Source organism: Aurantimonas sp. 22II-16-19i (assembly GCF_002088275.1).
Lineage (GTDB): Bacteria > Pseudomonadota > Alphaproteobacteria > Rhizobiales > Rhizobiaceae > Jiella.
Window position 1 is genome coordinate 504,444 of sequence record NZ_AQQS01000001.1, and the last position, 48,568, is coordinate 553,011.

46 protein-coding genes and 1 tRNA gene (1 of these 47 running past the window's edge) are annotated in these 48,568 nt (G+C 67.1%); 8 read left to right on the top strand and 39 right to left on the bottom strand.

What is annotated here, in order from left to right; all coding sequences use genetic code 11:
• Both ATO4_RS02345 and ATO4_RS02350 read left to right on the top strand, forming a co-directional pair.
• On the top strand, window positions 1-431 hold the 3' portion of the coding sequence (locus ATO4_RS02345) for a hypothetical protein (RefSeq protein ID WP_083589751.1). 226 nt of this gene lie to the left of the window's left edge; 431 of the gene's 657 nt are visible here — the last part of the coding sequence; its start codon lies beyond the left edge, outside the window; the stop codon is at window positions 429-431.
• Between the two features lie 102 nt (window positions 432-533).
• Window positions 534-1,868 (top strand): DNA polymerase IV, encoded by a 1,335-nt coding sequence (locus ATO4_RS02350; protein ID WP_083589752.1) that lies wholly within the window; start codon window positions 534-536, stop codon window positions 1,866-1,868.
• Between the two features lie 160 nt (window positions 1,869-2,028).
• Here ATO4_RS02350 and dnaE read toward each other — a convergent pair whose 3' ends face one another.
• From dnaE to ATO4_RS02480, 26 genes are all read right to left on the bottom strand, one after another.
• A complete protein-coding gene (dnaE, locus tag ATO4_RS02355; protein WP_083589753.1) occupies window positions 2,029-5,532 on the bottom strand; it encodes a DNA polymerase III subunit alpha in 3,504 nt (1,167 codons plus the stop codon).
• 574 nt (window positions 5,533-6,106) lie between these two features.
• Entirely contained in the window at window positions 6,107-6,799 is a 693-nt protein-coding gene (locus ATO4_RS02360; protein WP_083589754.1) for an ABC transporter ATP-binding protein, read from the bottom strand.
• Window positions 6,799-8,097 (bottom strand): lipoprotein-releasing ABC transporter permease subunit, encoded by a 1,299-nt coding sequence (locus tag ATO4_RS02365; protein WP_083589755.1) that lies wholly within the window; start codon window positions 8,095-8,097, stop codon window positions 6,799-6,801. Before ATO4_RS02365 ends, ATO4_RS02360 begins: the two co-directional genes overlap by 1 nt.
• On the bottom strand, window positions 8,094-9,416 hold the full coding sequence (gene proS, locus ATO4_RS02370; RefSeq protein ID WP_083589756.1) for a proline--tRNA ligase: 1,323 nt from the start codon (window positions 9,414-9,416) through the stop codon (window positions 8,094-8,096). Before proS ends, ATO4_RS02365 begins: the two co-directional genes overlap by 4 nt.
• Window positions 9,417-10,268: 852 nt before the next feature.
• Window positions 10,269-10,535 (bottom strand): DUF1467 family protein, encoded by a 267-nt coding sequence (locus ATO4_RS02375; RefSeq protein ID WP_083589855.1) that lies wholly within the window; start codon window positions 10,533-10,535, stop codon window positions 10,269-10,271.
• 286 nt (window positions 10,536-10,821) lie between these two features.
• Window positions 10,822-11,226: a methylmalonyl-CoA epimerase gene (gene mce / locus ATO4_RS02380; protein ID WP_083589757.1), complete on the bottom strand. Its 405-nt coding sequence runs from the start codon at window positions 11,224-11,226 to the stop codon at window positions 10,822-10,824.
• Between the two features lie 49 nt (window positions 11,227-11,275).
• Window positions 11,276-12,952 (bottom strand): ribonuclease J, encoded by a 1,677-nt coding sequence (locus ATO4_RS02385; RefSeq protein WP_083589758.1) that lies wholly within the window; start codon window positions 12,950-12,952, stop codon window positions 11,276-11,278.
• A 128-nt stretch (window positions 12,953-13,080) separates the two neighbouring features.
• The gene (locus ATO4_RS02390) at window positions 13,081-13,911 is read right to left on the bottom strand and encodes a biotin--[acetyl-CoA-carboxylase] ligase (protein ID WP_083589759.1); all 831 of its coding nucleotides are present in this window, start codon (window positions 13,909-13,911) and stop codon (window positions 13,081-13,083) included.
• Window positions 13,912-13,913: 2 nt separating this feature from the next.
• Entirely contained in the window at window positions 13,914-15,356 is a 1,443-nt protein-coding gene (gene nuoN / locus ATO4_RS02395) for an NADH-quinone oxidoreductase subunit NuoN (protein ID WP_083589760.1), read from the bottom strand.
• A 128-nt stretch (window positions 15,357-15,484) separates the two neighbouring features.
• A complete protein-coding gene (locus tag ATO4_RS02400; protein WP_083589761.1) occupies window positions 15,485-16,999 on the bottom strand; it encodes an NADH-quinone oxidoreductase subunit M in 1,515 nt (504 codons plus the stop codon).
• The gene (gene nuoL / locus ATO4_RS02405; protein WP_083589762.1) at window positions 16,999-19,005 is read right to left on the bottom strand and encodes an NADH-quinone oxidoreductase subunit L; all 2,007 of its coding nucleotides are present in this window, start codon (window positions 19,003-19,005) and stop codon (window positions 16,999-17,001) included. The genes ATO4_RS02400 and nuoL overlap by 1 nt, the downstream gene beginning before the upstream one ends.
• 5 nt (window positions 19,006-19,010) lie before the next feature.
• A complete protein-coding gene (gene nuoK / locus ATO4_RS02410; RefSeq protein WP_083589763.1) occupies window positions 19,011-19,319 on the bottom strand; it encodes an NADH-quinone oxidoreductase subunit NuoK in 309 nt (102 codons plus the stop codon).
• Between the two features lie 20 nt (window positions 19,320-19,339).
• The gene (locus tag ATO4_RS02415; RefSeq protein ID WP_083589764.1) at window positions 19,340-19,957 is read right to left on the bottom strand and encodes an NADH-quinone oxidoreductase subunit J; all 618 of its coding nucleotides are present in this window, start codon (window positions 19,955-19,957) and stop codon (window positions 19,340-19,342) included.
• A gap of 104 nt (window positions 19,958-20,061) precedes the next feature.
• A complete protein-coding gene (nuoI, locus tag ATO4_RS02420) occupies window positions 20,062-20,553 on the bottom strand; it encodes an NADH-quinone oxidoreductase subunit NuoI (RefSeq protein WP_083589765.1) in 492 nt (163 codons plus the stop codon).
• A gap of 24 nt (window positions 20,554-20,577) precedes the next feature.
• A complete protein-coding gene (locus tag ATO4_RS02425) occupies window positions 20,578-20,790 on the bottom strand; it encodes a hypothetical protein (RefSeq protein WP_083589766.1) in 213 nt (70 codons plus the stop codon).
• Entirely contained in the window at window positions 20,787-21,839 is a 1,053-nt protein-coding gene (nuoH, locus tag ATO4_RS02430; protein ID WP_083589767.1) for an NADH-quinone oxidoreductase subunit NuoH, read from the bottom strand. Before nuoH ends, ATO4_RS02425 begins: the two co-directional genes overlap by 4 nt.
• Window positions 21,840-21,851: 12 nt before the next feature.
• Window positions 21,852-23,927: an NADH-quinone oxidoreductase subunit NuoG gene (nuoG, locus tag ATO4_RS02435; protein WP_083589768.1), complete on the bottom strand. Its 2,076-nt coding sequence runs from the start codon at window positions 23,925-23,927 to the stop codon at window positions 21,852-21,854.
• Window positions 23,928-23,929: 2 nt separating this feature from the next.
• The gene (locus tag ATO4_RS02440; RefSeq protein ID WP_083589769.1) at window positions 23,930-24,181 is read right to left on the bottom strand and encodes a hypothetical protein; all 252 of its coding nucleotides are present in this window, start codon (window positions 24,179-24,181) and stop codon (window positions 23,930-23,932) included.
• 11 nt (window positions 24,182-24,192) lie between these two features.
• Window positions 24,193-25,497, bottom strand: a complete 1,305-nt coding sequence (gene nuoF / locus ATO4_RS02445; RefSeq protein WP_083589770.1) for an NADH-quinone oxidoreductase subunit NuoF — start codon at window positions 25,495-25,497, stop codon at window positions 24,193-24,195.
• Entirely contained in the window at window positions 25,497-26,993 is a 1,497-nt protein-coding gene (gene nuoE / locus ATO4_RS02450; RefSeq protein WP_083589771.1) for an NADH-quinone oxidoreductase subunit NuoE, read from the bottom strand. The genes nuoF and nuoE overlap by 1 nt, the downstream gene beginning before the upstream one ends.
• A gap of 124 nt (window positions 26,994-27,117) precedes the next feature.
• Window positions 27,118-27,678 carry a Uma2 family endonuclease gene (locus ATO4_RS02455; protein ID WP_245308516.1) on the bottom strand — a complete coding sequence of 187 codons (561 nt, stop codon included), beginning with the start codon at window positions 27,676-27,678 and terminating at the stop codon, window positions 27,118-27,120.
• Between the two features lie 40 nt (window positions 27,679-27,718).
• Complete coding sequence (locus ATO4_RS02460) at window positions 27,719-28,909, bottom strand: NADH-quinone oxidoreductase subunit D (protein WP_083589772.1); 1,191 nt, start codon at window positions 28,907-28,909, stop codon at window positions 27,719-27,721.
• Window positions 28,902-29,339, bottom strand: coding sequence for a GFA family protein (locus ATO4_RS02465; protein ID WP_083589773.1), 438 nt, complete (start codon window positions 29,337-29,339; stop codon window positions 28,902-28,904). The genes ATO4_RS02460 and ATO4_RS02465 overlap by 8 nt, the downstream gene beginning before the upstream one ends.
• 32 nt (window positions 29,340-29,371) lie before the next feature.
• Window positions 29,372-29,980, bottom strand: a complete 609-nt coding sequence (locus tag ATO4_RS02470; protein ID WP_083589774.1) for an NADH-quinone oxidoreductase subunit C — start codon at window positions 29,978-29,980, stop codon at window positions 29,372-29,374.
• A gap of 12 nt (window positions 29,981-29,992) precedes the next feature.
• Window positions 29,993-30,586 (bottom strand): NADH-quinone oxidoreductase subunit B, encoded by a 594-nt coding sequence (locus tag ATO4_RS02475; protein ID WP_139802199.1) that lies wholly within the window; start codon window positions 30,584-30,586, stop codon window positions 29,993-29,995.
• Window positions 30,577-30,942: an NADH-quinone oxidoreductase subunit A gene (locus tag ATO4_RS02480; protein ID WP_083589775.1), complete on the bottom strand. Its 366-nt coding sequence runs from the start codon at window positions 30,940-30,942 to the stop codon at window positions 30,577-30,579. Before ATO4_RS02480 ends, ATO4_RS02475 begins: the two co-directional genes overlap by 10 nt.
• A 216-nt stretch (window positions 30,943-31,158) precedes the next feature.
• Here ATO4_RS02480 and ATO4_RS02485 point away from each other — a divergent pair, with 216 nt between their 5' ends.
• Window positions 31,159-31,566: a hypothetical protein gene (locus ATO4_RS02485; RefSeq protein ID WP_083589776.1), complete on the top strand. Its 408-nt coding sequence runs from the start codon at window positions 31,159-31,161 to the stop codon at window positions 31,564-31,566.
• Between the two features lie 232 nt (window positions 31,567-31,798).
• On the opposite strand, the gene ATO4_RS02490 is transcribed toward ATO4_RS02485, so the two are convergent.
• The 4 genes from ATO4_RS02490 to ATO4_RS02505 form a co-directional block, all read right to left on the bottom strand.
• Window positions 31,799-31,875 (bottom strand) — tRNA-Asp (locus ATO4_RS02490).
• Between the two features lie 623 nt (window positions 31,876-32,498).
• Entirely contained in the window at window positions 32,499-33,101 is a 603-nt protein-coding gene (locus ATO4_RS02495; RefSeq protein WP_083589777.1) for a class I SAM-dependent methyltransferase, read from the bottom strand.
• Window positions 33,088-34,491: an ATP-binding protein gene (locus ATO4_RS02500; RefSeq protein ID WP_083589778.1), complete on the bottom strand. Its 1,404-nt coding sequence runs from the start codon at window positions 34,489-34,491 to the stop codon at window positions 33,088-33,090. The genes ATO4_RS02495 and ATO4_RS02500 overlap by 14 nt, the downstream gene beginning before the upstream one ends.
• A 3-nt stretch (window positions 34,492-34,494) precedes the next feature.
• Window positions 34,495-35,154 carry a response regulator transcription factor gene (locus ATO4_RS02505; RefSeq protein ID WP_083589779.1) on the bottom strand — a complete coding sequence of 220 codons (660 nt, stop codon included), beginning with the start codon at window positions 35,152-35,154 and terminating at the stop codon, window positions 34,495-34,497.
• Between the two features lie 107 nt (window positions 35,155-35,261).
• Between ATO4_RS02505 and dsbD the strand changes: the two genes are divergently transcribed.
• Genes dsbD through ATO4_RS02530 form a run of 5 tightly spaced genes read left to right on the top strand, consistent with a single transcriptional unit; the run spans window position 35,262 to window position 40,102 of the window.
• Window positions 35,262-37,238, top strand: a complete 1,977-nt coding sequence (gene dsbD / locus ATO4_RS02510) for a protein-disulfide reductase DsbD (RefSeq protein WP_083589780.1) — start codon at window positions 35,262-35,264, stop codon at window positions 37,236-37,238.
• On the top strand, window positions 37,235-38,032 hold the full coding sequence (locus ATO4_RS02515) for a TlpA disulfide reductase family protein (protein ID WP_083589781.1): 798 nt from the start codon (window positions 37,235-37,237) through the stop codon (window positions 38,030-38,032). Before dsbD ends, ATO4_RS02515 begins: the two co-directional genes overlap by 4 nt.
• Before the next feature lie 11 nt (window positions 38,033-38,043).
• Window positions 38,044-38,718, top strand: coding sequence for a L,D-transpeptidase (locus tag ATO4_RS02520; RefSeq protein WP_083589858.1), 675 nt, complete (start codon window positions 38,044-38,046; stop codon window positions 38,716-38,718).
• 32 nt (window positions 38,719-38,750) lie between these two features.
• Window positions 38,751-39,467, top strand: a complete 717-nt coding sequence (locus tag ATO4_RS02525; protein WP_083589782.1) for a L,D-transpeptidase — start codon at window positions 38,751-38,753, stop codon at window positions 39,465-39,467.
• The gene (locus tag ATO4_RS02530; RefSeq protein WP_083589783.1) at window positions 39,464-40,102 is read left to right on the top strand and encodes a DsbA family protein; all 639 of its coding nucleotides are present in this window, start codon (window positions 39,464-39,466) and stop codon (window positions 40,100-40,102) included. Before ATO4_RS02525 ends, ATO4_RS02530 begins: the two co-directional genes overlap by 4 nt.
• A gap of 39 nt (window positions 40,103-40,141) precedes the next feature.
• Here the strand turns inward: ATO4_RS02530 and ATO4_RS02535 are convergent, their stop codons facing one another.
• From ATO4_RS02535 to ATO4_RS02575, 9 genes are all read right to left on the bottom strand, one after another.
• Window positions 40,142-40,591, bottom strand: coding sequence for a DsrE family protein (locus tag ATO4_RS02535; RefSeq protein WP_083589859.1), 450 nt, complete (start codon window positions 40,589-40,591; stop codon window positions 40,142-40,144).
• A gap of 223 nt (window positions 40,592-40,814) precedes the next feature.
• Complete coding sequence (locus tag ATO4_RS02540) at window positions 40,815-41,567, bottom strand: cytochrome c (RefSeq protein WP_083589784.1); 753 nt, start codon at window positions 41,565-41,567, stop codon at window positions 40,815-40,817.
• Window positions 41,551-42,837, bottom strand: coding sequence for a sulfite dehydrogenase (gene soxC / locus ATO4_RS02545; protein ID WP_083589785.1), 1,287 nt, complete (start codon window positions 42,835-42,837; stop codon window positions 41,551-41,553). Before soxC ends, ATO4_RS02540 begins: the two co-directional genes overlap by 17 nt.
• A 43-nt stretch (window positions 42,838-42,880) precedes the next feature.
• Window positions 42,881-44,575, bottom strand: coding sequence for a thiosulfohydrolase SoxB (gene soxB, locus ATO4_RS02550; RefSeq protein WP_083589860.1), 1,695 nt, complete (start codon window positions 44,573-44,575; stop codon window positions 42,881-42,883).
• Between the two features lie 134 nt (window positions 44,576-44,709).
• Window positions 44,710-45,570, bottom strand: coding sequence for a sulfur oxidation c-type cytochrome SoxA (gene soxA, locus ATO4_RS02555; RefSeq protein WP_245308517.1), 861 nt, complete (start codon window positions 45,568-45,570; stop codon window positions 44,710-44,712).
• A gap of 109 nt (window positions 45,571-45,679) precedes the next feature.
• Window positions 45,680-46,006 (bottom strand): thiosulfate oxidation carrier complex protein SoxZ, encoded by a 327-nt coding sequence (gene soxZ / locus ATO4_RS02560; protein ID WP_083589787.1) that lies wholly within the window; start codon window positions 46,004-46,006, stop codon window positions 45,680-45,682.
• A gap of 79 nt (window positions 46,007-46,085) precedes the next feature.
• Complete coding sequence (soxY, locus tag ATO4_RS02565; protein WP_083589788.1) at window positions 46,086-46,538, bottom strand: thiosulfate oxidation carrier protein SoxY; 453 nt, start codon at window positions 46,536-46,538, stop codon at window positions 46,086-46,088.
• 13 nt (window positions 46,539-46,551) lie between these two features.
• Entirely contained in the window at window positions 46,552-47,013 is a 462-nt protein-coding gene (gene soxX, locus ATO4_RS02570) for a sulfur oxidation c-type cytochrome SoxX (RefSeq protein ID WP_083589789.1), read from the bottom strand.
• A gap of 223 nt (window positions 47,014-47,236) precedes the next feature.
• On the bottom strand, window positions 47,237-48,568 hold a 1,332-nt coding region (locus ATO4_RS02575), incomplete at its 5' end, for a heavy metal translocating P-type ATPase (RefSeq protein ID WP_083589790.1).

Consider the following 48,568-nt stretch of genomic DNA (forward strand, 5'->3'; position numbering starts at 1 on the left):
CGATCACCCAGCAGCTCTACCACGAGCAGCAGACGCGCCAGCCGCCCGTGCCGGGCGTCGGCGAGGCGCTCGCACGCCTGTCGCTGCGCGCCGACATCCTGTTCCTCACGGCGATGACTCCCAGCCACTACGATCGGCGTCGACGGCTTCTCGACGATGCCGGCCTCGCCTTTCCGATGATCGCGACCGAACGCTCCAAGGGGGCTGTGATGGCCGAGCTCTGCGCCCGCAGGAGCGGGCCGGTGGTCTTCGTCGACGACCTGCCGCCCAATCTCGCCGTCGTGCATCGCAGCGCGCCCCACGTGCGGCTCCTGCATCTGATGGCGAACGAGGTGTTCCGGCCCCATCTGCCGGCGCTGACGGCGGCGGCAGCCAGCGCCCGCGACTGGAGCGAGGCGGAGGTGATCATCCGGACATGGATCGGCGACTGATTTCTCGCCTCCCGTCGAAAATTCCCCCTGCCGGCTTGCCAGCGTCATCTCGCCGTTCCTCCTTCGTTCGGCTATGATCGTCGCTCACCGGGTGCGACCGCCATGCCGATCTCCGACATCTCGACTTTCTGCCGCGACTGCTTCGCCCCGGGAAAGGCCGGTCCGCGCCGTTGCCGCCACTGCGGCAGCCCGCGCCTTCTCGACCATCCGGAGGCCTCGCAGCTCTCCCTCGCCCATATCGACTGCGATGCGTTCTATGCCAGCATCGAGAAGCGCGATCGGCCGGAGCTCGCCGACAAGCCCCTGATCATCGGGGGCGGCCGGCGGGGCGTCGTCTCCACCGCCTGCTACATCGCCCGCATCAGAGGCGTGCGGTCCGCCATGCCAATGTTCAAGGCGCTGAAGCTCTGCCCCGACGCCGTCGTCATCCGGCCGAACATGGAGAAATATGTCGGCGTCGGCCGCACCGTCCGGGCGCTGATGAGCGAGATCACGCCGCTGGTCGAGCCGCTGTCGATCGACGAGGCCTTCCTCGATCTCGCGGGGACGCAGGCCCTCCACGGCGAGCCGAGCAGCGTCACGCTCGCCCGCCTTGCCAGACGCATCGAGACGAGCCTCGGCATCACCGTCTCCATCGGACTGTCCCACAACAAGTTCCTCGCCAAGATCGCCAGTGACCTGGAAAAGCCACGCGGCTTCTCGGTCATCGGGCGGGGCGAGACGCTGAGCTTTCTCGCGGGCAAGCCGATCACCCTGATCTGGGGCGTCGGCCAGGCGATGGAGCAGAAGCTCGCGCGCGACGGCCTCACCCGCATCGGCCAGCTCCAGACGATGGAAGAGACCGACCTGATGAAGCGCTATGGCGAGACGGGCCGGCGGCTCTTTCGGCTGGCGCGCGGCATCGACGAGCGACCGGTCAATCCCCGCGGCGAGGCCAAGAGCATCTCCGCCGAGACGACCTTCGACACCGACATCTCGTCCCTGGACGCATTGACGCCGATCCTGCGCGATCTCAGCGAAACCGTCGCGGCGCGGCTGAAGAAGACCGACCTCGCCGCCTCCACCATCGTCCTGAAGCTCAAGACCGCGGACTTCGCGATCCGGACCCGCAACCGCAGGCTCGGCGATCCGACCCGCCTCGCCGACCGCATCTTCGCCACCGGCCGCGCGCTTCTCGAAAAGGAGGCAGACGGCACCAGGTTTCGCCTGATCGGCATCGGTTGCGCGGATTTTTCCCCGGCACTGCGTGCCGATCCGGTCGATCTCGTCGACCAGGGAGCAGCGAAGCGGGCGCGGGCCGAAGCCGCCCTCGACAATCTGCGCGGCAAGTTCGGCAAGAGCGCGATCGAGACCGGCATCACCTTCGGGCGCCTCGAACGCCGCCGCCCCGACCCGGCGCGGACGGGCGATCCCGCGGCCGACGCGCCCGCCGACTGATGTGGCGGGTGCCTGCGACGGTGGACGTCTGACGCTGAGAGGCCTTGGACGGACGAGTTGCCGATGGCTGGCGACGCCGGGAGCCGGAGCCCGATCGGCCCTGGCCCGGGAGGACCGCAGGCGGCCGTACCGTGTCCGCCGCCCGCCCTAGCCGCCCGCCCTAAAGGAGTTCGACGTCCAGCACGCCCGGCGCCGCCTTGACGGCACTCGCCATCTGCGGCGACACCCGGTAGCGGCCCGGCAGCGTGATCTCGACCTCCCGCTCGCCCTCGTCGCGCACGAGAACCAGCGACACCTCGCTGTCGCCGTCGCTCGACAGCTGGCTGCGGAAGCTCGTCAGCGGCTTGGCGTCCCGCATGAAGACGCGCAGCGCCTTCTGGGTCCGCACCGCCTCGTCCTCCAGCGACTGCACCTGCTGGGCACGCAGCGATATCCCCTCCGGCCGCTCCTCGGCCGAGACCGTGACGATGACGGACGCACCGGGCTCGAGCACGTCGCGGAAGGCGACGAGCGCCTCGGAGAACAAGACGACCTCGTACTGGCCGCTCGGATCGGATAGCTGCACGATGCCGATCTTGCCACCGGTGCGGGTCTTTCGCTCCTGGCGCGAGGTCACGGTGCCGGCGAGCCTGCCGGCGCTGGCGCCGCGCTTCACGGCGGAGACGACTTCCGTATGGGACTGCACGCGCAGCCGCCGCAACACGTCCTTGTACTCGTCGAGGGGATGGGCGGAGAGATAGAAGCCCACCGCCTGGAACTCCTTCATCAGCTTTTCCGAGGCGGTCCACAGCGGCGCAGGGCCGAGCGCCAGAGGTTCCGGCGCCCCGCCCGCCGCCTGGCCGAACATGTCGTGCTGGCCGGTGGCGCGTCCCTCCGAGACCCGCAGCGCGTAGGACGCCATTCGCTCGATATTGGCGTAGAGCAGCGAGCGGTCGTGGCCGAAGCAGTCGAACGCGCCCGCCGCGATGAGGAATTCGAGCGTGCGCTTGTTGACGATCTTCGGATCGATCCGCGCGCAGAAATCCTCCAGCGAGGCGAAGGGCTTGTCCCCCCGCCGCTCGACGATGTGGATGACGGCGTGCTCGCCGACCCCCTTGATGGCCGCAAGGGCGTAGAAGATCTTGTTGTCGCCGACCTCGAAGGCCTTGTGCGAGGTCTGCACCGAGGGCTGCACCACCTCGATGCCCAGCCGCCGCGCATCGGAGCGGAAATCGTTCAGCTTGTCGGTGTTGCCGGTATCGAGCGTCATCGACGCGGCGAGGAACTCGACCGGATGGTTGGCCTTCAGATAGGCAGTCTGATAGGCGACGAGGGCGTAGCAGGCCGCGTGCGACTTGTTGAAGCCGTAGTCGGCAAACTTGGCCAGAAGGTCGAAGATCGTGTTCGCCTGGCCCTTGGCGATGCCGTTCTTCACCGCGCCCTCGACGAAGCGCACCCGCTGCTTGTCCATCTCGGCGCGGATCTTCTTGCCCATGGCGCGGCGCAGGAGATCGGCCTCGCCGAGGGAGTAGCCGGACAGGACCTGGGCGATCTGCATCACCTGCTCCTGATAGATGATGACGCCTTGCGTCTCCTTCAGGATCGGCTCGAGCATCGGATGGAGGAAGTCCGGCTCCTCCTCCTTGTGCTTGCGGGCATTGTAGGTCGGGATGTTCTCCATCGGTCCCGGACGGTAGAGCGCCACCAGGGCGATGATGTCCTCGAGGCAGTCCGGCCGCATGCCGATCAGCGCCTTGCGCATGCCGACCGATTCCACCTGGAAGACGCCCACGGTCTCGCCGCGGGTCAGCATCTCGTAGGTTTTGGCGTCGTCGAGCGGCAGGGCCGACAGGTCGATGTCGATGCCCTTGCGGGCGATGAGATCGACCGCCGTCTTCAGGGTCGTCAGGGTCTTCAGGCCGAGGAAGTCGAACTTCACCAGCCCCGCCGGCTCGACCCACTTCATGTTGAACTGGGTGACCGGCATGTCGGATCGCGGATCGCGATACATCGGCACGAGCTTCGACAGCGGCCGGTCGCCGATGACGATGCCCGCCGCGTGGGTCGAGGCGTGGCGGTAGAGCCCCTCGAGCTTCAGGGCGATCGAGATCAGCCGGTCGACCACATCCTCGGCCTTGCGCGCCTCGGCGAGCCGCGGCTCCTCCTCCAGCGCCTGGGCGAGGGTCACCGGATTGGCGGGGTTCTGCGGCACCAGCTTGCAGAGCTTGTCGACCTGGCCATACGACATTTCCAGCACCCGGCCGACGTCGCGCAGCACGGCCCGGGCCTGCAGCGTTCCGAAGGTGATGATCTGGCCGACCTGCTCGCGCCCGTATTTCTCCTGGACGTAGCGGATGACCTCTTCACGCCGGTCCTGGCAGAAGTCGATGTCGAAATCCGGCATCGAGACGCGCTCGGGGTTGAGGAAGCGCTCGAACAGCAGCGAGAAGCGCAAAGGATCGAGGTCGGTGATCGTCAGGGAATAGGCGACGAGGGAGCCGGCGCCCGATCCGCGCCCGGGCCCGACCGGGATGCCTTGCGCCTTTGCCCATTTGATGAAGTCCGAAACGATCAGGAAGTATCCCGGGAACTTCATCCGCTCGATGATGCCGAGCTCGAAGTCGAGACGATCGCGATAGGCCGCCTCGGAGACTCCCGGCGCGCAGCCGAGCTTCGTCAGCCGCGCTTCCAGCCCCTCGAAGGCCTGACGCCGCAGTTCCGCGACCTCCGCCGCGTCCGCAGCCACCGGCTCGGCATCCGCGCCGGCAAAGCGCGGCAGGATCGGTGCGCGGGTGCGCGGCCGGTAGGAGCAGCGCCGGGCGATCTCGACCGTGCTTTCCAGCGCCTCGGGAAGATCGGCGAAGAGCATCGCCATTTCCGACTTGCTCTTGAGGCAATGGTCGCGGGTCAGCCGGCGCCGGTCCTCGTGGCTGACCAGCCGGTTGCTGGCGACGGCAAGCAGCGCGTCATGGGCCTCGAAATCGTCGGGGCAGGCGAAAAAGGGCTCGTTGGTGGCGACGAGCGGCAGGCCCAGCTCATAGGCCAGTTCCACCGTCTCGGCCTCGATGCGGCGGTTGTAGCCGGATTGCCGCTGCAGTTCGACATAGAGCCGGTCGCCGAAGATCGCGGCGAGGCGCTCGATCCGCTGCCGGGCGATGGCGCTGCGCTCGGCCGCCAGCGCTGTCCCGATCACCCCGAGCGGGCCACCGGACAGAGCGATCACGCCTGCGGCGCGGGACGCGATCCACTCCAGCGTGACATGCGGCCGCTGGTTGTCCGGATGCCCGAGATAGGCCAGCGAGACGATTTCGACGAGATTGTCGTAGCCCTCCTCGGTGGCCGCGATCAACACCAGCTGGCCGATCGGCGCCAGGCCGCGATCGCCTCGCCCCGGCCGGCTGTCAACTTCGGAATCGGCGAAATCGACGTCCAGCTGGCAGCCGACGATCGGCTGGATTCCCGCCTTCGACGCCTTCTCGGAGAATTCCAGCGCGCCGAACAGGTTGTTGCTGTCGGCGATGCCGATCGCGGGGGCCTCGTCGCCGGTGGCGAACTTGATGATCTGGTCGAGCTTCAGCGCCCCTTCGAGCAGCGAAAAGGAGCTGTGGACGCGCAGATGCACGAAGGGCAAGGGGTCTGCGATCCGGGTCGTCGCGCTGTCCGCCATGGAAGTGACCTCATGCATTGCTGTCCGCCGCGGTGACGGCAGGCTCGCCCGTCCGGGCGCGGCTTTCAGGAAACGCTCGCCGGCGACCGACGCATTCCGCCATCAAGAAAGGCGTAGTTCTCATACCCGGCGGATGAAAGGCCGGTGCGCTCCATGTCCCCAGAAAAGCCGCGCCTTCCACCTTCGCTCACAACCAGGCGCCGGCATAGGCATGGCAACGGGATCGGGGCCGGGAGCAAGGGTGCGGCCAGCGTGGCCGCCACGTCGGGATCAGACGGCGTGGATGACGAGGCTGAGGGCGAAGAGGAAGCTGGAAATGGCCGCGAGGGAAAGGACATCCTTGGCGAAATCGAGCATGACGTGACCTCCTGTTTTCTCTTATGTCCCTATTTGTTCTTATTTTGTTCCCGACGTCAAGCGCCGCGTTCTCGCCGAAAGCGAATTCCTGTAGCCAGGACCATATCTCGGCGAGGCAGGCGATCGCAGGCAGGCGTTCCCGCAGGCCGCGGCCTGCGGGAACGCGCCGGCAAATGCCTGCGACAGTTCGATGATTCGGGTTGGTCCAGGCGACGATGCCGCAGGCTTGCGGCGGTCAGCCCATGTCGAGCGGGACGATCCTGCCAGCTTCGAGCGTGATCGCGTGATCCATGCGCCGGGCGAGGTCGTGATTGTGGGTGGCGATCAGCGCCGCCACGCCGGACTGGCGCACCAGCGCCGTCAGTGCGTCGAAGACGTAGCCGGACGTCGTCGGATCGAGATTGCCGGTGGGCTCGTCGGCGAGCAGCACGTGGGGCGAATTGGCGACGGCGCGGGCGATGGCAACGCGCTGCTGCTCGCCGCCAGAAAGCTCGGCCGGCCGATGCTGCGAGCGCGCGCCGATCCGCATGTAGTCGAGAAGCTCCTGCGCCCTCGTGGCGGCGCCCTTCTGCGAGAGGCCGCCGATCATCTGCGGCAGCATGACGTTCTCGAGCGCCGAGAACTCCGGCAGGAGATGATGGAACTGGTAGACGAAGCCGATCGCCTGGCGGCGCATCGCGGTGCGCTTCTCGTCGCCGAGCGTGCCGCAGGCGACGCCGCCGATGTAGACCTCGCCGCTGTCGGGCCGGTCGAGCAGCCCGGCGATGTGGAGCAGCGTCGACTTGCCGGCGCCGGACGGCGCGACCAGCGCCACCATCTCGCCGGGAGCGAGCGTCAGCTCGGCCCTGTCGAGGATGGTCAGGCGGTTCTCGCCCTGCACGTACTCTTTGCCGACGGCATCGAGCCGCAGCGCATGGGGTTCAGCCATCATTCGTACCGCAAAGCCTCGACCGGATCGAGCCGCGAGGCTCGCCAGGAGGGAAGGATGGTCGCCAGGAACGACAGGCCGATCGCCATCGACACGACGAGGACGACCTCGCTCGGATCGACCTCGGCCGGCAGCTGGCTGAGGAAGTAGAATTCCGGATTGAACAGGACGACGCCGGTGATCCAGGAAAAGAACTGCCGGATGCTCTCGATATTGATGCAGAAGAGCAGCCCGAGGACGAAGCCGGCGAGCGTGCCGGAAAAGCCGATCGAGGCACCGGTGATCAGGAAGACGCGCATCACCGAGCCTTTCGTCGCCCCCATCGTCCTCAGGATGGCGATGTCGCGGCCCTTGTCCTTCACCAGCATGAACAGCCCGGAGATGATGTTCAGCGCCGCGACGAGGACGATCAGCGTCAGGATGATGAACATGACGTTGCGCTCGACGTTGAGCGCCGAGAAGAAGCTCTCGTTCTGGGACTGCCAGGTCACGGTGTAGCTGGGACGCCCCGCCGCCGCCTCGATCTGCGGCTGCAGCACCTGCACCTCGTCGGGATGGTCGACGAAGATCTCGATCGACTGGACGCGGTCCTCCTGATTGAAGAAGAGCTGCGCCTCGGCGAGCGGCATGTAGACATAGGCGGAGTCGTATTCCGACATGCCGATCTCGAAGATCGCGCTCACCGGATAGGCCTTGACGCGCGGCGCGGTGCCGAAGGCGGTGACGTCGCCGTCGGGCGAGACGAGGGTGATGTTGTCGCCGAGGCCGATCCCCAGCGACTGGGCGAGACGGCTGCCGACGGCGACCCCCTGCCCCGTGTCGAACCCTTCGAGAGTGCCGAGCTTGACGTTGGCGGAGACCGGCGCGAGCTTCGTCAGGTCGGCGAGCCGGACGCCGCGCACCAGCGCGCCGGTCGAGCCGGTGTTCGGGCCCTGCGCCAGGACCTGGCCCTGCACCATGGGCATGACGAACTGGACGCCGTCGACGCCCTGGATGCGTTGGGCCACCGCGTCGTAGTCGGTCAGCGGCTGGTCGATCGGATACATGATCACATGGCCGTTGACGCCGAGGATGCGCATCAGGAGCTCGCCCCTGAAGCCGTTCATCACCGACATGACGATGATCAGCGCGGCCACGCCGAGCATGATTCCGACGAAGGAGAAGCCGGCAATGACCGAGACGCCGGCATCGCGCCGGCGCGAGCGCAGGTAGCGGCCGGCGATCATCCATTCGAAACGCGAGAACGGCCGGGTGGTGCGGGACGCATCGGCCACGGTCGCGTTTTCCGGGAGGCTCATGCGCCCACCCTGGCGACGACGGAGGCGAGCGGAACGGTCTCGCGCTCGCCGGTGGCGCGGACCTTCACCTCCGCCTCCCCGGCCTTGGCCCCGCGCGGGCCGACGATGACCTGCAGCGGCAGCCCGATCAGGTCCATCGAGGCGAACTTGGCGCCGGCCCGCGAGTCCTGATCGTCGTAGAGGACGTCGTAACCGGCCCGGCCGAGTTCGGCATAGAGGGTCTCGCAGGCGGCATCGCACTCGGCGTCGCCAGGCTTCATGTTGATGAGCCCGACGTCGAAGGGCGCGACGGATTTGGGCCAGACGATGCCGGCCTCGTCGTGGGACGCCTCGATGATCGCGGCGACGAGACGGCTGGGTCCGATGCCATAGGAGCCCATGTGGACTGGCACGTCCTTGCCGTCCGGCCCGGTGACGACGGCATTCATCGCCTCGGAATATTTGGTGCCGAAGTAGAAGATGTGGCCGACCTCGATGCCGCGCGCCGCGACCTTGTCCGCCTCGGGCACCGCATCCCAGAGGGCTGCGTCGTGCATCTCGTCGGTGGCGGCGTAGGGCTTCGTCCAGCTTTCGACGATCGCGGCGAGCGAGGCGGCGTCGGAGAAGTCGATCTCTTCGCCCGGGACCGCGAGACCGAGATAGTCGCGATGGCAGAACACCTCGCTCTCGCCGGTAGAGGCGAGGATGATGAACTCGTGGGACAGATTGCCGCCGATCGGGCCGGTGTCCGCCCGCATCGGGATCGCCTTCATGCCGCACCGCGTGAAGGTGCGCAGATAGGCGACGAACATGCGGTGATAGGCGGTCTGGGCGGCGTCGAAGTCGAGATCGAAGGAATAGGCGTCCTTCATCAGGAACTCGCGGGAGCGCATCACGCCGAAGCGGGGCCGCACCTCGTCGCGGAACTTCCACTGGATATGGTAGAGATTGAGCGGCAGATCCTTGTAGGACCGCACCGACGAGCGGAAGATGTCGGTGACCATCTCCTCGTTGGTGGGGCCGAACAGAAGCTCGCGCTCGTGGCGATCCTCGATCCGCAGCATCTCCTTGCCGTAGGCGTCGTAGCGGCCGCTCTCGCGCCACAGGTCGGCGGACTGGATCGTCGGCATCAGGAGCTCGACCGCGCCGGAGCGGTCCTGCTCCTCACGGACGATGGCGCAGACCTTGTCGAGGACGCGCTTGCCGAGCGGCAGGAACGAATAGATTCCCGCCGCCTGCTGCCGGATCATGCCGGCCCGCAGCATCAGCCGATGAGAGACGATCTCCGCCTCCTTCGGATTCTCCTTCAGGATGGGCAGAAAATACCGCGACAGACGCATCGATGGTCCGATCAACTCGAGAGATTGGCGTGGAGCACGCGCATGTCCGGCTCATAACCGGTCATACCCCCGATGAAAAGACGGGATTTTCGTGCCGCAGATGCGGGCTGCCGGCAGCGGCGCCACACGCTGCGAAGAGGATCGCACCGTCGCCGGAGGCGGTCGCGGGAGCCGCAACCGCCTCCGGCAAGACGTCACGCCTTGCGGCACCGTGCCGCACATGATGCTTGCCAACCGGCTGCGCGACGCAGTGCTTGCTTTGCGGTGCGACGGGTTCCGGGCCTCGCATCTTGCGGATAAGCCCGACTGACGCAGCGCAATCCGCCGGACAACGCCCGCGCAACAGGCGACGCCACCTCACGGGACCACAGCCAAACATCTGTCGGATCACATGGATACGCGGGGGAATGTGACAAACCGCATCACTTTCTGTCGGTCTGCAAAATTTCGCGTGACAAGTTGTCTGGCCAACGGTAACGTCCGGCGCATAAAAAGCGTGCCATTAATGGCGCGAAATCAGGCGGTCTAGTCTTGGGAGGACGTGATTTCCGGCGCGGTGCAAACCGCGGCCCCGGCAGAGTTCCGGTGTGAAATCCAGGCGCGCGAATTGTGATGCAAGGCGAAAGCCTTGCATTTTTTTTGTGCAGTTTCCGGCGGGTGGCGTTTGCGGAGGCCCGAGTACCAGCGCCGACGCCGGACGCTTCTTCACCTGCTCGAAGCGTACCGTCGGCCCCGATCTTCGACCCGCGCCAAGGGGTTACCGCTCAGGCGCCGCGCGGGCTCGATAGCAGCGGTACGGGAGGCAACTCACGGGCCGCTGGTATCACAGTTCCCCGGCGGCACCGGCTCGTCTCACGTTCCCGGAATCATGTGCGGGAAGTCGTCCGGGCCGAGGCCGAAGACCTGGGTCACCACGTAGAAGACGACGAACACCACGGTCGCGAGCGCCGTCGTCAGCATGAACTTGAAGCCCATGCGGGCGTTGATCGGCGCGCTGTCGGCAGTGCCGAGCGCCCGTTCGCCGCTCTCGTGCTGGGACTGGTTGCCGATCGGCAGGATGACGAAGAGCGCCGTCCACCAGATGATGAAATAGATCGCCAAGCCTGAAATGATGCCCATCGAGACCTCCCCTTGATAGCGGCGCAGTCGCTTGTGCGGCCATGCGGCGGCGCCTGTCGCGCCGATCCATATTGCCGCCATGCGCCCATTTGAAGATCGGCGTGGCAGCCGGCGCTTCGGGAGCCACCCGGCCGCCGGCTTGCGCCAATCGCTTCGCCGTGCCGCGCACTTCCTGATCCGGGCCGGCTCTTCGTAACGCGGCCCGAAGAACGGACGCAATCACGTTGCGCGGAGCAACCGCAAACTCTGACCCCGGCGGGAGCACCGTCGCCCCGGCCCAGCCGGTTCACACCTGTTCGAGCTCGGTCAGCGTTCCGTGCACGTCGCCCGGATGGAGAAACAGCACCGGCTTGCCATGGGCGCCGATCCGGGGTTCGCCGTCGCCAAGGACCCGGGCACCGGAGGCGACCAGATGATCGCGGGCGGCGACGATGTCGTCAACCTCGTAGCAGAGGTGGTGCATGCCGCCCTTCGGGTTCTTGGCGAGGAAGGCTGCGATGGGGGAGCCTTCCCCGAGCGGCTCGAGGAGCTCGATCTTGGTGTTGCCGAGCACGACGAACACCACCGTGACGCCGTGCTCGGGAAGTGCCTGCGGCGCCGAGACCTTTGCGCCGAGCAATGTGCGATAGGTCGCCGCCGCGGCTTCGAGATCGGGCACCGCGAGGGCGACGTGGTTGAGACCAAGCAGCATCGAACGATCCTCCCCAGATGACCGGGCGCCTCGCGCGCCCGCGCGACGATCAGGCCTTGGAGACGAAGACCGACACGATCGGCTTCTTTCCCCAGGCGTCAGCGGCGGCGAAACGAACGGCCCGGCGCACCGCCTCGCGCACCGTCTCGATGTCGCCCCGGCGCTTCGGCGGGATGCTCTCGAAGGCGTCGACGGCGGCATCGATGAGGATGTCCTCCATCTCGTCGCCCTCCTCGTCCTCCTGCGGCAGGCCGAGGATGACCATGTCCGGGTCGTCCCGCAGCGCGAGCTTGGCGGTCATCTCCACATGCACGGCGACATGGCCGACGAAGGAGAGGCGCCGCCGCTCGACGATGCCCATCTCATCGGGCGTCCCGATCAGCCGCCCGTCCTTGTAGAGCCGCCCGACCGGAACCTCGTCGATCACCATGGCCGGCCCCGGCGCGAGCTGCACCATGGCGCCGTTGCGGATGCACAGGACCGTCTTGACACCCGCCTCCCGCGCCAGCGCCTCGTGAGCGACGAGATGCGCCGCCTCGCCATGGGCGGGGATCGCGATCTGCGGCCGCACCCAGGCGTACATCTCCTTCATCTCGCGGCGACGCGGATGGCCGGAGACGTGAACCAGCTTCTCGCCGTCCTCCAGCACCTTGATGCCGCGATCGATCAGGGCGTTCTTGATCTCGATGATGCCCTTCTCGTTGCCGGGAATCGAGCGCGAGGAGAAGATCACCATGTCGCCCTTCGACAGGCTGACGGAGGGATGCTCGTCGCGCGACAGGCGGGCGAGCGCGGCGCGCGTCTCGCCCTGGCTGCCGGTCAGGATGATCACCGCCTTCTCGCGGGGGATGTAGCCGAAGTCCTGCTCCGACAGGAACGGCGGCAGGCCCTCGAGATAGCCGAGCTCGTCGGAGACGTCGACGACGCGGCGCATGGAGCGGCCCATCAGCAGCACCTGGCGGCCCGCATCGCGCGCCGCCTCCGCCACGGCCCGGATGCGGCCGACATTGGAGGAGAAGGTGGTGACGGCGACGCGGCCCGGCGCCTCCGCAATGATCTTGGCGAGCGACGCCGACACCTCGCGCTCGGACGGACTGACGCCGTCGCGCATGGCGTTGGTCGAGTCGGCGATCATCGCCAAGACGCCCTCGTCGCCGATCGCCCGCAGCCGCGCCTCGTCGGTCGGGGCACCGAGAACCGGGGTCGCGTCGATCTTCCAGTCACCGGTGTGGAGCACGGTGCCAACCGGCGTGCGGATCGCCAGCGCGACGGGCTCGGGGATCGAATGGGTGACGTTGATCGCCTCGATCTCAAACGGCCCGACGCGGAACCGGTCGCCGGCCTTGAACAGCGTCACCGGGATGTCCGGCGCCCCGGCTTCGCCCTCACGCTTGGCCGCCAGCAGCGACGCGGAGAAGGCGGTGGCGTAGACCGGCGCCTTGAGCCGTGGCCACAGGTCGAGCAGCGCTCCGTAGTGATCCTCGTGGGCATGGGTGATCACGATGCCCTTCAGCTTCAGTCGCCGCTCCTTGATGAAGCGGATGTCGGGGAGGACCAGGTCCACCCCCGGCATGTCGGGACCGGCGAAGGACACGCCGCAGTCGACCACGATCCACTCGCGGCTGTCCGCCGGCCCGAAGCCGTAGAGAGCGAAATTCATGCCGATCTCGCCGACACCGCCGAGTGGACAGAAGACCAACTCGCCGTTCGTGTTGTCGTTGTTCATCTAGCCTCTGCTTTCCGGTTTCATCTCTTGTTCGCCGATGGTCTTTTTCATCATCCGGCCACCATCCTCCGGCTCAAATCTTCAGGGTTCGCCCGCTCGCATCGCAGGCCGGGCACCGCCGGTCCGGTTCATGTCCGGACCGATGCCACCGCACCGAAATGCACGTCGCCCGCCGCAATGCGCGTCGCCGCGCCGTCATCGCCTCGAATGACCAGATGGCAGTCGGCGTCGACGGTTTCAAACACCCCGCGCACGATGGTCCCGCCGGTGTCGACGGCGACCTGCGAGCCGAGACCCGCTGCCCCCTCGAGCCATCTGTCGCGAATGGCAGACAACCCCTGCCCGGCTCGCCAGAGACGCAGGTTGTCGACGAAGGCGTCGCTGAGGGCAAAGAACAGCTCGCCCGCCGAACACCCGCAGCCCATGGCGGAAAGGTCCGTCGCCGGATAGGGCGTGCCCCTTGGATGATCGACGACATTCACGCCGATGCCGATCGCGATGGCCAGATCGTCCTGGCCGGCCTGGGCAGTCTCCAGCAGGATGCCGGAGAGCTTCGCCCCGTCGGCGAGGACGTCGTTCGGCCATTTGAGGGCGAAGCGGCCGCCCCGCACGAGATCCCCCGCGTCGGGCGCGATGGCGAAGGCGCCCTTGGGCACCACCGCGAGGAGCGCGTCCCGCAGGGCCAGCGCCGCCACGAAACCGAGGGAGGCTGCCACCGACAGCCCCACCTGCGGGCGCAGCAGCAGCGTCGAGGCCAGATTGCCGGGCCGCCCCTCCCAGGGCCTGCCGCGCCGTCCCCGCCCACCGGTCTGGTGGCCCGTCACGAGCCACAACTTGCCGGGATCGCCCTGCCTCGCCCGTTCGAGCGCCAACTGGTTGGTCGAGCCGATTTCGGCGAAGGATTCCAGCCGAAAACCGTCCGCTACCGCCGTCGGCGAAAGAGCGAAAGCCGCCGTCACCGTCAGAAGAAGGACTTGGCGGCGGCCTCGGCTGCAGCGAAGACGGGGCCGCCGACGAAGATGTAGATCGGGAAGACGATCAGCCCCGTCACCCACAGGACCGCCCGCAGCTCGATCGCCATCGGCACGAAGGCCTCCGCCGGCTCGTCGAACCACATCGTCTTCACGAGGCGCAGATAGTAGAAGAGGCCGACGACCGAAGCGAGCACGCCGATGATCGCCAGCGGCCACAGGCCGGCGTGGACCGCCGCCATGAAGACGAAGTACTTGGCGATGAAGCCGGCGAGCGGCGGCAGGCCGGCAAGCGACAGCATCATAACGGTCAGGAACAGCGCCATCACCGGGTTCGTCTGCGACAGCCCGGCGAGATCGGCGATCTCCTCCACCATGCCGTCGCGCCGGCGCATGGCGAGGATGACCGCAAAGGTGCCGAGCGTCATCATCAGGTAGACCGTCATGTAGATCAGGACGCCGCGCACGCCCTCGCTGTTGGCGGCGGCGAGACCGACGAGCGCGTAGCCCATGTGCGCGATCGACGAGTAGGCCATCAGCCGCTTGATGTTGCGCTGGCCGATCGCGGCGAAAGCGCCGAACACCATCGAGGCGATGGAGATGAAGACGATGACCTGCTGCCACTGGTCCGACATCGGCTCGAAGCCCTGGACGGTGAAGCGGGTGAGCAGCGCCATCGCCGCGACCTTCGGCGCGCCGGCGAGGAAGGCGGTGATCGGCGTCGGGGCGCCCTCATAGACGTCCGGCGTCCACATGTGGAAGGGCACGGCGGAGATCTTGAAGGCGAGACCTGCGAGGACGAAGACCAGGCCGACGACGAGGCCGAGCGAGCGGCCGCTCTCGCCGGCGACGGCCGCGATCTGGGTGAACTCGATGTGGCCCGTGAAGCCATAGACCATCGAGGCGCCGTAGAGCAGCATGCCCGAGGACAGGGCGCCGAGGACGAAGTATTTCAGACCGGCTTCGGTCGAGCGCACGCTGTCCCGGTTGATCGCCGCGAGCACGTAGATCGCCAGCGACTGCAGTTCGAGGCCGAGGTAAAGCGCGATCATGTCGCCGGCGGAGACCATCATCATCATGCCGGTGGTCGACAGGAGGATGAGAACCGGGAACTCGAAGCGGTTGAACCGCTCGCTCTCGGCAAAGCCCACCGACATCACCATCGCCGCGGCGGAGCCGACGAGGACGAGGATCTTCATGAAGCGGGCGAAGGGATCGAGAACGAAGGAGCCGCCAAAGCCGACGCCGAGCGGCGTGATCAGGATCAGCCACAGGGCGGCGATGATGATCACCGCGACCGACAGACCGGTCACCGTCTGCGAGCTCTTCTCGCCCATGAAGACGCCGATCATCAGAAGGATCATCGCGCCGATCGACAGGATCAGCTCAGGCGCGGCGATCCACAGGCTGCTGGCGAGCATATCGGGCATCATGGGCGGTAGGCCTCGAAACGTAAGTGGGACGCCCTCACCGGCTTGGCTGCCGCAACGAGGACGTTCGAATGGTCGTCATGCCGGCGGGGCGAACGCTGCGTCCCGTCGTCGGATGGTCGGCCCGACGCTCAGTGGAGCACCGCGACCGCACCGTTGCCAGCGGCGTCGATCGCCGCCGTGTAGCTCCTGACGAGCGTCTCGACCGAGGCCGCCGTCACGTCGAAGACGGGCATCGGATAGACGCCGAAGAAGATCACCAGCACGACCAGCGGATAGAGCAACAGCTTTTCCCGGCCGGACAGGTCGAGGATATGGCGCAGGCTCTCCTTCTCCAGCGCCCCGAAGATCACCCGGCGATAGAGCCACAGCGCGTAGCCAGCGGAGAGGACGACGCCGGTCGTGGCGAAGATCGCCACCCAGGTATTGACCTGGAAGACGCCGATCAGCGTCAGGAACTCGCCGACGAAGCCCGAGGTGCCCGGAAGGCCGACATTCGCCATGGTGAAGATCAGCATCACCACCGCATAATGCGGCATCCGGTTGACGAGACCGCCATAGGCCGCGATCTCGCGGGTGTGCATCCTGTCATAGACGACGCCGACGCAGAGGAACAGCGCGCCGGAGACGAGGCCGTGGGAGAGCATCTGGAAGATCGCGCCCTGCACGCCCTGCTGGTTGGCGGCGAAGATGCCCATGGTCACGAAGCCCATATGGGCGATGGAGGAGTAGGCGATCAGCTTCTTGATGTCCTCCTGCATCAGCGCGACCAGCGAGGTGTAGATGATCGCCACCACCGACAGCGTGAAGACGAAGGGCGCGAAATCCGCCGAGGCCAGCGGGAACATCGGCAGGGAGAAGCGCAGGAAGCCGTAGCCGCCGAGCTTCAGGAGGATGCCCGCAAGGATCACCGAACCCGCCGTCGGCGCCTCGACATGGGCGTCGGGCAGCCAGGTGTGGACGGGCCACATCGGCATCTTCACCGCGAAGGAGGCGAAGAAGGCCAGCCACAGCCATGTCTGCATCTCGGCGGGGAACTGGTGCTGCAAGAGTTCCGGGATCGAGGTCGTGCCGGCATTCCAGTACATCGCCATGATGGCGATCAGCATCAGAACCGAGCCGAGGAAGGTGTAGAGGAAGAACTTGTAGCTCGCATAGATGCGCCGCTTGCCGCCCCACACGCCGATGATCAGGAACATCGGGATGAGGCCGCCCTCGAAGAAGATGTAGAAGAGCACGAGATCGAGCGAGCAGAAGACGCCGATGACCAGCGTTTCCAAGACGAGGAAGGCGATCATGTACTCCTTCACCCGCGTCTTCACGGACTCGAAGCTCGCCAGGATGCACAGCGGCATCAGGAAGGTCGTCAGGATGACGAACAGCATCGAGATGCCGTCGACGCCCATGTGATAGGTGATGCCGTCACCGATCCATTCGAGCTGCTCGACCATCTGGAAGCCCGGATCGGACGCGTCGAAGTCGATCCAGATCCACAGCGAGACGATGAAGGTGAAGACCGTCGTCAACAGCGCGACGTTGCGCACGTTGCGCCGCGCGAGCTCGTTGTCGTCCTTGATGAACAGGATGAGGAGCGCGCCGACCAGCGGCAGGAAGGTGACGGTCGAGAGGATCGGCCAGTCGGTCATCAGTTCGCTCCCCCGAGCATCATCCAGGTGACCAGCGCGGCAACGCCGATCAGCATCGCGAATGCGTAGTGATAGAGATATCCGCTCTGGAGCCGCACGACCCGGCCGGTGACATCGATGACGCGGGCCGAGACCCCGTCCGGGCCGAGCCCGTCGATCACCCGCCCGTCACCGGTCTTCCAGAGGAAGCGGCCGAGCCACTGCGCCGGCCGGACGAACAGGAAGTCGTAGAGTTCGTCGAAGTACCACTTGTTCAGGAGGAACTGGTAGAGGCCCCGGTTGCGCTGGGCGGTCTCCTTGGGAAGGTTCGGCCGTGCGATGTAGAACATGTAGGCGGTGACGAAACCGACAGCCATGCAGATCGTCGGCAGGAAGGCGATCCAGAACGAGATCTCGTGCATGTCGTGGAGCACGTGGTTCTCGGCGCCGGTGTAGATCGCGGCATGCCAGAACTCGTCATAGCCCTCCCCGATGAAGGCGCCCTCGAAGACGATCCCCGCGAACAGCGCGCCGGCGGCCAGCACGAAGAGCGGGACCAGCATGACCAGCGGCGACTCGTGGATGTGGTGCATGACGTCGGCGGAGGCCCGCGGCTTGCCGTGGAACGTCATGAAGATCAGCCGCCACGAATAGAAGCTCGTCAGCGCCGCCGCGATCACCGTCATGCCCCAGCCGTAGAGGGCGAAGGAATTGTGGCCGACGAAGGCCGCCTCGATGATCGCGTCCTTCGAGTAGTAGCCGGCGGTGAAGGGAAAGCCGGTCAGAGCGAGCGTGCCGATCACCATCATCCAGTAGGTCTTGGGGATGTGGGTCCTGAGGCCGCCCATGCGGCGCATGTCCTGCTCGTCGGAGACGGCGTGGATCACCGAACCGGCGCCGAGGAACAAGAGCGCCTTGAAGAAGGCGTGGGTGAAGAGGTGGAAGATCGCCGGCCCGTAGGCCCCGACGCCGAGCGCGACGAACATGTAGCCGAGCTGCGAGCAGGTCGAGTAGGCGATGACGCGCTTGATGTCGTTCTGGACGAGACCGACGGTCGCCGCAAAGAAGGCGGTCGTCGCGCCGATGAAGGTGACGAAGGTCAACGCCGAGGAGGATAGCTCGAACAGCGGCGACATGCGGGCCAGCATAAAGACGCCGGCGGTGACCATGGTCGCGGCATGGATGAGCGCCGAGACCGGGGTCGGGCCCTCCATGGCGTCGGGGAGCCAGGTGTGCAGGCCGAGCTGGGCAGACTTGCCCATCGCGCCCATGAAGAGCAGCAGGCAGACCGCGGTCAGTGCGCCGCCCATGGTCAGCGCATAGCCGGCGAAGTTGAGGACGACGTCGCCCGCACCATGGGTCGCGGCCTCGGCGCCGGCTGCGGCGGCATCATGACCGCCGAGGGTCGCGGCGACGTCCGCGGCGCCGGCGAAGATCGTGTCGAAGTTCACCGAGCCGAACAGCGCGAAGACGCCGAAGATGCCGAGGGCGAAGCCGAAGTCGCCGACCCGGTTGACGACGAAGGCCTTCATCGCCGCGGCGTTGGCCGAGGGCTTCTTGTACCAGAAGCCGATCAGGAGATAGGACGCGAGGCCGACGCCTTCCCAGCCGAAGAACATCTGCACAAGGTTGTTCGACGTCACCAGCATCAGCATGGCGAAGGTGAACAGCGAGAGATAGGCGAAGAACCGCGGCCGGTGCGGGTCGTGGTGCATGTAGCCGATCGAATAGACGTGCACCAGGCAGGAGACGGTGTTGACGACGACGAGCATGACCAGGGTCAGGCGGTCGATCCTGAGCGACCAGGACACGTCGAGCCCGCCCGACTGCATCCATTGCAGCAGCGGCACGCGAACCGTCTCGCCCTCGCCGAAGCCGAAGGAGATAAAGGCGATCCAGGACAGGACCGCAGCGGCCACCATGAAACCCGACAGCGTGTATTCGCAGGCCTTCGCCCCGATCGACTTGCCGAACAGCCCGGCAAGGAGGAAGCCCGCGAGCGGCAGGAGGACGATGATCGTGTACACCGCGATCAGCCTTTCATCGTGTTGACGTCGTCGACGGCGATCGAGCCGCGATTGCGGAAGAAGACGACCAGGATGGCGAGGCCGATGGCAGCCTCGGCCGCTGCGACCGTCAGGATGAACAGTGCGAAGACCTGGCCGACGAGGTCGTTGAGGAAGGCCGAGAACGCCACCATGTTGAGGTTCACCGCGAGCAGGATCAGCTCCACCGACATCAGGATGGTGATGATGTTCTTGCGGTTCATGAATATGCCGAAGACCCCCGTGACGAAGAGGATCGCGGCGACTGTCAGGTAATGGCCGAGACCGATTTCCATGGTTTCCGGTTCCTTGTCGCTCAGATGCCCCGGCCGCTCTCGACCTTGCGGATCTCGATGGCTGTGGAGGGATTTCTCGCCACCTGCGCGGCGATGGACTGCCGCTTCAGGCCTTCCTTGTGGCGCAGCGTCAGGACGATCGCCCCGACCATCGCGACGAAGAGGATCAGCCCGGCCAGCTGAAAGAAGAGAATGTAGCGGGTGTAGAGGACGCCGCCGAGCGCCCGGATGTTGGACATCTCGTAGAGCGGCTGCATCGGCAGCGACGTCGACTGGGCGAGGTCGGGCTGATAGGCGCCGCCGGTGACGGCGATGACCAGCTCGGCGAGGAGCACGAGGCCGATGATCAGGCCGAAGGGCGCATATTTCAGCGCTCCCTTCTTCATCTGGCCGATGTCGAGATCGAGCATCATGACGACGAACAGGAACAGGATCGCCACGGCGCCGACATAGACGACGATGAGGATGAGCGCCAGGAACTCCGCCCCCGCCAAAAGGAACAGACCCGCCGCGGCGACGAAGGTGAGGATCAGGAACAGCACCGAGTGGACCGGATTGCGCGCGAACACCACCATCAGCGCCGCACCGACCGCGATGAAGGCGAAGATATAGAAAAAGAATGCCTGAAGGCCGAGCATTCTCGGGCTCCCCTCATGTTCCGGTCCGCGGCGACGGCGCCGCTTCGCTTCTGCGTTTGCGGGCGACTCGCGGCCCGGTCTTCACTCGATGCGACGCCGCTCGATTAGCGGTAGGGCGCGTCGAGCGCAATGTTGCGGGCCAGCTCGCGCTCCCAGCGATCGCCGTTGGCGAGCAGCTTGGCCTTGTCGTAGTAGAGTTCCTCGCGGGTCTCGGTCGCGAATTCGAAGTTCGGCCCCTCGACGATGGCGTCGACCGGGCAGGCCTCCTGGCAGAAGCCGCAATAGATGCACTTCACCATGTCGATGTCGTAACGGATCGTGCGGCGCGTGCCGTCGTTGCGGCGCGGGCCGGCCTCGATGGTAATCGCCTGGGCCGGGCAAATCGCCTCGCAGAGCTTGCAGGCGATGCAGCGCTCCTGACCGTTGGGGTAGCGACGCAACGCGTGCTCGCCCCGGAAGCGCGGCGACGCCGGCCCCTTCTCGAAGGGATAGTTCACCGTCGCCTTCGGCTTGAAGAAGTAGCGCATGGACAGAACGAAGGCCTTCGCGAACTCCACCAGGAAGAGCGAACGCACGGTCTGGGCAATCTGGGACATGGGCTCTGCCCTCCCCTTGTCGTCTCAGGGGGCGATGGTCTGGCCGACGAACCAGCCCATCACCGGAAAAAGAATGAGTTGCGAAACCCGGGCGACGTTCAGCGCCGTCTTCGCGCCGAGCCGTTCCGTCGGCCGCTCCCTCGCCATCCGCTCCATCACATAGCCGATGACGAAGAAGTCGAGGACGCCGACGGCAAGGCCGACGAGAGCACCGAGGAGACCCGGATCGAGGATCATGCCGGGCCGGCCCAGCCGGTCAGCTGCAGCACGAAGGCGACGATCACCACCATGCCCAGCGACAGCGGCAGGAAGACCTTCCAGCCGAGGCGCATCAGCTGGTCGTAGCGGTAGCGCGGCACGAAGGCCTTGACCATCGCGAACATGAAGAAGACCAGCGCGACCTTCGCCAGGAACCAGATGGCGCCCGGCACCCAGGTGAAGGGTGCGAAGTCGAAGGGCGGCAGCCAGCCCCCGAGGAACAGGATCGTCGTCAGGCAGCACATCAGGGTGATGGCCGCGTATTCGCCGAGCATGAACATCATGTACGGCGTCGAGCCGTACTCGACCATGAAGCCCGCGACCAGCTCGGATTCGGCCTCAGGCAGGTCGAAGGGCGGCCGGTTCGTCTCGGCGAGCGCCGAGATGAAGAAGATGATGAACATCGGGAACAGGCTGAGCCAGTGCCAGTCGAGGAACGAGTTCGGCAGGCCGACCATGGTGCCGAGACCGGCCGACTGGGCGATCACGATGTCGGTGAGGTTGAGCGACCCGACGCAGAGCAGGACGGTCACGATGACGAAGCCGATGGAGACCTCGTAGGAGACCATCTGCGCGGCAGACCGCAACGCGCCGAGGAAGGCGTATTTCGAATTCGACGCCCAGCCGCCCATGATGACGCCATAGACCTCCAGCGACGAGATCGCGAAGACGTAGAGGATGCCGATGTTGATGTCGGCGATCACCCAGCCATTGGCCACCGGCACCACGGCGAAGGTCGCCAGCGCCAGCGTCACCGCCACCAGCGGCGCGAGGAGGAAGACGAACTTGTCCGAGCTCGCCGGGATGACCGGTTCCTTCAGGACGAACTTCAACAGGTCGGCGAAGGACTGGAACAATCCCCACGGCCCGACGACGTTGGGGCCACGCCGCAGCTGCACGGCCGCCCAGATCTTGCGGTCGGCGAGCAGGATGTAGGCTATCAGCACGAGCAGGACGACCAGGAACAGGACGCTCTGGCCGAGGATGATCAGGCCCGGCCAGACATAGAGGGAGAAGAAGTCCGTCACGGTTGCCGGTCCTTATTCCGCTGCTTGGAGTTTTTCGCCGCTGGCGAGGCGCGAACATTCGGCCATCACCTTGGACGCCCGGGCGATCGGATTGGTGAGGTAGAAGTCGCCGAGCTTCGAGCCGAGCCGGGCGTCGCCGAGAGCAGCGGCCCGATCGGCCAGGGCCGAGATCGCATCGTGAGACGCCGGCACGATCCGGTCACTGCGCATTTCAGGATGCGACTGATACAGCGCCCGCTGCAGTGCGGCAAGCGAGTCGAAGGGCAGCGTACGACCGAGAACCGCCGAGAGCGCCCGAATGATCGCCCAGTCCTCGCGCGCGTCGCCCGGAGGGAACGCTGCCCGAGAGGTCATCTGCGCCCTGCCCTCCAGATTGACGAAGGTGCCATCCTTCTCGGTGTAGGCCGCGCCAGGCAGGATCACGTCGGCGCGGTGGGCGCCGCGATCGCCGTGGGTGCCGACATAGACGACGAAGGGCCCGGGGACGATTTCGGCCTCGTCGGCCCCGAGGTTGAACAGGAGGTCGACACCACCGGAGGCCATTTCGGCGAAGGTCCTGCCGCCCTCGCCCGGCGTGAAGCCGATGTCGAGGCCGCCGACCCGCGAGGCGGCGGTGTGGAGGACGTTGAAGCCGTTCCATCCGTCGGCGATGGCACCGATCTCGCGGGCGAGAGCCGCGGCAGCCGCGAGCACAGCCGAACCGTTCTCGCCGGAAATCGCGCCGGAGCCGACGATGATCATCGGCCGGGCGGCGTTCTTCAGCGCGTCGAAGAAGCCCTGGCTCGCCCGGGCGACATCCGAGAGCGTGTCGGTGCCGGCGCCGAGATAGGTGGTGTCGTAGCGCAGGTCGACATTGTCGCCGATGACGCCGATCGGGAAGCCGCCGAGCCGCCAGCGCTTGCGGATGCGGGCGTTGAGGACGGCCGCCTCGAAGCGCGGATTGGCGCCGATGATCAGGAGCGCGTCGGCATCCTCGATGCCGGCGATGGTGGTGTTGAAGAGATAGCTGCCGCGCCCGTTCGCAGGATCGAGCATGGCGCCGTCCTGGCGGCAGTCGATCGAGGTCGAGCCGAGGCCAGCCAACAGCTGCTTCAGCGCATACATCTCCTCGACGGCGGCGAGATCGCCGGCAACCGCGCCGATCTTCTCGGGCGCAGTCTGGTCGACCTTCGCCTTGATCGCGGCGAAGGCCTCCTGCCACGTCGCCGGCTGCAGCTTGCCGTTGCGGCGCACATAGGGGCGATCGAGGCGCTGGGTGCGCAGCCCGTCCCAGACGAAGCGGGTCTTGTCGGAGATCCACTCCTCGTTCACCGCCTCGTTGACCCGCGGCAGGATGCGCAGCACCTCGCGGCCGCGCGTGTCGACGCGGATCGCCGAACCGACCGCGTCCATGACGTCGATCGTCTGGGTCTTGGTCAGCTCCCACGGACGGGCCTGGAAGGCATAGGGGCGCGAGGTCAGGGCGCCGACCGGGCAGAGGTCGATGACGTTGCCCTGCAGCTCCGAGGTCATCGCCTGCTCGAGGAAGGTGGTGATCTCGGCATCTTCGCCGCGGCCGACCAGGCCGAGCTCGGAAATGCCGGCGACCTCGGTGGTGAAGCGGACGCAGCGCGTGCAGTGGATGCAGCGCGTCATGATCGTCTTGACCAGCGGGCCGATATACTTGTCCTCGACGGCGCGCTTGCTCTCCCGGTAGCGAGACGAGTCGACGCCATAGGCCATCGCCTGGTCCTGCAGGTCGCACTCGCCGCCCTGGTCGCAGATCGGGCAGTCGAGCGGATGGTTGATCAGCAGGAATTCCATCACGCCCTCGCGGGCCTTCTTGACCATCGGCGTGTTGGTGAAGACTTCCGGCAGCTGGCCCTCCGGCCCGGGCCGCAGATCGCGCACGCCCATGGCGCAGGAGGCGGCGGGCTTGGGCGGTCCGCCCTTCACCTCGATCAGGCACATCCGGCAGTTGCCGGCGATCGACAGCCGCTCGTGGAAACAGAACCGCGGAATCTCGGCGCCGGCCTCCTCGCACGCCTGCAAGAGCGTGTAGTGATCCGGAACCTCGATCTCGTTTCCGTCGACTTTCAGCTTCGTCATCGTCAGACTTTCTCTTCCAGACGGGAGACGCGCTCTTCCAGCGTCTTCAACCGCTCCGCCACCGTGTCGTGGCGGACGTTTGCATGCACGGCAGCGCCGGCGACCGTGTAGAGCGTCTCATGGACTTCTTCGAGCCGCTGGTCGACGCGGTCGAACCGCTCGCTGTGCTTGGAAAGCGTCGATTTGACCTCGCCAATATCAGCTCGGATCTCCCGCAGGAGCTGAAGCACCAGATTGTCCGGCTCGTCCGCCATTGCTCCCGCCCCTACTCCGCCGCCTCGAGCACCGGCCTGACCTGATGCGCGTTGTGCGAGTATTCGTCGATGCGGCGCTCGATCTCCGCGCGGAAATGCCGCACCAGCCCCTGGATCGGCCAAGCCGCCGCGTCGCCGAGGGCGCAGATCGTGTGGCCCTCGACCTGCTTGGTCACGTCGAGCAGCATGTCGATCTCGCGCTTCTGGGCGTGGCCGGTGGCCATGCGCTCCATGACACGCCACATCCACCCCGTTCCCTCGCGGCAGGGAGTGCACTGGCCGCAGCTCTCGTGCTTGTAGAAATAGGAGATGCGAGCGATCGCCTTCACGATGTCGGTGGACTTGTCCATGACGATGACGGCAGCCGTGCCGAGCGAGGTCTTGATCTCGCGCAGGCCGTCGAAGTCCATCGGCGCGTCGATGATGTCGGCGCCGGGCACCAGCGGCACCGAGGAGCCGCCGGGAATGACCGCAAGGAGATTGTCCCAGCCGCCGCGCACGCCGCCGCAGTGCTTCTCGATCAGTTCGCGGAACGGAATGCCCATCGCCTCTTCGACGGTGCAGGGCCGCTCGACATGGCCGGAGATGCAGAACAACTTGGTGCCGGTGTTGTTCTGGCGGCCGATGCCGGCGAACCAGGAGCCGCCGCGCCGAAGGATCGTCGGGGCGACGGCGATCGACTCGACGTTGTTGACCGTCGTCGGGCAGCCGTAGAGGCCGACATTCGCCGGGAACGGCGGCTTCAGCCGCGGCTGGCCCTTCTTGCCCTCGAGGCTTTCGAGCAGCGCGGTTTCCTCGCCGCAGATGTAGGCGCCGGCGCCGTGGTGGACGATGATGTCATAGTCCCAGCCGCACTTGTTGTCCTTGCCGAGATAGCCCTCTTCGTAGCACTCGTCGATCGCCCGCTGCAGCGCCTGGCGCTCGCGGACATATTCACCGCGCACATAGATGTAGCAGGTGTGCGCCAGCATCGAGAAACCGGCGATGATGCAGCCCTCGATCAGCGTGAACGGGTCGTTGCGCATGATCTCCCGGTCCTTGCAGGTCCCGGGTTCGGATTCGTCGGCATTGATGACGAGATAATGCGGCCTCTCGCCGACTTCCTTCGGCATGAACGACCATTTCAGGCCCGTCGGGAAGCCCGCGCCACCGCGCCCGCGCAGGCCCGAGGACTTCATCTCGTTGATGATCCAGTCGCGGCCCTTGCCGATGATGTCGGCGGTGCCGTCGAAATGGCCGCGCTTCAGCGCCGCATCGAGGCTCTTGTCGCGCAGGCCGTAGATGTTGGTGAAGATCCGGTCCTTGTCCTGGAGCATCACGCCTCTCCCTCACCCTTGCCCGAGCTTGCGCCCGACCCGGCCTGCAGATCCTTCGCCTGCTGGATCCACTCTTCGCGGACGGCCCGGCCCCGGAAGTTCAGATAGTCGTCGATCCAGATCAGCTCGGTCTCGCGCCACTCTGCGATCTGCCAGAAATGATAGATGCCGAGTTCGTTCAGCCTCGCCTCGATCACCGGCCCGATGCCGCGGATCTTCTGCAGCTCGTCCTTCTCGCCCCGGGGCGCCGAAAGGAGGTCGGCCGGCTTGTCGCCTGGCCGGCTATCGGGCTTGCCCGGCTCCGCGGCACTCTCGAAGTGATCGGCATGCGCCGGGCCGGGCGTGACGTCGGACGTCTCCGTCCGTCTGCCCTCGATCTCGGTAACACCAACCTGGTCGGTGTTGGCGCGGTCGTAATCCTTGCCTTCGGACAGATCCAGCGCCGCACCGGCGGTTCGATCGTCGGGCACGAGCCGCACGTCCGGCACGACCGCTTCGGTCGCCGCCGCTTCCTTGTGCCGCATCGTCCCGTCCGTGTTCGCCTCGGCGCCAGACGAGGCGTCGGCCGCTTGGCCCACCTCGGCGGCATCGCGCTCGGCCTCGCCGGTCCCGCCCTGACGGGTACCGCCGGTCTGCCCGGCCGCGGGAACGTGCGCTTCGGTCGTCAGCTCGTCGCCCTCGTCGCGCTCGCCGGCCGCGACGGTCTCGTTGCCCTGGGCCTTTCCGGGCGCAGCGATCGTCGGATCCGTCTCGGCGGCAGCCGTGTCGGGGCGGCCTGCGTCGGACGGCGGGGTCGAAGCCGCACCGGCACCCGCGCCCTGGGGCGCGGCACCATTGGCGGGGCCGTGGCCGGACTCCCGCCGCTGCGTCTCGATGATGTCGTCGTAGTCGCCGGTCAGCGTCGTCAGACCGCCGAGCGGCGCCGACAGATGCCGGCCGTTCTGCGGGCCGGGCCGAAGCTCGTCGCCGCGCCCTGCCTCGAACAGATCGATGATCGCCTCGAGCCGCTCCGGCGTCAGATCCTCATAGGTGTCCTGGAACACCATCACCATCGGCGCGTTGACGCAGGCACCGAGGCACTCGACCTCTTCCCAGGACAGCGTCCCCGCCTCGTTGCGATGGAACGGCTGGGCATGGATCTTCTTGCGGCAGACCGCCTTCAGATCCTCCGCGCCGCGCAGCATGCAGGGCGTGGTGCCGCAGACCTGCACATGCGCCCGGGTGCCGACCGGGTTCAGCTGGAACTGCGTATAGAAGGTCGCGACCTCCAGCACGCGGATCAGCGGCATCTCGAGCATGTCAGCGACGTGCTCGATGGCGGCCTTGGTCACCCAGCCGTCCTGATCCTGCGCCCGCATGAGCAGCGGGATGACCGCCGACTGCTGGCGGCCTTCGGGATATTTCCGGATCGTCGCTTCAGCCCAAGCGGCGTTCTCTTCGGTAAACGCGAAACCGGCGGGTTGGACGGTTTCTTCCGCGAGACGTCTGACAGACATCGGACCTCGATCTTAGAGCGATTCAACACGCGATGTTGCGGCGCGTTCTATCACAAGACGGACAAAAGGCCAGTGGCCGATGGCCGCGGTTCGGGATTGGCGCCCATGCCGCAAAAGCAGGGGTTCAGCCGGTGAAAAAAGCCTCGACGGACACCGAAATGCCGGGAGGCGAGAGGTCGATCGTCGCATCCCTCCCGATGATCCGGGTGGTGATCTCGTTCGGAACCGCAGAGCGATGCTGGTGGAGCACCCTCCCCTCGCCGGGGAACAGGATCAGGTAGTGCTGGACCGATTCCAGCGAGAAGTAGTCGAGCGTCTTCTTCAGATCCGGGCTCTGCCCGGAAGCGACCTCGACGATCACCACGGGGTTTTCCGCCACGATGCCGTTGGGGTCGTACGGGCCGCAATGGATCAGCGCATCCGGCTCGCGAAGTGTGGTCTCGTCGATCCGCACGCTGACGCCGTCGACGAAGGCTTGGCAATCGCTCTTCCCAGCCCTTTTCAAAGCGGCCTTGAGAGCGACGACCACGGCAAACTTCGTCTCTGCGTGGATGATCCTCTCGGACTGCATCCGCGCGAGCCTGCCGTCGACCAGTTCGTAGCGTTCCCCCTCCGGCAGGTTTTGCGACCAGACCAGAAAATCGTCCACGCTCATCGGGGCCGTCGGCAGGGCGTCGTTCTTCATGACCCTAGTCTAGCATTCCTGGGGGCCAAGGCCCACAAATTCAGCGATCGACCTCGCCGAAGACGATGTCGAGGGTGCCGAGGATCGCCGAGACGTCCGCCAGCATGTGCCCCTTGCACATCACGTCCATCGCCTGGAGATGGGCAAAGCCCGGCGCCTTGATCTTGCAGCGGTGCGGCTTGTTGGTGCCGTCGGAGACCAGGTAGACGCCGAACTCGCCCTTCGGCGCCTCGACCGCGGCATAGACTTCGCCTTCCGGCAGATGGAAGCCTTCGGTATAGAGCTTGAAGTGGTGGATGAGCGCTTCCATCGAGCGCTTCATCTGGCTGCGCTTCGGCGGCACGACCTTGCCCTCAAGCGAGGAGACCGGGCCGGTCCTCTCGCTGCCCGACAGCCGCTCGACGCACTGCTTCATGATCCGGACCGACTCGCGCATCTCGACCATGCGGATGAGATAGCGATCGTAGCAGTCGCCGTTCTTGCCGACCGGGATGTCGAATTCCATCTCGTCGTAGCACTCGTAGGGCTGCGACTTGCGCAGATCCCAGGCGGCGCCCGAACCGCGCACCATCACGCCGGAAAAGCCCATCGCCCAGGCGTCCTCCAGCGTCACGACGCCGATGTCGACGTTGCGCTGCTTGAAGATGCGGTTGCCGGTCAGAAGCTCCTCGAGATCGTCGCAGACCTTCAGGAACGGGTCGCACCAGTCGCCGATGTCGTCGACGAGCTGCGGCGGCAGGTCGACGTGGACACCACCCGGCCGGAAATAGGCCGCATGGAGCCGCGAGCCCGACGCGCGCTCATAGAACACCATCAGTTTCTCGCGCTCCTCGAAGCCCCAGAGCGGCGGCGTCAGCGCACCGACGTCCATGGCCTGCGTGGTGACGTTGAGGATGTGCGAGAGGAGGCGGCCGATCTCGCTGTAGAGAACGCGGATCAGCTGGCCGCGCTTGGGAACCTCCACTCCCGCCAGTCGCTCGATCGCGAGGCAGAAGGCATGTTCCTGGTTCATCGGCGCGACGTAGTCGAGACGATCGAAATAGGGGATCGCCTGGAGGTAGGTCTTGTGCTCGATCAGCTTCTCGGTGCCGCGATGCAGGAGGCCGATGTGGGGATCGACGCGCTCGACGATCTCGCCGTCGAGTTCGAGCACGAGCCGCAGGACACCGTGCGCCGCCGGATGCTGGGGGCCGAAATTGATGTTGAAGTTGCGGACGTCGATCTCAGCCATTCGGCTTGTCCTCTTCGGAAGCGAACTGGGCGAGGAACTCGGCCCCTGTCATCGTCTGCGTCTCGTTGGCGAGAGCGTACCAGCCGGGCTTGGAATCGACGAAGATCTGCTTGGTCAGCACCGCCTCGGTCAGGTCATCGAAGGCCATGGCGGAGATGGCGTAATGCGCCGCGTCCTTGGAGCGCCAGAACAGCGCCGACCCGCACCGGGTGCAGAAGCCGCGCTCGCCCCAGCCGGAGGATTCGTAGATGCCGAGCAGATCGGTTCCGGCGACGACGACCTCCGATCCCGCCTCGACTGCCATGAACGGACCGCCAGCCCAGCGCCGGCATGTGTCGCAATGGCAGACGCCCACCTCCTGGGATTCCAGATCCGCATCGATGCGAATACCGCCGCAAAGGCATTTGGCCTGAAGTCGTTTCGTCGCCATGAGGCGCTCCTCCGGTTACTGGCGCTTGCCGATCACTGGCGCTTGGCCTTCTCGTCGCCGGGAAGCACGTAATCCGTTCCCTCCCACGGCGAGAGGAAGTCGAAGTTGCGGAATTCCTGGCGCAGCTCGACGGGCTCGTAGACCACCTGCTTCTTCACCTCGTCGTAATGCACCTCGACGAAGCCGGTCAGCGGGAAGTCCTTGCGCATCGGATGCCCCTCGAAGCCGTAGTCCGTGAGGATGCGGCGAAGGTCGGGGTGGCCGGTGAAGAGGATGCCGTAGAAATCGTAGGCTTCGCGCTCGTACCAGTCGGCGGCGGGAAAAACGTCGGTGACCGAGGGGACGGGATCGTCCTCGGCGGTGCGGACCTTGACCCGGACGCGCTGGTTCTGGCGCGGCGACAGAAGGTGATAGACCACCTCGAAGCGCTTCTCGCGGGCCGGATAGTCGACCCCGCACAGGTCGGTCAGGTTGATGAACTGCGTCTGCGGATCGTCGCGCAGGACGGTGAGGACCTTGACGATGTCCTCCGGCGCGACGACGAGCGTCAGTTCGCCGAAGCGGACCTCGCTCGTATCGATGCGCTCGCCCAGCGTCTCGACCAGATAGTCGGCCATGTCCTTGGTGGCGAATTCACGCATGACGCGGAGCCCTCAGCGTTCGATGGTGCCGGTGCGGCGGATTTTCTTCTGCAGCAGCAGAACGCCGTAGAGCAAGGCTTCGGCGCTCGGCGGGCAGCCGGGCACGTAGATGTCCACCGGCACGACGCGGTCGCAGCCGCGCACCACCGAGTAGGAGTAATGGTAGTAGCCGCCGCCATTGGCGCAGGAGCCCATGGAGATGACGTAGCGCGGCTCCGGCATCTGGTCGTAGACCTTGCGCAGCGCCGGCGCCATCTTGTTGGTCAGCGTGCCGGCGACGATCATCACGTCGGACTGGCGCGGCGAGGCGCGCGGCGCGAAGCCGAACCGCTCGGCGTCGTAGCGCGGCATCGACATCTGCATCATCTCGACGGCGCAGCAGGCGAGCCCGAAGGTCATCCACATGAGCGAGCCCGTGCGCGCCCACTGGATCAGCTCGTCCGTGGAGGTGACGAGGAAGCCCTTGTCGGCAAGCTCGTCGTTGATCTCGGTGACGAAGGGGTCGCGGGCCGGCGCGGAAGGGCGCGCGGCCGGATCGATGAGGGAACCCGTTCCCGTCTCAGGGGAGCGGGGAGCAAAAGGCTTCTCGCCGATGATCAATCCCATTCCAGTGCGCCTTTCTTCCATTCGTAGATGAAGCCGACCGTCAGGACGCCCAGAAACACCATCATCGACCAGAAGCCGAACCAGCCGAGGGTGCCGAAGCTCGCCGCCCAGGGAAACAGGAACGCGACCTCCAGATCGAAGATGATGAAGAGGATGGAGACCAGATAGAAGCGGACGTCGAACTTCATGCGGGAGTCGTCGAACGCGTCGAAGCCGCATTCGTAGGCCGACAGCTTCTCGTCGTCCGGCGCCTTGAAGGCGACGAGGAACGGCGAAACGAGGAGCGCGAGGCCGATGATCAGCGCGACACCCACGAAGATCACGATCGGCAGATAGGATGCGAGGAGTTCGCTCATCGGACCATTTCATCCAGCGTGACGGTCAGGCAGCGGATCGTCTCCGCGCCGCACGGCTCGGCGGCAATCGGGCGAGCCGTATGCCGCATCGCGGCGAGGGTTATCCGCTTCTTGGAATCTGTGCAAGGCGTTCTCCGGCACAAGGGCCTGAGGCAAGCGAATTTGCCTAGCCGGATGCGATAAAATAGCGTTGATTCAGGGACTTGAGACATAGTGATGCGGCATGCCTTGCCGGCAGCGGCGCATCGCCGCAAGGTGGACGCGATCACGGTGAGAAGTCCCGGCGGGACGATCGAGGGAGAAGGCTTCATGACGGATTCGGCGAAGACGGGCTGGCTGCCGATGGCGAGTGCCAGGCGAGACGGCGAGCGCATCCTGGTGACGGTGCGCGGCGGCGAACAGGGGCCGGCCGAGGTCGACACGGTACGCTTCCAGGCGATCCGGGGATCGCGCGAGCGTTGCTGGGTGGCGACGGACATGGGGCCGGACGGGCTCGTGGCCTATGAAGAGGACGAACTGGTGGCCTGGATGCCATGGCCGCAGCCGACCGGACAGACCGGAAGCGCCGACTTCCCCGCCCCTGCGGACGAGGCCGACTTCGAGGACGCTGGGTCCGGCATCTGAGGGACCTGAGACCCACGACGCGGCGTCGCCCGATTCCGGAGACGCCGCCGGAGCGCAGCAAAGGTCCTGATCAGGATTGCGGCGTGTGGGCGATCCGGCAGACCGGCGCATCCCCGTCGCGCCATTGCACTGCATCCGACGAGGTACCGCCAGGAACCGGCGCCCTCACCGGGCCCGTGCGACCCGAAGGATCCAGGACCGCAGTCCGGCATCCGGCATAGAGAAGAGAAAATGGCGCGAGTGACGGGGCTCGAACCCGCGACCTCCGGCGTGACAGGCCGGCACTCTAACCGACTGAGCTACACCCGCGCTTCGCCGCTTGCGGCGGCTTGTGAGGCGGTCGTTTACGGAGAAGCTGGGGGTCTGTCAAGCGCCAGTGTCGATGCGAAGCGAAGGGAATGTCGCAGCTGACACGAAACCATCATCAAGCCGCCCGGAATGCCTGAAAAGACGCGCTTCCAGCGGATCTGGACGGAAGCGGCGGTCGGCCTGACGAGGCGGGCAGTCGGACGAATCGCCGAATCGCGCGCGCCTCCAGCCGCGATAGGCCGGCCTTGCGAAGGACGGCGGTGGAATCGGCGAGGATCTCTCGACCGAATTCTCCGGCGCGCATTTCAAATCGCGTTCCCGACCATGCGCGATCCACGCCGCGGCTGTGCACGTGGCCGTCTTTTCCCGTCTGCTCCCTTCAGAGACGCAGAGCCGGATTCGGCTGTCGGGCAGTTCCGCCCTCGCCGCGGCATGGCGAAGACATCCTTCGCCCGTCACCTCGTCCTTCCGCGGTAGCGGGCTGATGCCCCGGGCCAGCTGGACCGCCCTGCCGCTCGCCGCCCCCGGCACGCTGGTCTTCCTGCCGGCCATGCCGGTCGGCATGACGGTCGTCACCATCCTGAAGCAGCGCCGGACCGCCCTCGCCCGAGCGGCCCGAAGCCTCATTCGCCGGGGCGGCGTGCCACGAGATCGATCAGCGCCGAGCGGCCGCCATGGCCACTGCCCTCGTGGATCTCCGAATCATGCTCTTCGAGATGCAGAATCTCGAAGCCGGCGAAGGCCTTCTCCAGCATCGGGCGCGTGTACATGTTCTCGCGCTGCGGCGGCCCGCCGGTGCCGTAGTCGACCTGCTCCGGCCGGTAGCCCTCAAGGATCAGAAGTCCGCCGGGCTGCAGCGCCGCCTTCATCCGATCGAACAGGAGATCGCGCAGGGCCGGATCGGCGAACTGGATGAAGATCGCGACGACGACGTCGAATTCGGCCTCTGGCCACGCCCAGCCGGCGACGTCCGCCAGCTTCGCATCCAGCGTCACCCCGCGCTCGGCCGCAAGCTTCCGAGCCTTGGCGATGCCGCGCTTTGAAGCGTCGATCGACGTCACGGCGAGCCCGCGTTCGGCGAGGAAGACGCCGTTGCGCCCCTCGCCATCCGCCACCGCCAGCGCCCTTTCCCCCCTTTTCAGCCGATGCGCCTGGCTTTTCAGGAAGGCGTTCGGCTCGGTTCCGAACAGATAGTCCTCTCCGGCGTAGCGCTCATCCCACCGCATCGTCACGTTCCTTCCCGGTTGAACCCTCGTCGGGCCGTAAAGAGGCACGTCCTCCCGAAAGCCCGACCAGCTGCAATTCCGCCCGCAAGCCCGCCGGCTTGCTGCATGCGAGGATCAGCCGTCCGCCGAGCTTTTCGGCGCAGATCTCGACGATGGCAAGGCCGAGGCCGCTGCCGATCGGCGTCCGGTTGCTGCCGCGGAAGAAGCGATTCGTCGCGCGCTCGATCTCCTCGTCCGGCATGCCGGGGCCTTCGTCCTCGACGGCAATGGCTCTCCCCGTCCACGACAGGCGCACCGTTCCGTCCGACGGCGAATGATTGACCGCGTTCTCGACGAGATTGCGCAAAGCCAGCGCAAGCAGCGTTCCGTTGGCCTCGATCGCGATTCCGTCGAGCGACGGATCGAGGCGAAGCGTGCCGCCCTTGGCCGCCAGCCGTGCCTCCTGGCCGGCAACCGCCTCCCGCGCCACCTCGGACAGGCGCAGCGGCTCGACGTGTGCAGCCGGCACCGCCTCGGCTTCCGCCATGGCGAGGAGTTGGCGCACCAGCCGCGCCGTCCGCTCCACCGCCGTGACGATCTGGTTCAGGGCGAGGGTCCGCGTCTCGGGACGATCGGCCTTCAGCGCGATCTCGGCCTGGGTCTTCAGGCCGCTCAAGGGCGTGCGCAGTTCGTGGGCGGCATAGGAGAGAAACTGGCGCTCGCGCTCGCGGGCCTCGGCCACCCGTCCGAAGAGGCCGTTCAGCGCCGTGACGACGGGGCGGATCTCCGACGCCGTCTCGGTCTGCGGCAAGGCGTGGAGGTCTTCGGCGGCCCGATGCTCGAGGCCGGTCGCCAGCTGCGACAGCGGCCTCAGGCCACGCCCGACGCCGAACCACAGGATCACCGCCAGCGCCGGCATGACCAGCGCCATCGGCAAGGCGAGGCCCTTCACCATGTCGCGCACCAGTCGCGCCCGGATGTCGAGATTGTCGCCGACGAGCACCTGGACGCCGCGTGCCTCGTCACGGATGGCGTAGACCCGCCACATCTCGCCGTCGATGCTGCGTTCGGCAAAGCCGTCCGGCTGGTCGGAGAGGCGCTCGGCGGGGGCACCGTCGGACTTGCCGATCAACGTGCCGGTCAGCGACCAGATCTGGCAGGACAGCTGGCGTTCATAGGGGCTGTGCCGGCGGTCCGGCATGACCTCCGGATCGAGCGAGGCGACGGTGGTGTCGATTTCCTGGCTCTCGATCAGCGAGGCGACCATCCGCGCCGCCTCCATCAGCCGGGCGTCGAGCACGTGCTCCACCTCGGCACGGGTGCTCAGATAGACCCAGGCGGTCGCCGACAGCCAGACGAGGCCGGTGGCGGCGATCAGGATGAGGAACAGCCGGGCGCGCATCGATCGCATGGCTCAGCCCTCCCGCAGCCGGTAGCCGACGCCGCGCACCGTCTCGATGAAGCGGCTCCCGAACTTCGCCCGCAGATGATGGACATGCACCTCCACCGCGTTGCTCTCGACGCCCTCCTGGAACCCATAGAGCCGCTCTTCGAGCTGGGCCCGCGACAGGATCGCGCCCGGATGCTCCATCAGGGCGTGGAGGATGGTGAACTCCCGGCGCGACAGGCCCACCGCCCGATCGGCCACCACCGCCTCCATGCGGGCGGGATCGAGGGTCACCCCGGCGAACTCCAGATGCGCCGTCAGCCGCCCGGCGCCGCGCCGCACCAGCGCCCTGAGCCGCGCCGCCAGTTCGTCGAGGTCGAAGGGCTTGCCGAGATGATCGTCGGCGCCGCCGTCGAGGCCCTGGATCCGGTCGGCGACGCTGTCGAGCGCCGTCAGCATCAGGACGGGCGTCGCGTCGCCGCGCCGGCGCATGATGCGCAGGAGATCATGGCCGCTGCCGTCGGGCAGCATGACATCCAGGGCCAGGGCCGAGAAGCCGCCGGCGAGCAGCGCCGCGTCGGCTTCGGCGACCGAAACGGCAAGGTCCGGCGTGAAGCCGTTCATCGCCAGCCCCACCTTCAGCCCGTCGCCCAGGATCTCGTCGTCTTCGACGATCAGGATGCGCATTCGTCCGCCTCACATCTTCGTTCCCGCTTCGCCTCGCCCGCCCGGCTTAAGCCTGCCTTAAGCTCATAAGGCGATCCGGCGGCTCGACGACACGTCAGGGGGCCGAAATGTCGCTTTTCAGGCGAACTCTCATCGCAATGGTGCTGATGGCGCTGCCGCAGGCGGCGATGGCCGAGCCCGGCCAGCCGCTGGACGTCGACGACGCTTTCGCGTTGTCCGCCCATGCGACGTCCTCCGGCGATCTCACGCTGAACTGGCGGATCGCCGACGGCTATTATCTCTACCGCGACCGGATCACGCTCGAAGCCGCCGATGGCCGGTCCGTTCCGATCGGGACGCCGGAGGGAGAGGCGAAGGACGATCCGTATTTCGGCCGTCTCGAAGTCTATCATCAGGCGGCGACGGCGACCGTCTCCGCAGAGACGCTCCGGGCCCTGCCGAAGGGCGAGACGCTGTCGCTCACCTATCAGGGCTGCCAGGACGGCGGCATCTGCTACCGGCCGAGCATCCGCGACGTCGATCCGGCGGACCTTGCCGCGTTCGGCGCGCCTCCGGCAGAGGGCGGAGCGGCGGCGGCCCTCGGCCGTCTGGCAGAGGCGTCCCGCCCATCCGATCGGTCCAGCCCATGGGCGCAGGCCCCGTCGGCGAACGCGAGCGGCGGATCCGCAGCATCGTCGCCGATCCCCGGCGCCGCCTCCGATCCTGCCGCCACCGGCGATCTGCGCACCGTCAGCAATCTGCCGGCCCCATCCCAGCCGGAACCTTCGGATTCGGCCGGCGTCACCCTCGCATCCTCCACCAACCTCGTCGACGGGCTGCTCGGCGAGGGTGGCAGTCTCTGGGCGGTCGGGGTCTTCTTCGCGCTCGGGCTCGGCCTCGCCTTCACGCCATGCGTGCTGCCGATGTATCCGATCCTCGCGGGCCAGCTCACCCGCAGCGGCGAGCGGCCCTCCATGGCCCGCGGCTTCGTCCTGTCGGCGACCTATGTTCTCGCCATGGCCGCCGCCTTCGCCATCGTCGGCGTCGCCGCCGCCTGGTCGGGGCAGAACCTGCAGATGGCGCTGCAGTCGGAGGCGGCGATCCTCCTCGTCTCCGCGCTGTTCGTCGGTCTGGCCCTGTCGATGTTCGGCCTGTTCGAACTGCGCCTGCCCGCCGCCTGGACGAACGCGGTGGCCGGCCTGCCGGCGCCCCGCCGCGGCAGCCTTGCCGCCAGCGCCGGGCTCGGCTTCACCTCGGCGCTGATCGTCGGCCCCTGCATGACCGCGCCGCTCGCCGGCGGCCTCCTCTACATCGCCCGGACCGGCGACCTCGGCCTCGGCGCCGGGGCGCTGTTCGCCCTCGGTCTCGGCCAGGGCGTGCCGCTGATCGTCTTCGGCACGCTCGGGGCGCGAGCCCTGCCCAAGCCGGGCGCCTGGATGACCCGAGTCACGCAGGGCTTCGGCTTCGTCTTTCTGGCGCTCGCCCTGTGGATGGCCTCCCGCATCCTGCCCGATGCCGCGACGCTGTTCCTCTGGTCGGCGCTGCTGATCGGGGTCGGCGTCTTCATCGGCGCGCTCGACTCGCTGTCGCCCGACAGCGGCCCGCGTCGCCGGCTGGCAAAGGCCACCGGCCTCCTCGCCATCCTCTACGGCGCGATCCTGGCGGTGGGAGCGGCCGCGGGCGGCAGCGACCCGCTGCGCCCGCTGGCGCAGATCGCCTCGGCCAAGGTCGCTCTCGAGGCTTCGCCGCAGTTTCGCCCGGTGGCGAGCGCCGCCGAGGTCGCGAACCGCCTGAAGGACACCGATCGCCCGTCGCTGATCTACGTCACCGCCGACTGGTGCGTTTCCTGCGACGTCATCAAGCGCGACGTCTTTCCCGATCCCGATGTCCGGGCGCGCATGGCCGGAATGCAGCTTCTGGAAGTCGACGTCACCGATGCCGACCAGGGCCGCGATGGCCTGATGCGCGAGCTCGGCGTCGCTGGTCCGCCGACCATGCTGTTCGTCGACCGGAACGGCCGGGAAGCGCCCGGCTCACGGCTGATCGGCGATGTGTCACCGCGGCAGTTCACCCAATCCGCCGATCGCGCCGGAGGCTCATCATGACCGCCCTCACCCTCGGCCCGCTGGTCTTTGCCGGCGAGCGCCTCGCCGCGGTGATCGCCATCGTCGTCTTCCTGGCAATCTCGGCGATCCTCTCGGCCCGGCTCGACGCGCGGATCGGCGGCTGGTCGATGGCGGCGCTCGTCGTCGGCGTCGTCGCGGCGCGGATCGGCCATGTCCTTCTGCATCTGCCGGGCTTTGCCGCCGATCCCTGGCGCATTCCGATGATCTGGCAGGGCGGCTTCTCGCTCCCCGCAGGTCTCCTCGCGGTGGTGGTCTACAGCTTCTTCCGGCTACGCGAGACGCACACCCGCATCGGCTCCCTCGCCGCACTCGCCGCGGCACTGATCGTCTGGAACGTCACCTTCCAGCTGGTCGCGACGACGACGGCCATCGCCGCCCCGCCCGCGACGATGACGACGCTCCAAGGGTCCGAGGTTCAGCTCGCCGACTTCGAGGGACGCCCGGTCGTCGTCAATCTCTGGGCGACCTGGTGCCCGCCCTGCCGGCGCGAGATGCCGACGCTGATGCAGACGGCGAAGGAGCGCACCGACATCGCCTTCGTCCTCGCCAATCAAGGCGAAGGTGCCGGCGCCATCACCCGTTTCCTCGGCACCGCCGGCCTTGCGGCCGACCACGTGGCGCTCGACCAGGAGATGGCGCTGGCCCGCCACTACGGCGTCCAGGGCTTCCCGGTCACCCTGTTCCTCGATCGACGGGGCATTCTCCAGAACATGCATTTCGGCGAGATCTCCCCCGAGGCGCTGAATGCCGCGATCGATGCCCTTCAAGAATGAAAGCCAATGAGATGTCCCACACCCGCGTCCCGACGGTCGCTGCCCTTTCCGTCATGGCCCTCGCGCTCGCCGGCTGCTCGACGGTCGCAGGCCATGGCCGCACCGCGCTCGGCTACGTGACGCCCGGCCCGCTCGATGCGCGCTACGCCGGCTTCGAGGAGGACGGGCACAGGGTGCCGGCGATCCCGGACCGATATCTCGGCAAGGACATGACCCGCCGGGAAGTCGCCTATTTCGGCCCCGAGGCGCCGGGCACCATCATCGTCGAGCCTTTGTCGCATGCGCTCTATCTCGTCCTTGAGGGCGGCAAGGCGATGCGCTACCGCGTCGGCGTCGGCAAGGCGGGCTTCGCCTTCACCGGCCGGGCGACGGTGGCCCGCAAGGCCGACTGGCCCGGCTGGACGCCGACCGCCAACATGCTGCGACGCGAGCCGGAGCGGTTCGGCCCCTATGCCGGCGGCCTTGCGGGCGGCGTCGGCAACCCGCTCGGCGCCCGCGCCCTCTACCTCTACCGGGGCGGCCGCGACACCTATTACCGCATCCACGGCACCAACGACCCGTCCTCCATCGGCAACTCCGTCTCGTCGGGCTGCATCCGCATGTTCAACCAGGACGTCGTCGACCTCGAGCGCCGGGTCGCGCCGGGGGCGCAGGTCGTCGTCAGGGCTGCGGGCGCATCGGCCTGACCGCCATTTCTTCAATCAGCAGAGAACAACTCATGACATCGAAGACCTTGCGGGCCGCCGGCCTGATCGCGCTGGGGCTCGCCGCCGCCGGCTGCTCGACGACGCAGCCGCCGAGCCGGACGCTTGCCTATCAGCAACCGCAGCCGCAGCCGGATCCGCGCATCGCCCGGATGTACGGCGCCGAGGAGGATCAGGGCTGGCGGATTCCCGCCGTCGACCCGCAGAAGATCGAGCCGCGCAACATCCGCCAGATCGTCGACTACCGGACCGACGAGACCCCCGGCACCCTCGTCGTCGACCCGCATGCCCGCTTTCTCTACCTCGTGATGGAGAACGGCAAGGCGATGCGATACGGCGTCGGCGTCGGCAAGGCGGGGCTGGAATTCACCGGCACCGGCACGATCGCCCGCAAGGCGGCCTGGCCGCGCTGGACCCCAACGCCCGGCATGATCGAGCGCGAGCCGGACAAATACGGCGGCGAGCTGCGCCACGGCATGGAGGGCGGCATCGACAACCCGCTCGGCGCGCGCGCCCTCTATCTCTTCAAGGACGGCCGCGACACGCTGTTCCGCATCCACGGCACCAACCAGGAATGGTCGATCGGCCAGGCGGTCTCGTCCGGCTGCATCCGCATGCTGAACCAGGACGTCATCGACCTCAACCGCCGCGTCCCCGACGGCAGCAAGATCGTCGTCGTCGACATGGACCGATCCACCGCAGGAACCCCCAACGGAGAACCGACGTCATGACGTTGAAGCTCGATCGCAGGACCTTTCTGACCGCGTCGCTTGCAAGCGGCGCAGCGCTCGCCGGCGGCGCGGCGCTCGTCGCGGGGCCCGCCCTCGCCGCGCCCGATCCGATGTCGAAGGAGGCCGTGCTCTACGATCCCGAGGCGCCGCTTCTCGGCAATCCCGAGGGCGACCTCACCATCGTCGAATGGTTCGACTACCAGTGCCCCTACTGCAAGAAGGCCTATCCGGATATCCAGAAGATCGTCGCGGAGGACGGCCGGATCCGCATGGTGATGAAGGACTGGCCGATCTTCGGGCCGGCCTCGGAATATGCCACGGACCTCACCCTGGCGGCCGGCGAGCATCGCCCGCAGGCGCTCGACGCCTTGATGCGCACCGAGGGGCGGCTGAGCGATCAGATGATCGACGCCCGCCTGAAGGCGGCCGGTTTCGACGTCGCCGCGCTGAAGCGGGCTCACCAGCGCGAGAAGCGCCGGATCGACGCGCTGATTGCGCGCAATTCGGCCCAGGCCGAGGCTTTCGGATTCCTCGGCACACCGGCCTATATCGTCGGCACCGTCGTGTTCCCCGGCGTGCCGTCGATGCAGGACTTCAGGCAGGCGATCAAGGACACGCGGGCAAAGAACGGCTGACGGCGGACGCCGGTTTTGACGGCCGCAACACGCGCCGCCTCAGGGCTTGACGATGGCATAGCCGTCTTCGTGCAGCCGGATGAGTTCGGCGACGCCGGCCTGCACGACACGGGCATAGGGAACGATGGCCGGGCGCCGACCCTCCTTCGTTTCCAGCGTGTCGAGGGTGTTGCCGCAGGCGGCGAAACGGACGTTGGGCATGCTCTGGCTGAAGGCCTCGAGACGCTCCAGCACCGGCGAGCGGTCGGGCCGCAACATGTCGAGGCCCGGCCCGTAGACGACGATCTCGATGGCGACGCCTTCGGCTTTTTCCGAATAGTCGCGGGAGACGTTGGCGGCGATGTCGAGCGCTGCGCGCATCGCCGCCTCGTCGCGATCGGAGACCTGCAGGGCGAGCTTGTGATCGACGAAGCCGAGGTCCTCCTCGCCGCTCGCCTCGCCGGACGCCTGCGCATGCGCCGGGCCGGCGAGCCCGACGAGGACGGCCATCGCCGCGCCGACCAGACGGACGCGGAAAGCCCGCCATCGCGAAGCACGGGTGGTCTTCGCCTGATGATTCCCTGCCTGGTTCGGAACAAGTCTCGGCGGCGGCGGCGCGCTTCGGCAGGCCAAGCCTGCAGCCGCGCCAATGTTCATGCCCATCTCATCCTCCCGAGTCTCGGGCAGCCCGAACCTGCGCCCGGCAAGCCTGCCGCCTCCGCCGGCCACCGGCTCAGTCGACGCTGCCGCCAGCGGGGCCGCTCTCGTCGCCGCCGCCCTCCGGCGTCACGTCCAGCACCTGCGCGTGCATGGTGATCGTCACCGGTCCCGGCTTGCAATCCGCCATGCAGGGATCCGCGTCGTCCTTGTAGTGCTGTTCCTCCGCCCGGTCGTCGGGGACGAACGCGCCGGCATTCGGCATGGTCACCGAAGTGAAATTCGCGTCGGAAAGCTCGAAGTCCTCGTCGGTCTCGATGTCGTTGAGATAGAGCACGTAAGCCGTCAGCGCGTAGACGTCGTCGTTCGACAGCGAACGGGCATTGCCGAAGGGCATCGCCCGGTGGACGTAGTCGTAAACGGTCGAGAGATACGGCCAATAGGAGCCGACGGTCTTCACCGGCCGGTCGCGGGTCAGGGTGTCGAAGCCGCCGGCGAGCTGCGGCCAGCGGTCCCGCCCCTCGCCGAAGTCGCCGTGGCAGGAGGCGCACTGTTCGGCGAAGATGGTCTCGCCGTCCGACACGGTCCCCTTGCCGACGGGCAGGCCCTGGCCGTCGGGCCGAACGTCGATGTCCCAGGCGGCGACTTCCTCCGGCGTCGCCGCGCGGCCGAGGCCGAGACGGCCGCCGGCGCCCGCATCGGTGGACAGGGCCGCGTTGGTCACACGGCCTTCGGCTGCCTCGGCCTTCTTCGCCGTATCTTGCGCATGAGCCGCCAGCGTCGCCCCGAAGAGGCCGGCCAGGAAGGCGAGCTTACGAAACTTCGACATTTTCGAGCGCTCCGTCCGTCTTCAGATACCAGGTCTGGATGGCGTTGTTGTGGTAGATCGAATTGGCGCCGCGCGCCTTTCGCAGCGCATCCTTCGTCGGCTGGACGAAGCCCTTCTCGTCCATCGCCCGCGACTGCAGCAGAAGCTCCGAGCCGTCCCAGTCGAAATCGTAGTAGAAGCGGTGCACCGCCTTCGGGAAGGACTGCGGGTCGATCCGCGCGGCGTGCCAGTTGCGGCCGCCGTCGAGCGAGACGTCGACACGGCGGATCCTGCCGTTGCCGGACCAGGCGAGGCCGGTGACCACCGTCCGGCCCTTGCCGTGGGCGACAGGCGCCTGGGGGCTCGGTGCGGTGATGACGGACTTCACCTCCATTTCGAAGGTAAACTTGCGCGCCTTGCCGTCGGCGAGGAGGTCGGTGTATTTCGACGTCTCCTCGCGCTGTTCCCAGGGCGCGTCGCCGACTTCCAGCCGGCGCAGCCATTTCACCCACATGTTGCCCTCCCAGCCGGGAACGACGAGGCGAACCGGATAGCCCTGTTCGGGGCGCAGCGCCTCGCCGTTCATCTTCCAGGCGACGAGGCAGTCGTCGAGGGCCTTCTCGATCGGGATCGAGCGGGTCATGGCCGAAGCGTCGGCCCCCTCCGCCAGAAGCCACTTGCCCGAGGATTTCAGCCCGGCCTCGTTCAGGAGGTTCCTCAGCGGCGTGCCGGTATACATCACGCAATGGATCATGCCGTGGGTATACTGGCAGCCATTGAGCTGCGCCCCGCGCCACTCCATGCCGCTGTTTGCCGCGCATTCGAGAAAGTAGACTCGGTTTTCCCGCGGAAAGCGATAAAGGTCCTCCATGGTGAAGACCATCGGCTCGTCGACGAGGCCGTTGATCATCAGCCGATGATCCTGCGGCGGGATCTCGGCGACGCCGCCGTGATGGCGCTCAAAACACAGGCCGCTCGGGGTGATGATACCGTCGAGGGCGTGCAGCGGCGTGAAATTGACCGAACTCGTCGCATCCGCCGTCAGCCAGGGCACGGCGCGGCGCACGACGTCCTTTTCGAACGCCGAGGGCACACCATAGGGCGCCGCATCGACGCCCGGTCCGAGATAGCGGTTCCAGTCCTGGATCTCGGTGATCCTGGGGTCGCCCTCGGCAGCCGCCGGCCTCGCTCCGGCGGCTGCCGCAAGGCCCGCCCCGCCGAGCGCCAGCGTCGATTTCAGGAAGGCCCGGCGCGAGGCGCCGCCTTGGCCCGGCGTCGATCTACTGCCCATGGATCATCACCCTCTTCGATACGATGCTACGCTCCTGCCGCCTTCACGACTTCAGCTTCACGCTGCGGTTCTCGCTCGGCGTGTAGACCGGGTTCGCCTTCAGATGGTCGCTCACCACGTCCCAGATCGGCGGGCCCTCGGTGCCCTCGTTCACCGAGGCCCAGCCGGCGACGACATAGTCCCGCGCCGCCTCGACGGGCGTCTCGGTCTTCAGGACGACCATGTCGGAGATGCGCGAGCCCATCGTCTGGGCCGGGTCGATGGCAAAGCCCATGCCGCCGACGCGCACCATGTCGCCGCCCTGCTGATAATAGGGATCGGCATTGAAGAGATTGTCGGCGACGTCTTCGAGCACGGTCTTCAGCATCGCGCCGGACATCGTCGTGCGGTAGGCCGCCGGATAGGACATGGCGCAGGCATTGTGGAGATCCTCCACCGTGATGTCGCGTCCGGCCGGCAGCGAGGTGCCCCAGCGGAAGCCCGGCGACAGGGCGATCTCGGCGTCGCGCTCCGACAGAAGCGCATCGCAGATCAGGTCGTCCCAGGTGCCGTTGAAATTGCCGCGCCGGTAGAGCAGCCCCTCGGTCCTGCCGAGCACCGCCCCGAGCTGGTCGGCGTATGGCGCACGGACCTCGTCGATCTTGGCGGCCATTTCGCCGTCCGGCGGGATCACGTCCGAAAACACCGGGATCAGCCGGTAGCGCAGGTCCTTCAATTCGCCCTTGCCGATGTCGAGATCGAGCCGGCTGACGAACTTGCCGTTCGAACCGGATGCGATCAGCACCGTCTTGCCGACCTTGACCGGCTCGGGCAGCGCGTCGTGGGTGTGGCCCGTCAGGATCACGTCGATGCCGGGCACCCGCGAGGCCATCGCGCGGTCGACGTCGAAGCCGTTGTGGGAGAGGAGGATGACGACGTCCGCGCCCGCCGCCTTCGCCGCCTCGACATGCTTGGCCACCTCCTCCTCGCGGATGCCGAAGGACCAGCCGGGGATCAGCCAGCGGGGGTTGGCGATCGGCGTATAGGGGAAGGCCTGGCCGATCACCGCGACCTTGGCGCCGCCCCGCTCGAACATCTTCCAGGCCTCGAAGGCCGGCTCGTTCCATTCGGTGTCGAAGATGTTGGAGCCGAGGAAGGGAAACGCCAATGCGTCCTTGGCTTCGCTCACCCGGTCGGCGCCGTAGGTGAATTCCCAGTGGCCGGTCATGGCGTCCGGCTTCAACAGGTTCATGCAGGCGATCATGTCGGCGCCATTCGTCGCGTTCGCCGTGAAGCTGCCCTGCCAGGTGTCGCCGCCATCGAGGAGGATGACGTTCTCCTCGCCGCGCTCGGCCCGCGCCCGTTTCACGATCGTCGCGATGCGGTCGAGCCCGCCCATCTTGCCGTAGCGCTCGGCGAGGGCGGCATAATCCTCGCAGGTCAGCGCGTAGGCTTCCGGCGAGCCGGGTTCGAGCCGATAGAGCTTCAGGAAGTCGGCGCCGCTGAGATGCGGCGGCAGTCCCGCCACCGCGCCGATGCCGATATTGACCGCCGGCTCGCGGAAATAGACCGGCTTCAGCTGGGCGTGGATGTCGGTGACGTGGAGCAGCGTCAGATTGCCGAAGCTCGGCGCGCCGAGGAGGTCGTCCTCGCTCATCCTCTGTTGGGCCGCCGCCCGCGACCACCGCCCGACGAGGCCGGAGCCGGTGATCGATGCGAGGGCGGCGGTCGCCGCCAGGAATTCCCGTCTCGAAACCATGTTCAACGTCCGTCTCTGGCCATCCTCCGGCGAAGCGGCGTCGAGCTTCACGCCCGGTGGTCGATGGCCGGTTGCAGGCATTTCGTGATGTTCGCCCCGCTGCGCCGAAACCCGCGGAGCCTCGTCGATGCGCCCTACTGGCGCACAGCCGGCGTCTCGACGGACAGACCCTCGCCGCGCCAGGCGACATAGACCTCGAGCGCCATCAGCTCGTCCGAGAAGGCCTTGGGCGGTTCGGCCCGCGTATCGCGCACGCAGCCGCGAAAACGGTTGTGCAGCGAGACCAGATTGCCCTGCTTCAGCCGGTAGGTCGGAAATCCGTTCGAGTTGCCCTGGCTGAGATGATCGGCCCGCAGATACCGGCCGCTATTGGCTTCGTGGCAGGAGGCGCAGGCGAAGTTCAGCTGGCCGGTGCGCAGATAGTAGCGATCCTTGCCCTTCTGCCACCAACTCATCATGTCGCCGGCCGAAAGGTCGATCTTCACCGGAATCCCCAGCGACTGGTGCTTGATGTAGGCTGTCAGGTCTACCTGGTCCTGCGCGTCGAACTTGTAGGGCTCGGCCTTCATCTGCGCGGTGCGGCAGGCATTGATCTGGAGTTCGATGTCGAAGGGCTTGCCGGCCTTGGCGTTCCATTTCGGATAGCTGGCGCCGACGCCCTGCATCGATTCCGCCGCATCGCCGTGGCAGGAGGCGCAGGACTTGCCGGCCTCGCCCGCGACGGTGTTCCAGACCACCTCGCCGTGCTCGACATTGAGCATGCCGGGGTTCTCGAAGCTGTCGGCTTCCATCGCCCTCGTATCCGGTTCGCGGTAGAGCCAGCCGGACTTCACGACGTCGAACGGGTGGCCCGGCGGCTCCTTCGGCGCCGGCGCCTCGGTGACGATCGCCTCGCCGTCGATCTCCAGCGCCTCGCTCACCGGATCGGCAAGCGCCGTCGTCGGACCGGCGAGGAGCAAGACCACAGCCAGCGCTGCAAGTGTTCTGTTCTTCACGCCTTTCCCTCCCAAGAATGACGGAGCCGTCGTCATGTCGCGACCGCCGAAGCGTCGAGACGCACGACAGGTCCGCGGGCGCAGTGCCAGCCGCCTCCGCGGCCGGCCATCAGTTCACGGTGATCGTCTGCTCGTCGGTGTAGGTCGAGCCGTCGTCGTCCACCCAGGTGAATTTGAAGGTTCCGCTTTCCGGCACCTTGGCGTTGAACTCGAAATAGGGATTGGCCGCCACCGCCGGATCGAGGTCGCACTCGAAGACCTTCGTACCGTTGAACTCGCAGGTGAATTTGTTGATGATCTGCCGCGGGACGAGGTTGCCGTCCTTGTCCTTGCGCTGGCCGGATTCCATGTCGTGACTGATCAGCGTCTTGATCGTGATGATCTCGCCGGCCGAAGCTTTTTTCGGCACTTTCACGCGAGGCTTGGGCGTTGCCATTTTCGAGGTTTCCTCCCGTTTCGCGGCCCGCTCCGCATTGGGCGGGCCGCTGGATCGTCAAGCGTTTCGAGGCCAAGTCTCAGCCGCCGCAGCCGCCGATCGTCACCTTGACTTCCTTGCGGTCCGAAAAGGTCGAGCCGTCGCTCATCCTGGCGACCGCGATGACGTTCTGGGTCTTGGCGAGGCGGATGCGCGTCGTCGCCGCGGCGGTTCCGCTCAGCGGCGTGAAATGGAAGGTTGCGACCTCCGGATTGGGGTTGCCCTCGGCCAGGATCGTCACGGAGGCGACATAGTCCCCCTCGGTCATCGGGCTGTCGACCTCGACCGTCACCGGAACCGAATTGCCGTTCTCCGCGATCTCCGGCGCGGTCAGGGTGATCCTGCCCGGCTCCGGCGTCTTGCCGCCGGTGAAGGCGCCGATTGCCGCATCGGCCGCCTCCACCGTCGCCCAGGCCGGCCGCGCCAGCATCGCCACGCCGGCCATCGCCGTCAGGGAGGCCGTTCCCGCCAGAAGTCTACGCCGCGTCATCATCTGGGTTTTCTCCTCATTCGCCCTTCAGCGTGGTCAGATAAGCGACGACGTCCTCGACGTCCTTGGCGCTCAGGATCGTCTTGTCCTTGAACTCCTCGGCGACGTCGACGCCGACATCGAGCGAGTAAAAGCCCGGCATCATCGTTTCCGGCCCGAACACCGTCTTGGCATTCACGACGATGGCGCGAAGCTGTGCCGCCTCCCAGCGGTCGCCGACACCATCGAGGGCCGGCCCGACCGTGCCCTGGAAGAGCTCGCTCTTCAGGTCGGCATTGACGTGGCAGGCGAGGCAGTTGCCGAGGCCGCGATCGGCGAAGACCTTGCGACCGGCGACAGGGTCTCCGCCCGCCTCGGAGATCGGTTGCGCCACCGCCATGTCGTCGACGGCCACCGCGCCCGGCGCGGTTTCGGCCGCGGCCGGCGCCGCCGCGAACAGAGCGACCAGGACGACGCTTCGCTTGCAAATGCGGTTCATAGCCAGGTTTTCCTCCCGTGCCGTCGCCGGCGCATCGGACGTTGCCGATGACGATCAGCCTAGCCGAGATCGAAATAAATGCAAGGATATAATTTTTTGAATGTATTGCAGTGCAGCAGCGCGTCCCCGGCCGGTGCTCGAAGGAGCCGGCCGGCGTATGAACCCCGCGCCGCGATTGAGCGTCGACGCCTTGGCGCCGGTCCGATCCCGGTGCCGGGCGGCTTCAGGGCGCCACCTTGCCGGTGCCGTGTGGCTCCGCCCTCAGGGCGCGCAGCGCGTTGAGGATGACCGCGACGTCGATCACCTCCTGCACCAGCGCCCCCTGGACCGGCGGCAGCAGCCCCGCGGCGGCAAGCAGCATCCCGGCGCCGGACAGGCCGATGCCCGCCGCGACGCTCTGGAGCGCGATCCTGCGCGAACGCCGGGCGATCGTCATGGCGTCCGCAAGCCCGTCCAGCCGGTCGCGGAGCAGGATGCCGTCGGCGGCTTCGGCGGCCGCGGCCGTTCCCCTCGCCCCCATGGCGATGCCGAGATCCGCCTCGACGAGGGCCGGCGCGTCGTTGACCCCGTCGCCGACCATCATCACGACTCCATGCGCCTTCTCCCGGCGCACCAGGTCGATCTTGTCTCCCGGCGCGAGATCGGCGGCGATCGCATCCAGATCGACATGCTGCGCGAGCGCGCGCGCGACGTCGTCCCGATCGCCCGTCGCAAGCACGATCCGCCGGACGCCGAGCTTGCGCATCCGGGCCAGGGTCTCGCCAACATCGCCGCGAAGCCCATCCCGCAAGAGGATCAGGCCGGCGAAGTGGCCATCGACGGACACGGCCACGGAGACTGCGCCGGGAGCCACCGCCGCACGCAACTTGCCCGCCTCGCCTGCCGGAAGCGCCGCCGCGACGAAGGCCTTCCCGCCGACGCGAACGCGGCGGTGCCCGATCATCCCCTCGACGCCCTCACCGGCGGTCTCGCGGCCCTCCCGGGGAAGTTCGAGGGCCAGGCCACCCGCCTGAGCAGCCGTCACGATGGCTCTCGCCATCCCATGCTGCGACACCTGGTCGAGGCTGGCCGCCAGGCGCAGCACCTCCGCCCCGTCCCAGCCCGGCGCCAGAACGATCTCGGAGACCTCGGCGATGCCGTGGGTCAGCGTCCCGGTCTTGTCGATGACCAGCGTGTCGATCCGGCCGAGGGTTTCCAGGGCGCCTCCCCCCTTGACGAGGACGCCGATCCGCGCCGCCCGGGAGATGCCGGCGACGATGGCGACGGGGACGGCGAGGATCAGCGGACAGGGGGTGGCGACGACCAGCACGGCAACGGCCCGGACGGGATCGCCGGAAAGCCACCAGGCGACACCGGCGAGGACCAGCGTCGCCAGCATGAATCCGAGCGCATAGCGGTCGGCAAGGCGGGTCATCGGCGCCTGCGACCGGGTCGCCTCTTCGACGAGGCGGACGATGCCGGCATAGGTGCTGCGGGCGGCGGTCTCCTCGGCGAGAAGGTCGAAGGCGCCGCCGACATTCGTCGAGCCGCTGCGGACCGGCTCCCCCCCCCCCCC

Bases quoted from the DNA above. Each gene is read 5' to 3' on its own strand.
- ATO4_RS02350 (WP_083589752.1), top strand. From the start codon at position 534: ATGCCGATCTCCGACATCTCGACTTTCTGCCGCGACTGCTTCGCCCCG.
- dnaE (WP_083589753.1), bottom strand. From the start codon at position 5,532: ATGCATGAGGTCACTTCCATGGCGGACAGCGCGACGACCCGGATCGCA.
- ATO4_RS02360 (WP_083589754.1), bottom strand. From the start codon at position 6,799: ATGGCTGAACCCCATGCGCTGCGGCTCGATGCCGTCGGCAAAGAGTAC.
- ATO4_RS02365 (WP_083589755.1), bottom strand. From the start codon at position 8,097: ATGAGCCTCCCGGAAAACGCGACCGTGGCCGATGCGTCCCGCACCACC.
- proS (WP_083589756.1), bottom strand. From the start codon at position 9,416: ATGCGTCTGTCGCGGTATTTTCTGCCCATCCTGAAGGAGAATCCGAAG.
- ATO4_RS02375 (WP_083589855.1), bottom strand. From the start codon at position 10,535: ATGGGCATCATTTCAGGCTTGGCGATCTATTTCATCATCTGGTGGACG.
- mce (WP_083589757.1), bottom strand. From the start codon at position 11,226: ATGCTGCTTGGTCTCAACCACGTCGCCCTCGCGGTGCCCGATCTCGAA.
- ATO4_RS02385 (WP_083589758.1), bottom strand. From the start codon at position 12,952: ATGAACAACGACAACACGAACGGCGAGTTGGTCTTCTGTCCACTCGGC.
- nuoN (WP_083589760.1), bottom strand. From the start codon at position 15,356: ATGATGCCCGATATGCTCGCCAGCAGCCTGTGGATCGCCGCGCCTGAG.
- ATO4_RS02400 (WP_083589761.1), bottom strand. From the start codon at position 16,999: ATGACCGACTGGCCGATCCTCTCGACCGTCACCTTCCTGCCGCTGGTC.
- nuoK (WP_083589763.1), bottom strand. From the start codon at position 19,319: ATGGAAATCGGTCTCGGCCATTACCTGACAGTCGCCGCGATCCTCTTC.
- ATO4_RS02415 (WP_083589764.1), bottom strand. From the start codon at position 19,957: ATGCTCGGCCTTCAGGCATTCTTTTTCTATATCTTCGCCTTCATCGCG.
- nuoI (WP_083589765.1), bottom strand. From the start codon at position 20,553: ATGTCCCAGATTGCCCAGACCGTGCGTTCGCTCTTCCTGGTGGAGTTC.
- ATO4_RS02425 (WP_083589766.1), bottom strand. From the start codon at position 20,790: ATGATCCTCGATCCGGGTCTCCTCGGTGCTCTCGTCGGCCTTGCCGTC.
- nuoG (WP_083589768.1), bottom strand. From the start codon at position 23,927: ATGACGAAGCTGAAAGTCGACGGAAACGAGATCGAGGTTCCGGATCAC.
- ATO4_RS02440 (WP_083589769.1), bottom strand. From the start codon at position 24,181: ATGGCGGACGAGCCGGACAATCTGGTGCTTCAGCTCCTGCGGGAGATC.
- nuoF (WP_083589770.1), bottom strand. From the start codon at position 25,497: ATGCTCCAGGACAAGGACCGGATCTTCACCAACATCTACGGCCTGCGC.
- nuoE (WP_083589771.1), bottom strand. From the start codon at position 26,993: ATGTCTGTCAGACGTCTCGCGGAAGAAACCGTCCAACCCGCCGGTTTC.
- ATO4_RS02455 (WP_245308516.1), bottom strand. From the start codon at position 27,678: ATGAAGAACGACGCCCTGCCGACGGCCCCGATGAGCGTGGACGATTTT.
- ATO4_RS02460 (WP_083589772.1), bottom strand. From the start codon at position 28,909: ATGGCTGAGATCGACGTCCGCAACTTCAACATCAATTTCGGCCCCCAG.
- ATO4_RS02465 (WP_083589773.1), bottom strand. From the start codon at position 29,339: ATGGCGACGAAACGACTTCAGGCCAAATGCCTTTGCGGCGGTATTCGC.
- ATO4_RS02470 (WP_083589774.1), bottom strand. From the start codon at position 29,980: ATGCGTGAATTCGCCACCAAGGACATGGCCGACTATCTGGTCGAGACG.
- ATO4_RS02475 (WP_139802199.1), bottom strand. From the start codon at position 30,586: ATGGGATTGATCATCGGCGAGAAGCCTTTTGCTCCCCGCTCCCCTGAG.
- ATO4_RS02480 (WP_083589775.1), bottom strand. From the start codon at position 30,942: ATGAGCGAACTCCTCGCATCCTATCTGCCGATCGTGATCTTCGTGGGT.
- ATO4_RS02485 (WP_083589776.1), top strand. From the start codon at position 31,159: ATGCGGCATGCCTTGCCGGCAGCGGCGCATCGCCGCAAGGTGGACGCG.
- ATO4_RS02495 (WP_083589777.1), bottom strand. From the start codon at position 33,101: ATGCGGTGGGATGAGCGCTACGCCGGAGAGGACTATCTGTTCGGAACC.
- ATO4_RS02500 (WP_083589778.1), bottom strand. From the start codon at position 34,491: ATGCGATCGATGCGCGCCCGGCTGTTCCTCATCCTGATCGCCGCCACC.
- ATO4_RS02505 (WP_083589779.1), bottom strand. From the start codon at position 35,154: ATGCGCATCCTGATCGTCGAAGACGACGAGATCCTGGGCGACGGGCTG.
- dsbD (WP_083589780.1), top strand. From the start codon at position 35,262: ATGTCGCTTTTCAGGCGAACTCTCATCGCAATGGTGCTGATGGCGCTG.
- ATO4_RS02515 (WP_083589781.1), top strand. From the start codon at position 37,235: ATGACCGCCCTCACCCTCGGCCCGCTGGTCTTTGCCGGCGAGCGCCTC.
- ATO4_RS02520 (WP_083589858.1), top strand. From the start codon at position 38,044: ATGTCCCACACCCGCGTCCCGACGGTCGCTGCCCTTTCCGTCATGGCC.
- ATO4_RS02525 (WP_083589782.1), top strand. From the start codon at position 38,751: ATGACATCGAAGACCTTGCGGGCCGCCGGCCTGATCGCGCTGGGGCTC.
- ATO4_RS02530 (WP_083589783.1), top strand. From the start codon at position 39,464: ATGACGTTGAAGCTCGATCGCAGGACCTTTCTGACCGCGTCGCTTGCA.
- ATO4_RS02535 (WP_083589859.1), bottom strand. From the start codon at position 40,591: ATGGCCGTCCTCGTCGGGCTCGCCGGCCCGGCGCATGCGCAGGCGTCC.
- ATO4_RS02540 (WP_083589784.1), bottom strand. From the start codon at position 41,567: ATGTCGAAGTTTCGTAAGCTCGCCTTCCTGGCCGGCCTCTTCGGGGCG.
- soxC (WP_083589785.1), bottom strand. From the start codon at position 42,837: ATGGGCAGTAGATCGACGCCGGGCCAAGGCGGCGCCTCGCGCCGGGCC.
- soxB (WP_083589860.1), bottom strand. From the start codon at position 44,575: ATGGTTTCGAGACGGGAATTCCTGGCGGCGACCGCCGCCCTCGCATCG.
- soxZ (WP_083589787.1), bottom strand. From the start codon at position 46,006: ATGGCAACGCCCAAGCCTCGCGTGAAAGTGCCGAAAAAAGCTTCGGCC.
- soxY (WP_083589788.1), bottom strand. From the start codon at position 46,538: ATGATGACGCGGCGTAGACTTCTGGCGGGAACGGCCTCCCTGACGGCG.
- soxX (WP_083589789.1), bottom strand. From the start codon at position 47,013: ATGAACCGCATTTGCAAGCGAAGCGTCGTCCTGGTCGCTCTGTTCGCG.